The following is a 57,671-nucleotide window of genomic DNA, read 5'->3' as shown; positions in this document are numbered from 1 at the left end:
GAGAAAGTAGGTGCGGCCACCGGCTTTGAGGCGGAAATTCAAGCCCAGCTGGCTGTTGCCATTTCCGAGCGCCCATTCATGCAGGTAGAGGTAGCTCTTTGGCAGGGCAATCGTGAGCCTGCGGCCGCCGCCTGCGGAGCTGCTGACCGCCGCCTGGATGTCCTTGGTATCAAAAAAGGCGGCATACTCATTGCCAAAGGCCCACGGGGCGATGGGATCGATCACTGCATCACCATCAGCGGCTTTGCCAGTCAAGCGGATGGCAGCGGTGCCCCCCGATGTCAGGCGCTTGCCATAACTGCGCGCGTCAAGGTTCAGGAGGAGTTCAAAGGCCCGGCCAGATTCGTCGTCGGTGAGATTGACCCCGGTCAAATCGAGGGTGAAGAACAGCTTCATGCTGTCGGCATCCGCTCGGAGAGTCACCGCGCTGGACTGGCCGTCTGCGGTGGTCATGGGCACCACTTCCTTCAGCCCGATGTTGCGAATGATTTCGACGCTGCGATCAAAGTTTTGACTGATGCCGCCGGAGGTTACGGTCATTTTCAGGGGCAGGACCTGGCGCACCGGAACCTTCCCGTCTGCCGCCGGCATGGCGAGGGAGAGCTTCAGCATTTCCGAACCGCTGGCATCGAGGGAGATTTTTCCCTCCTGCTTCCTGCCATTCCAACCGGACTCCCAGGCAGCGGAAAGGCCGGAGCCGGAGCTGTTTTCGATCTCGAGTTCAGGGGAGAACTCAGATTCCTGATTGAATGCAACGCGTGCATTCCAAGTGACGCTGAAAGGCTGAAGCGGAACGACCATGTCTTCGATGCGGGACTGCCTGCCCGAGACAATGAGGACGGGCAGGCGCATCCTGCCATCAGCAAGGGGCAGGCAGCTGGGATCTGTGATGGCGTAGTTCACCTTCATTGCCTGGCTGGCGCCGGGAGCGAACTTGATTTCCGGATTGGTGTCCTTGGGTTTAAGGCCGGAGGGAACAAGGGGTAGAACGGTCAGAGACAAATCTTCGCGGCGCGTATTGGTGATCTGAAACTCGAGCGCCAGCGCGCCCTGGCCCTGCATGGTGGCTCTGGCTTCGCTGATCTGCCAGGCGACAGCGGGTGGGCCCAGCATGACATCCTGATAGAGGATGCGCCCCATGACCGAGTGCATGGCCGCCGTGGGGGTGGCCGCAGAACCGGCCGATGGCAGGTTCAGGAGGCTTTGATACTCCTGCATCAAAGCAGGAAAAAGCTGATCCGCGCCGTGTGCGCCAGGAGGAGTCTCCAGGAGCCGTGAGAGGTCTCCCAGATCGGAGAAAAGAATGTTTTCCGCAGCACAGGCATCGCGCAACACGCTGACGGGTGTGCGGGTAAGAGCGAGGCTGGCCTCCTCCGGCTCCGCAGCCTGAGGCACCGGGCCGGCAACGAGGACCTCCAGGCGCCTGCCGCGAGCGGTGTCCAGAAGGCTGCGAAACGCCGCCGCCACATCGGGAGCAGCCACACCTGCAAGGCCGTCTTCAAGCCCCTGAGCGAGCAGCACCAGATCCGGCTGGCCGGTAACGCCCTCCGAGGCCAGAGCCGCAGCAGCGGACACGATGCTCGAGGTGCGCACGGGCTGGAGCAGAATTTCAGGCCCGAGGACTTTGGACTCCTTGCTGCGGAGTTTTGAGCCGGGACGCACAACGCGCACCCCGCCGGTGTAGTAAAACTGCGCCGCGAGCTTGCTGGCAAAAACGCCTGCGAAACTCTTCAGCAAGGGATCCGCGCCAGCATCCGCCTTGGCACCATCGAGGATGGCATCTCCGAGCACGACGATCTGCACACGCTCGCGCCGGTTGAGCTTGAGGAAGGTCTGGGGGAGGAACTTGCGCCAGCGGTCTCGCTCCACGGGCGAGAGGTCGAAATAGGTCTGGGTCTGAATCGCAGGGGAAGGCAGCCTCACTTCGATGTCCTGAGCGGCCTTTTTCAACGCCGGGAGGTCTGGCAGCTTCTCAGCAGCAGGGGCGGGCACCGCCGGCGCCGGCGCAGGAGCCACGGGGGCCTGTGCGTGGAGCCCAGTCACGCCCAGCAAAGCCAGGGCGAGGAGTAGGTATGTCTTGCGGTTGGAAAACATGCGGGTGCTATCTCAGCGAGGCCAGCGGCGGCTGCAACCGGGGAGTGCAGGCTGCACGGGTGATTCCAAGGAAGTGGCGCGGCGTGTGGGAGTGCTTTGGTGGAGGAGGCGGAAGATTGGGTGAAGCGGCGCGGCGGGGGTGCGAGGGCATTGAGGGATCAGGATGATCCCACTCCTTCAAGCTGGTCCGCCCTGCAGCAAGTTCGGCAATGTATCGCTTGCCCGCCGGGCGGGATTCTCTCTCATCCCGCCATGTCCACCCTCGCCCCAGCCGCCGTTTTGTATGAAGCGAAAAAGCCTCTGCGCATTGAAGAAGTGAAAGTGCTGCCGCCGCAGGCGGGTGAAGTGACGGTGCGGATGAAAGCTGCGGGGGTGTGCCACAGCGACCTGCATGTGATGAAGGGGGACCTGACGATGCCGATGCCGATCATCCTGGGGCATGAGGGGAGCGGAGTGATCGAGGCCGTGGGAGAAGGTGTGACCTCCGTGGAGGTGGGGGATCATGTGATCCTGGTGTGGCGTGGCTCGTGCGGGAAATGCGAGTACTGCAGCAGCGGCCGCCCTGCGCTGTGTGACATGGGCACGGCGATGCGCTTCACGGGCCTGATGCCGGACGGCACGACGCGCTTTCAAAACTCTGCGGGCGAGAGCATCCGGCATTATGCGGGGGTTTCGGCGTTCTCGTCTCTGGCGACGATGCCGCAGGCTTCGGTGGTGAAGATTCCAAAGGAGTTTTCATTTGAGAAGGCGGCTCTCATAGGCTGCGGTGTGATCACGGGCGTAGGTGCGGTGGAGAAGGCAGCGCGAGTGCAGCCGAACAGCACGGTGGCGGTGATCGGCTGCGGCGGCATCGGCTTGAACATCGTGCAGGCGGCGCGGATGGCCGGGGCGCGGCAGATCATCGCGGTGGACAAATTCAGCCGGAAGGAAGGCGATGCGCGGCAGTTCGGCGCGACGGATTATGTGGATGTGAACGCGGGCGATCCGGTGCAGGCGATCAAGGACCTGACGGAGGGCAAAGGCGTGGACTATGCGTTTGAGGCGTATGGCTCGGGCAAGACGGCGGAGCAGGCCTTTGACGCGACGAAGAAGGGCGGGATGTGCGTGATGGTGGGGATCACCAGCGCGGCGGATCGGGCTTCGATCAATGTGAACCAGCTGGTGTATGCGGAGAAGACGCTGCGTGGCAGCCTGTATGGGAGCACGCAGCCGAGGAAGGATCTGCTGCTGCTGATCGGCATGCATCAGTCGGGGAGATTGATGCTGGATGAGCTGGTGACGAAGCGGTATCCGCTGGAGGGGATCAATGAAGCCTATGATGCGCTGCAGAGGGGCGAGGTGGCGCGGAGTTTGATTGTGTTTGAATAGAAGGGCCTATGGAATACGCGGAAGACGCGGAATCCAGAGGGGAGATCAGAATGGAGCGAAAGATGACGTGCATCACACTCGAGTTTCCTGATTCTTTGATTCGCGGCATTCAAGAGCTGGCGGCGAAGGATGGCTATTCGGTGGAACAGTTTCTGATTTCGGCGGCGGGAGAGAAACTGTCGCGATTGTGGCGGAGGATTATCTGGATAAGAGGGCGACGCGGGCTGATGTCGTGGAGTTTGGTCGTGTGATGGCTCAGGTGCAGGAAGTGGAGGGTGATGAGATGCGGTGATTTTCACCGGGCAACGAAGCTTGTATCTCCTCGGGATTGCCCCCTCACCCTTACCTCTCCCCAAGGAAGGCATGGGTGTTGCCCTATCATCGAGGGGGAGAGGGGATTTGCGTTTTGTTCGCTCGTTGCTGCTGAGTGTTGGAGGGAGATCTTGAGCGAGCGTTTTTGAAGATTCAAAAACCTGATGAGTCCTTCGTGCCGGTCATCCTAGAGCATGAGTGAGAACTTTCCCGAAGAGACGCAGAGCCACGCTGGTATACCACAGCACGGGTGAGGAGACAGTGAGACCTACCAGCAAGCGCGACCACCAGCGAAGGCCGAGGTGTTGTAGGAAGCTGCCTATGGCAGGAAACAGAAACGCGGCGAGGCAAAGCCAGACATAGTGATGCTCCATCAGTTTCCAAAGATGCTCCGAGCGGAGACAGGCATCATCGGCATAGGCGATGGCAAACTGATGCTGTTGAAGAAATGCGAATTTCAAACGGCCAGCGTGATGCGCGCCGAGAGCAGAGACGGGTGCGAATGACCATGCGGCCACCTCGAGTGCTCTCGCGCTGGCGATTTGCCATTTCACGCGAGGGCTCTTGCGATGGCGTTTTTTGTTATCTGCTGCACACGTTCATCCGGACCATGTGGGCGGGAGTAGTGGCTCCAGGGGATCATGTGGCCGGGGGGATCGCTGAGGGCTTGGGACCAGAAGATGGTGGTGGCGTTGAAGACGATGTTTTTCTTCGGGCCTTCGTAAACGGTGGCGGCGTATTTGCCGAGGCGGGTGCCGCCGGCCCAAACGTTGCCTTCAGCGATGACTTCGAGGCCGGGGCGGGCGGTGTCGGGATCGCCGTGGAATTCCCAGCCGACGAGACCGGGGATGCTGTCGCCTTGTTTCATGCCGGTGCCGGCGAAGAGCCAGTGGTCGGGCTTCACACAGGTCCAGTCTCCACCGCCATTGAAGGGAACGATGGTGCGGGCGCCGATGATGTCGCGCTCATCCGGGCCGGGGCTTTCGAAGGGGCCAAGGATCTTTGAATAGGCGGCTTTTTCTTCCTCGCGGAATTCACCGTAGCAGGTCTCACGAGTTAGGCGGCGGTTGGGGGCTCCCGTCGCGCTGGGGGTGAAGGGTGTGACCATGTAAACGTCGTTGGCTGAGAGCCAGAGGACGCTGAGGCCGTTGGCGATGGCCTGCTTGACGTTGTCATACTGGCGGAGGTCCCAGTATTCGTCGTGCCCGACGCTGAGCATGGTTTTGACGCGGGCGAGATTGGCGGGGTTGAGGTTATCGACGTTGGAGCAGTAAGTGACGTCGTAGCCTTCTTTTTCGAGCCAGTAGCAAAGGGGAAATTCCCAGAGGAGGAACTCGCCGCTGCCCATGCTTTGGGGATTGTCGAAGATCTGGACGTATTTGCCGTAGGGGCGGTCAAAGCTGACGCTGACGCCGGGGGCATGGGCGGCGCGGGGATCGGTGTAGAGAGACTCGTTGACGGGCCAGCGGTTGTAGGCCTGCCAGGTGTTGTCGCTGCACTGGAAGAGGATGTCGGCTGGGCGGTCGTCGGTGACGATGAAGATGATGTAGCTCTGCCAGTAGGGTTTGTCGGCGGACTCAGGAATGGTGGAGAGCCTGCCGAGATAGACGCCGCTGGGCCAGTCCTGCGGGATCGTGAGCGTCGTAGTGGCTTCCCACTGGCACTCGCGGAGGCGTTTGTCTTCCATCTCGGGGACGGGCTGTGTTTTGCCTTCAAAGGGGCCGAGGGTGGTCATCAAGCGTGAGCCTGCACCGCCGTAATAGCCCATGCGGAAGAGGTCGATGGTGAACTGGGCGGCGGGTTTGGTGCTGACGAAGATATCGATCTTTTCGCCAGCTTTGACGGACTGGCGGGAGCAGTAGCCTTCGATGAGGGAGGTGCGGTAGGACTTCAAATCATCCGGCCGCATGCGAGTGAGCTGGAAGCTGGCACCGGGCCGGGCGTTTTCGGCTTTGATGAGATCGGGCTGGCGTTTGGCCGAAGGTGCGGACAGAACCCGACGCGCGCTGGTAATGGCGGCGGCGGCGCTGGTGGTTTTGATGAAATCGCGGCGATCCATGAGAAGAGCAATACGAGAGCGTGGCGGCGCGTATAGCAACGTCATGCCGATTCACCTTGCTTCACGCCGACAATTTATCGCCCAGATGGGGGCCGCTGCGATCCTGACGCAGGGCAAAGGATATTCTGCGGAGGTGGATGGCGATTTGATCGCGATCCTGAACGACACGCATGTGGGAGGGAAACATCCGGAGAACTCGCCAATACCGACCCACCTGCGTGAGACGGTGGCGTATCTGGTGGGGCTGCCGAAGCGACCTGCGGCGGTGGTCATCAATGGTGATCTGGCGTTGAACAACGGGCAGCCGGACGATTACACGCATTTTGCCAAACTGATCGCGCCGCTGCGGGAGGCAGGAATGCCCGTGCATCTCAGCATGGGGAATCATGATGACCGCGATGTATTTTATGAAGTGCTGACGACGGAAAAGCCGACGACGGCGGCGGTGGTCTCCAAGCATGTGGGCGTGGTGCAGACGGCGCGTGCGAATCTCTTTCTGCTCGACTCGCTCAAGGCGCGCATGGTGGCGCAGGGGCTGCTGGGCGAAGAACAGCTCGCCTGGCTGGCCAAGGCGCTGGATGCGCATGCGGACAAGCCCGCGCTGGTGTTTGCCCACCACAATCCACGCCTCGGTGGAGACGCGAAGCACTTCCCTGGCGGCCTGGAGGATTCCGAGCCGCTGTGGGAGCTGCTGGTGTCGCGTCCGCAGGTGAAGGCCTACGTTCATGGACACATCCATCACAGGGACTTTTTCAAGCATCGTGACATCCACATCCTCAACACACCGGCGACGTCTTATGTGTCCAATCCCAAGGAGAGCACCACGGGATGGACGATGGCCAGACTGAGCGCCACAGGAGGGAGCTTCACCACGCATACGCACCTGCCGGAACACGCGTGGAATGGCTCCAAGGTGGATCTGGAATGGCGGGCTTAGACGGGCGTGCATCCCCTGCCCCGCAAGATTACGGCGTGGGTTCCGTAGGTTTTGTCCGTGAATCCCTCCGCACCCCAGATCCGCTTTTCGCGACGCAGCCTGCTGCATGCCGGCGGCATGGGTCTGCTCGGGATGGGAATGAACCGGCTGGCAGCCCTGGGTGCACCGATGAGCAACAGCAGCATCGGGCTGGGGAAGGCGAAGTCCGTGATCATGATCTTCAACGGGGGTGCTCCGAGCCACATTGATTTGTGGGATCCAAAGCCAGATGGTCCGGTGGAAATTCGTGGCGAGTTCAAGACGATCAAAACGAATGTGCCGGGCATTCATGTGACGGAGCTGCTGCCACAGATGGCGAAGCGGATGGACAAGCTGGCACTGATCCGCTCAGTGCACCACGGGCACAGCAGCCACAATGGTGGGATGCACTGGGCCACGACAGGACGGCCCTACCGGGTGGACAGCACCTTGATCACGCCGAGCCCGACAGATCTGCCAGGAGTGGGCACGCTGGTGGGCTGGCTGGCGCAGCGGGACGGTTTCAGCAAGGGAGTGCCGCCGTATGTGATCACGCCATTTCCGCACTGCGACAGCAAGGTGTACCTGACACCGGGGCAGTTCGGCGGCTGCCTGGGCACGCGCTTTGACCCCTATGTGCTGGATGATGATCCGAATGCAGCGACGTTTCGGGTGAGAAACATGGGGTTGGATGCGAGCCTCACGCCTGCACGTTTCCAAGAGCGCCTGGCGCTGCTCAATCACATGAGCGCCGCGGCGCTGCCCATCGCCTCCACGCAGGTGGCGCAGATGGACATCTTTAACGAGCAGGCGACGGCGATGCTGCAATCTGGCAAGGCGGCGGACGCTTTTGATCTGAGCAAGGAACCGACGAAGGTGCGGGAGCGCTACGGCAGGCACAGCTGGGGGCAGTCCCACCTGCTGGCACGGCGGCTGGTGGAGGCGGGCACGCGATTTGTGACAACGGTGAACGGCCCCTCCATCACCTGGGACACACACAAGGACAACTTCAACGGGCTGAAGAACCGGCTGGTGCCGCCGATGGAGCAGGCCTATGCAGCACTGCTGGATGACTTGGAAGAACGCGGCCTGCTGGAAAGCACGCTGGTGGTGTGGATGGGCGAATTTGGACGCACGCCGAAGATCAACAACGATGCGGGACGGGACCACTGGCCCGGGTGCTACAGTGTCCTGCTGGCAGGCGGCGGCGTGCGGGGCGGACAGGTCATCGGCAGTTCAGATGCCAGCGGGGCCTATCCCAAAGACCGGCCCGTCTCTCCGGCGGACATCCATGCGAGCATTTACTCCGCACTGGGATACGACTACCGCGAGATCAGCTATGCCTCGGCGGATGGGCGGCCTGTCGCCCTGACCGAGGGGACGACGATCAGCGAGCTGTTTTGATTTCGGGCGGTCCGCGCTATGGTGCGCGGTGCCGACGAAAAAGAAGAAAGCCGCCGCCAAAAAGAAACCCGCCAAAAAGAAGTGGGTGCTCTACGTGCTGCGGTGCAAGGACGGCACGCTGTATTGCGGGATCACCAATGATCTGGAGAGGCGCATCGCGCAGCACAACGCGGGCAAGGGCGCCCGCTACACGCGTGGCCGGGGACCGGTGAGCCTGGTGAAATCGTGGCCTCAGAAGAATCAATCGGCGGCCCTAAGAGCAGAAATTTCTTTCAAAAAACTGAGCCGGCCGGCCAAAGAAGTGCATCTGGCTGAATAAGAATGCATTTCGTAGCAGAAAAGTGACATTTACGCAGTGTTTCTGAGACAGAAGGGCATTTGTGTGGTACTGGGAAAGATGGTCACCACAAAAGCCGCCACCAAAAAAGCACCTTTCTCCCGTCGAGTAGTTGATCACGTCACCGATGAATTGGTGAATGTTCTTTCCTCCGGTGAAACTTTTGAGTTCAAAGCCCTGTTCGCCAAGGTTTTCGAGGGGCTGAAGCTGAAGAATGCCGTGAGCGGTGGCGAAGAAATGCTGCGTCTGCGCTCCTATGAGAAGATTTTGAAGCTGACCAACTGTGGTCTGGTGAAAAAGGTGGGCAAAACCTATCGCGCCCTGGAAGGAATCGAAACCGCCTCCAGCACGCACCGCCTGGCACGCCTGGACTCCGCAATCCTGGCAGCTACTCAGGCGAAGGCCTGATCCATTCGTCTCTTATTCAACACTCGGCACGGTAATCCACTCAGGATGCCGTGCCGTTTTTGTTTACTGCCTTTGGCAGAGTGGTTGCCTCACAAGGATTCGAACCTTGAATAACAGATTCAGAATCTGCTGTGTTACCATTACACCATGAGGCAGTGAGTGGCGGGCGAGGATCATAGAGGCGACCGGCGCTCTTGCAAGTGGGACGGCAGATTTTTTCTCAGCTTTTTCCTTTCAGTTCGTGGCTGTGAGCCTTGGTTTCGGCCACAATGACGCCGCTGAGGCAGATCAGGCAGATGAGATTGGGGATGGCCATGAGACCGTTGGCGGCATCGGCAAAGTCCCAGACGGCCTGTGCAGGCTGGACGGAACCGAAGAGGACTGCGAGCACCCAGAGAATGCGGTAGGGCTTCACCGAGCGGGTGCCGAAGAGGTACTCGGCGGCCTTTTCGCCATAGTAACCCCAGCCGAGAATGGTGGAGAAGACGAAGGTCATGAGGCCGAAAAGCAGGATGTAGGGTCCCCAGGTGTGCAGATCATTGAAGGCGGCGCTGGTGAGCGCGGCTTTGGGCAGACCGTCCTTCCAGTGGCCGCTGCTCACCACCACCAGGCCAGTCATGAGGCAGACGACCACGGTGTCCCAGAAGGTGGCCGTGCTGCTGACAAGCGCCTGACGCACCGGATTGCGCGTCTGCGCCGCGGCCGCCACGATTGGAGCAGAGCCGAGGCCGGATTCATTGGAGAACAGGCCGCGCGCGATGCCGGCGCGTGCGACTTCCTTCAAACCAGCCCCCACGAAGCCGCCTACCGCCGCCTGCCCGGTCCAGGCGCCGTTCCAGATGTCCAGGAAGGTCTGCGGCAACACTGCATAGTTTTTGATCAGGATCAGAGCGCAACCGACCACATACCCCACCGCCATGACCGGCACAAGAAAGCCGCACACCTTGGCGATGCTCTTCACCCCGCCGAGCACCACTGCCGCAGTGAGTGCCGCCATCACCCCGCCAGCGATCCAGCGCAGCTGGGTGACGGACTCGGGCTTTATTTTCTCGATGAGCATTTCCACGATGCTGTTGGCCTGGGTCATGTTGCCGATGCCAAAGGCGGCAATGCAGGTGAAAATGGCAAACACCACGCCCAGCCATTTTTTCCCCAGACCGCGCTCAAGCGCATACATAGGGCCGCCCGCCATGCTGCCGTCCGGCATGGTGATGCGATACTTCACCGCCAGCACCGCCTCTGAATACTTGGTGGCGATGCCAAACACGCCCGTGAGCCACATCCACAGCACCGCGCCGGGCCCGCCCGTGGCCACCGCGCCGGCCACGCCAATGATATTTCCCGTGCCGATGGTGGCGGCCAGCGCCGTCATGAGCGCGCCGAACTGGGAGACATCCCCCTCACCTTCCTTCTGCCTGGAGAAAGAGATGCGGATAGCCTGCACAAGATACCGCTGGATGAACCCGGTGCGCACCGTCAGAAAAAGATGCGTTCCGAAAAGCAGGATAATGAGAGGCGCTCCCCAAACGAAACCGGCAAGATCCGAGGCAATTTTGGCAAAATCCATGCAGTCCTTTTAAGGGGGGAATCCATCTCCCGCCAAGAAGAAAGAGTGCCGAGGGCAGGCTTTTTGGCGGACTGAAGCCCTCATCGCTTGAATTGGTGATTGCCATTCTGGCGCGGGGCCTGCTAGCCTTGCATCAACTTCACACACTCCCAGACACTTCTCCTCATGCCAAACCAGCTTCTTGCCACCAAGGACATCCCCACCATCATCCATGAAGCCGAGAAAGGAGAAGGAGACGCCCATGTGACGCTGAAGCGGTCGCTGGGAGCGCTGAATCTCGCGACGCTGGGAATCGGGGCCATCATTGGCGCGGGGATTTTCTCCCTGACAGGCCAGGCGGCGGGCGAGTTTGCGGGGCCGGCGGTGACGATCTCCTTCATCATCGCGGGCATCGGCTGTGCGCTGGCGGGACTGTGTTACGCGGAGTTTGCCTCGATGATCCCGGTGGCTGGCAGCGCCTACACGTATTCTTACGCGACCATGGGCGAGCTGATGGCCTGGATCATCGGCTGGGATCTGGTGCTGGAATATGCGGTGGCGGCAGCGACAGTGGCGATCAGTTGGTCGGCGTATTTGAACAAGCTCGTCGCCATCATGGCGGGACCAAAAGTGGCGGCAAGCTGGCTACCATGGATGCTCTCGCCGTTTTCAGAAACGACGCTGAAAGACGGAACCGTGGTGCACGGCATCGTGAATCTGCCAGCGGTGTTTATCATTGTGCTGATGTCCGCGCTGCTTATGAAAGGCACGAAGGAATCTGCGACGGTGAACAATATCATCGTGGCGCTGAAGATCGCGGTGGTGCTGTGCTTCATCGCGCTAGGCTGGGGCCACATGAATCCACAGAACCATGTGCCGTATATCCCGGAGAATGTGAGCGGGCATTTTGGTGAGTATGGTTGGACGGGCATATTGCGCGCGGCGGGAGTCATCTTCTTTGCCTACATCGGCTTTGACGCGGTCTCCACGGCGGCGCAGGACGCAAAGAATCCGAAGCGTGACCTGCCGCTGGGCATCCTGGGATCTCTGGCGATCTGCACGGTGCTGTATATCCTGTTTGCACATGTGCTGACAGGCCTGGCAAAATATAGTGAATTCCGCAACGGGGAGGACAGCCTAGCACCCGTGGCGATCGCTATTGAGAACACCCCTTATCATTTTATGAAGACGGCGATCATCTGCGCGATTCTGGCGGGCTATGGTTCGGTGATCCTGGTGCTGCTGATGGGGCAGTCGCGGGTGTTTTTCTCTATGGCAAAGGACGGACTGGTGCCGCAGGTGTTTGCGAAGGTAAACCCGAAGACGCAAACGCTGGTTTCGAGCAATATCCTGTTCATGGTTTTCACCGGCCTGTTTGCGGCGCTGGTGCCGGGATCCATCGTGGGGCACATGACGAGCATCGGTACTCTGCTGGCGTTTGTGCTGGTCTGCGTAGGGGTGGTCATTTTGCGCCGCACCAAGCCGGAGCTGGAGCGCGGATTCCGCTGCCCTTGGGTGCCGGTGGTACCGGTGCTGGGCGCGCTGGTTTGCTTGGGCATGATGGCCTCACTCGACCGTGAGACGTGGGAACGGCTGATCATCTGGCTGGCGATCGGGCTGGCGATTTATTTTGGCTATGGCAAAAAGCACAGCAAGCTGCGCGCAGGGAAGTAACTGCGCTCCGCAATAGGCGAAAAGCATTCCTGGAATAAAGCGCGTTTCTGATTGCGTAGATGAGCGCCGCTCCGCTATCTTCGCGGCCCAATCCATTCCACATGAAGCCTTCGCTCTTCCCCAACCGTCGTACCTTCCTCCGCAACACCGCCGCAACAGCCGGCAGCATCTTTCTGCCCAATCTGCTGATCGGCCAGGAAGGCGGCGTCAAAAAAATCAACGTAGCAGGCATCGGTGGTGCAGGCGGCAAGGGAGGCTCTGACGTGGGCATTTCTGCCAAGGGTGCCAACATTGTGGCCATCTGCGACGTGGACCGCGACCGCCTGAAGCAGGCGCAGCAGAAGTACCCGGACGCGAAGATGTTTGAGACCTTCCGCGAGATGTTCGACGCGATGGGCGACAAGATCGACATGTGCACGGTGTCCACTCCCGACCACGCGCACTACCCTGCGGCGATGGAGGCCATCAAGCGCGGCAAGCATGTGTGCGTGCAGAAGCCGCTGGTGAACCGCATCTGGGAAGCCAATCAGCTGCACGAAGCCGCCAAGAAGAAGGGCGTGAAGACCAACATGGGCAACCAGGGCCACACGGGCAAGGGCATCCGCTTCCTGAAGCAGTGGGTGAGCGAGGGCATCGTGGGCAATGTGAAGGAAATCCACGTCTGGACCAACCGCCCCATCTGGCCGCAGGGCAACGAGGCCAAGGCCAAGTATGTCTCCGGCGACGTGCCAGCGAACCTCAACTGGGACGCCTGGCAGGGCGCTGTGCCCGCGACTCCTTACATCAACGGACTGCACCCCTTTGCCTGGCGCGGCCACCGCGAGTATGGCGCAGGCGCCATGGGCGACATGGGCTGCCACCTGCTGGACGGTCCCTTCTGGGCCTGCGGCCTGGGTGAGCCCTACAAGATGGAAGCCGAGTGCACCGAACTGACCGACGTGAGTTGGCCGAAGTCCTCCCACGTGATCTTCTACTTCAAGACGGAGAAGTACGGCGAGATCAAGCTGCACTGGTATGAAGGCAGCCTGAAGCCCGAGCGTCCGGCTGAGCTGGAAGCAGACCGTGACTGGGACAAGATCAAAGGCGGCTTCCTGCTCCGTGGTGATGCAGGCGTGATCCTGAACACGGACGACTACTGCGGCAGCCCGCGCCTGATTCCGAGCACGAAGATGGCTGACTTCCTCGGTGGCAAGTCCCCTGAGCTGAAGATCGAAGGCGCGCTGGCCGAAGGTGAGCCACAGCTGGAACTGATCCGCGCCATCGAGCAGAACAAGATCTGCGGCAGCAACTTTGACTACTCCGTGCCGCTGACCAAGCTCTGCCTCTTCGGCAATCTGGCGATCGCCAACCCCGGCAAGGTCATCAACTGGGACAGCTCCAAGCAGCAGTCCGACAATGCTGAAGCCAATGCGCTGATCACCCGCGCGGCCTACCGCCAGGGCTGGGATTACAGCGCTGCGAACATCTAGTCGGCACCTGAGAGGCTCAATCATCAAAACGCCCGGCAGATTCCTCTGCCGGGCGTTTTTTTTGTTATTGGGAACTGACCTCGACCTCAGGCGAAGAGGTGGGTGAGCGGCTGGCCTTTGTCGGCGACGGTGAAGGGGCGCTTGGTGGGTGAATAGACGACCTGGTCCAGCGGCAGACCGAGCGCGTAGCCGATGGTGGCATTCAGATCGGGAGGACCGACTTTGTCTGCAGCCACGCCAGCACCGTCCGGTGTGGTGGCGCCGTATTTGATGCCGCCCTTGATGCCACCGCCGATGATGACAGAGGAGAAGACGGGATAATGATCGCGGCCCTGGTTCTGATTGATCTTGGGGGTGCGACCAAACTCGGAACTGACCACGATCATGGTGCTGTCCAGCATGCCGCGCTGTTCGAGATCGGTGATGAGAGCAGCGAGTGCGGTGTCGAGAGTGTTGCAAAGCTGCGGCACGTTGATGAAATTGGCCACGTGGGTGTCCCAGCTGCCGAAGCTGACTTCAATGAAACGGACACCGTGCTCGACGAGGCGGCGTGCGAGCAGGCAGCCCTGCCCGAACGTGTCCTTGCCATAGGCCTGGCGCACGGCGTCGGGTTCCTTGGTGAGGTCAAAGGCGGCGAGGTCCTCGCTCTTCATGAGCTTCACAGCATCGTCATAGACATCCGCGTAGGCTTTGACGCCGCGGGTGTCCCACTTGCCCTGGAACTCGGCATCGAGGGAGCGGGCGAGATCACGACGCATGCCGAAACGTTCGTCGGTGACGCCTTTTTGAGGCGTGACATTTTGCAGCCCGGCCTCGGGATTGTTCACCATGAGCGGGCCGTGCTTTTTGGCAAAGAAGCCGGCACCCGGATGGCGGCTGTCATTGCCGACATAGACATAGGGCGGCAGCGCGGGATTGCCGGGCCCCTGGAAAACGCTGAGCCATGCGCCCATGCCGGGATGCTTGATGGTGCTGCGCAGGCCAAAGCTGGTGTGCATGAAGTAGTTGGCCTGTTCATGCGCCGCGGTGTTGGTGGCCATGGAATTGATAACGCAGGCGTGGTGCATCTTTTTGGCCATGCGGGGCAGGTACTCGCTGAGGAGCACGCCATCGGCACTGGTCTTGATGGCCTTGACCGGGCCGGCGACATCCTTGTTGTCGGGCTTGGGATCCCAGGTGTCCAGATGGCTCTGGCCGCCGGTCATGTAGAGGAAGATGACGTTGCGTGCAGTGGCGGCCTGTTTTGCAGTGGCGCTGCCTTCACCGACGGCGAAGGCTTTGCTGGAGAACAGATGCTCCATGGAGGGAAGCAGGCCGACGCCGAGGCATGACTGGGCCATGCGGGTCAGGACAGCGCGGCGGGAGAGATCGTTGGATGGCGTTTTCATGGTGAAATCGAAATGAGGTGTTGGTTATTCAACGAAGATGAAGCGCTGAGTGCTGAGGGCGGCGAGGGTGACGTCCTCCCAGAGAGTCTTTGAAGAGGCGTAGCTTTCCAAAGTCTGAAGCATGTGGGCCTTCTCCTTTGCGGTCGGTTTGCGGGAGTAGAGGCTGAGGAAGAGGGTGTCGATCTTCTCGTCGTTGGTGGTGGCCTTGCGCAGATTGATGCTGAGGGTGGACCAGGCACTGGTGAGCTGGGTGAGGAGGGAGCCGTTCATCATCGTCAGTGCCTGGGGGACGCTGGCTTCGTCATTGGCGTTTTCGATGATCTCGCGGTCGCTCTGGCCGAACTCGCGGAGGAAGTGGCCGCGAGGTGCGGGGGACGGAAGCTCCGCGGCGCGGCTCCAGGTCTGGTGGAGGGTGCGCTGGTAGTTTTCGAAGCTCTTGATGCTCTTTTCATCCTTCATGCCGAGGAGTGTTTCGTCATCCTTCAGCGTGGCCATGATCTTTGGATTAAGCGGGGCGGCCTTGGGATCGACGCGGCTGTCTTCCATGAGGTTCATCATGGCCATCTCCATGGGGCCTTCCCCACTTGCGGCGGCAAGTTCCTTCTGGATGTCCTGATTGCCGGACTTTTTGGCGGCGGCGTAGAAGCATTTGGAAACCTGCTCGCGCAGGATGCGCTGGCTTTCACCGAGGCGGCGCTGGATGTCCTTGGCCTTCGCCTTGTCCTCCTTGGCGCGGGCTTCATCGAGTTCCTTGCGGAGCTGGTCGAACTGCTTGTTTTGCTCGCGCATGGCGGCGGCGACTTCCTTCGCAGCTTCGAACAGCAGAGAGGCCTCGGTCTTGTCGAGCAGGCCCGCAAGGTGGTGGCGATTTTCAAGGTCACGGCGCTCGCGTTCGCGGCTGCTCCAGTTTGGCTGATCGGGGTCCGGGCTGACGAGGGTGACGAGAGAGTCCCACACCTGCTCGGCACGCATGCGATGGAAGACGGGTCCCTGGAAGTAGTAAGGCGTGCCGGGAGAGATTTCCTTGGTGCTCTCGCGGGCGAAGGCCTGGGTGTTCAGCAAAAGGCGGAGATAAGCCTTCATGTCGTACTTCAGCGCGACCATCTGGCGCTCGAGGAAATGCATGAGCTCAGGGTTTGAGGCCACGCTGCTGTCCATCATTTCATCCACCTGCTCATAGAGGCCCGCGCCGAAGACGCGCTGCCAGAGACGGTTGGCAATGATGGTGGTGAAGCGGGGATTTTCCGAAGAGGTGAGCCACTGGCCGAATTCGCCGATGGTGTTTGCCTCCTTCTGCAGCGCCACGGGTTTGCCAAACATGACGGAGGCCTGCACGACGTCCTTGGGTTTGGCGTCCTTGTATTTGTAGTCGTGCGGGAGACGGAGCTGGGACTTGTTTTGCACCACGAGGGTGTCGCGCAGAGGACGCATGGCTTCATTGAGCGCCTGGCGCATGAGGTCGCGGGTTTCATTATCCAGGGACTTGTCCGTGCGCAGCATTTTCTGAGCTTCCTCGGCACTCTTGGAGCGGTAGCTGGAGGCGCTCATGTTGTGCGTGAAGGCGGCCATTTCGTAGAACTGCTTCTGCGTCCATTTGTCGAAGGGATGGTCATGGCACTGGGCGCATTCCATGCGGGTGCCAAGGAAGATGCGGGTGGTGTTGGAGAGATTGTCCAGCGGCATGCCACGGTCCCGCATGTAGTAGCCGATGGCGCCGGTGTCGAAGCAGGTGCCCTCGCTGGAGACCAGCTCGCGTGACATCTGGTCCCAGGGCTTGTTTTCCCGCAGGGCGGCACGGATGTAGTTCAGGTAGTTCAGGGAGGTGGTGCTGCCTGCCACGCCCTGGCTCTGGGCACGAAGAACGTCCGCCCAGTAGTTGAAAAAGTTCTGCACGTAGCCTTCGCTGGAGAGAAGGGAGTCGATGAGCTTGGCACGCTTGTCCGGCATCTGGCAGGCGTGAAATGCGCGGGCTTCATCGAGGGAGGGAATGCGGCCAACCACTGTGAGATAAGAACGGCGCAGGAAGGTGGCGTCATCCACCGGGGCGTTTGGCTTGATCTTGTGTTTCTGCCAGCTTTTGGCGAGTAGAGCATCGACCTGCTTCGAGGCAGCGGAGGTGTCCACAGGGTCTGCGTGCGCCGTGATGGCAAACAGTGCGGTGGCGAGGAGAGAAAGTGGGTGGATGGCTTTCATGCCAGAACCAACGCCATCCCGTTCAAACAGATGTCAGCGCGAGCGCAGGATGCCAATCGCCGCACAAGAAACGGCAACCCAGTGCTTGCCCAAAAGCGCAAAGAGAATCACCCCAGCGGAAAAATCACTTCGCGGAAGTGTCGTTGAGCAGCCCTTTGATCACATCCATGGCCTCGCCCATGCCTTTGGAAAGTTCGGCGAGTCCGGGCCCGAGAATCCATGAGGCGTAGGTGATGCCGACCCACCACGCAATGGCGTTCAAGATGATCAAGACGGTGACGAGCACCTCCACCCAGCGGCCCCAGACAATGAGGTAGCCATTCTCGTCCTTCTTCTGGCGGAAGATGTGATCGGAATAAAGGGCGACAGCTGCCCACCAGAGCATGGGAGGGAAGAACAGGAAACCTGCGATCATGCGCCGCAGCACGACACCGCCGCGTTGATTGTAGGGCACACGATTGTAGTCCCGGTAGCGCGCCACACGACGGCGGAGAGGCAGGACGGTGAGGCCGTCGGCAGCCACCTGGCCTTCGGCATGAAGTTCCAGAAGGGTGGAAACCGGCCGCCACTGCTCCTCATCTTCGCGCTTCACCAGATCGCTGTCACGGATGGATCCGTAGGCGAGAAAATTGCGCAGATCGTCCTTCGAGCAGGGGCCGAGCGTCTTCTGTCCTTTGGCGATGTAGTAGGTTGCGTGCACGAATCGTTAGGGAATCGAACGGCTCAATATAGTTGGGAAAGCCGGTAATATGCAATATTCGCACCAAGATGTAATGTAAGTTTTTTATCATCAAAGTGACTCAAATCTGACGTACGTGCTGGATGCGACTGTTCATCACCCTTGCCTGCCTGTTCACGGTTTCACTTCACGCCCAGACACCCTCGGTGGGCTCCAGCATCAAGGCCGGATTTGCCGAGCGGGACATCACCCCGGGGATCGGGATGGAGCAGCCGGGGGGCTACGGGAAGAGCTACCACCGGACCTATCATGACGCCTGCAAAGTGCGGGTGGCCTTGTTCGATGACGGGAAAAAGACAGCCGTAACCATCGGCCTCGACACGCTGGTGGTGCCACGCCAGGTGGTGCTGGACGCGCGGGCGCAGATTGAAAAAGCCACGGGCATCAAGGGAGATGCGGTGCTGATCTGTGCTTCGCACTCGCACAGTTCAGGGCCCGTAGGAATGGTAATGCCGGGAGAGTATGACACGGCCTCGGATCTGGTGAAGAAGCTGGCGTATGAAGAGTCTTCCTGCGCGGACCCCGGCTATCTACTGCGGCTGACGCATGAGATCGTGGCAGGTGTGGTGGCGGCACATCAAAGCAAGGTGCCGGTGCAACTCGGCTGCGGCTTTGGCCATGAGGACAAGGTGGCTTACAACCGCCGGCTGCGGATGAAGAACGGGCAGACGTGGAGCCACCCGCGAGCGGGAAATCCGGACATCATCGAATACGCAGGACCGATCGATCCGCAGGTAGGAGTGATCGGAGCCTGGGACATGCAGGGACAGCTGGTGGGCGTGGTGGTGAACTACGCCTGCCATGCGACGACGAATCCGGGCGGTATCTCTGCCAACTGGATCCAATACCTGGAAAAGACCATTCAGGGAGGCATGGACACGCACGCACCAGTGGTCTTTCTGCAAGGGGCATGCGGGGACATCACGCAGGTGGACAACCTGAGCCCGTATCAGAATCCAAAACCAGAAGAGTGGAGCAGGCTGGTGGGAGGGAGGATCGGTGCGGAGGCGATCCGGGTTTTGCTTTCGATGCCACGCTTCACGGCTGCGCCGATCGATACGAGGCAGGAGGTGCTGAAGATCAAACGGCGGCCGCCTTCGGCGCAGCATGTGCAGAAGAGCCTGGAGATCGCCAGCAAGGCCAGGGCGCCCGGAGATCCGACGGACTACTTGTTTGCGAAGGAGATCCTGATGCTGGACCATCTGAACAAGACAGTGCCAGTGGTGGATTGCGAGGTGCAGTGCATCAAGGTGGGACCCGTATGTTTTGTGTCGGACCCGGCGGAATATTTTGTGCAGTATGGGCTGGACATCAAAAAGGGCAGCCAGCACGCGTTTACGTTTCCGTGCGAACTTTCCAATGGGATCGTCGGCTACGTTCCCACGGAGGAGGCCTTCGGGCCGCATGGGGGCGGGTATGAGACGAGGCTGACGGCTTATTCGAACCTCGAGATCACGGCGGGGACGCAGATGGCCAAGAAGGGTGTGGAGCTGGCGAACCAGATGACGGCGGAACCGAAGCCTGAGCCTCCGAAAGCACTCCCATTTGGCGGGGCGGGCAAAGGGGTGCCGTGGACGTATGGGAATGTGCCGCCGGAGCTGGAGTAAAGGGCGCCCCGACCAGAACCGGCTAAAGCCAGCCATACAATAGGCAGGATGTGGCTTGCGGAGTGATGGAGGGATTGCGTGCGCGGCTTGCGGGCAACTTTGAGCTTTAAAGGTGGGACTTGTCACTCATAGTCGCGGCTCAATGACCTCCGCCGAACTTCTCACTGCCCTGAACTGGCGCTATGCCACGAAAGTTTTCGACTCCACGAAGAAGATCCCTGACGACATCTGGGCTGCGCTGGAAGAGTCGCTGATTTTGACTCCGTCGAGCTACGGGCTGCAGCCATGGAAGTTTATCATCATCCAGGACAAGGAGCTGCGGGAGGAACTGGTGGGGCATTCATGGAAGCAGCGGCAGGTGGTGGACTGCTCGCACCTGGTGGTGATGGCGACGAAGCGGACGATGTCTGAAGCGGAGATCGATGCGAACCTGATGCGCATTGCGGAAGTTCGCGGGGGCACGCCGGATTCGCTGGCGGGTTTTCGCAAGATGCTGACCGGGACGCTGGCGCAGGGCTACATGACGCCGGAGTGGGCGAAGATGCAGGCCTACATCGCGCTGGGGCAGTTCATGGCGGCGGCGGCGCTGCTGGGTGTGGACACCTGCCCGATGGAGGGATTCAAGCCGGACAAGTATGACGAGGTGCTGGGACTGGAGGCGCAGGGATTTACGGCTGCGGTGCTGTGCCCGGCGGGATATCGGCATGCGGATGACCGCTATGCGGTGCTGCCGAAGGTGCGGTTCAAGAGCAGCGATGTCATTGAGCACCGCTGACCCATTGCACCAGGCATGGCTCGGCCGAGGGATCGAGCCAGGTTAGGATGTGGAGAAGATCGGATTCTGACATGGCGGTGCAGCCTGCAGTGGGAGTATCTGGCGTGAGCCAGATGTGGAGGAAGATGCAGGAGCCGAGGCCAGGAGTGCGGCGGGGATTGTGCGCGATTTCAGCGCCCAGTTTGTAGAGGCTGCCGCCGGGGATCATGGTTTCGGGACCGGTCCAGTCACAGGGCACGATGCGGTCATCGACGATCTGGTTGTAATGCTTTGAGCGGACGTCATCGATGCCCCAGTGATGCGGGGTGCAGTGGATGTAGGGGAGCTTGATCGCAGAGGGTTTGGGGTCGCTGCCGAAGGCCTGGGGGATGCGGAAGATGCCGACGGGGGCGCAGCCATCCCCTTCCCTTTTCGTGCGGAAACCGGCGGGCGCAGAGAGAGCGAATTCGCCATGGCCCCAGGCGAGGCCGTTGCGACCGATGCGAGCGAGGATGGGGGCGCTGACGGACTGCCAAGTGTTTGACGAGGTGCGCTCCAGAATGCGGACTTCGGCCGCAGTGGTGTGCGAGTCTGCGGCGGTGACGTAGAGGACCTGCTTGCAGCTTTGAGGCAGGACAGCGCTGATCTCAGGAGGGAGCGTCACGGGGGCATGCATGTGCGCACAGGAGGCGAGTGTGAGGAGCAAGACAAGGAAACGATGCATGCGCGGCGGATGAAAATGAAAACGCCGCAGAGGTGTGAAACTCTGCGGCGTCAGGGAAGTCATGGGGCACAGCACAGGGGACTGTGCGGACCACTATGGTTACCAGCCGTGGGCGTCGCGCACTTTGATCATGGCGGCGAGGATCTTGTTCCAGGTGTCCGGCGTTTCGAGCACGGCGTTCGGGAACATGCAGCCATCCCAGCAGATGTGCTTGATGCCACGGGAGGCGGCGTCTTTGAGCCAGTAGCCGGAGGCCTTGGTGATGTCGAGCTTACCGTTTGGATCGTCAGCGCGGCAGTGCTTGCCGGTTTTGTCGTGGGAGCCGGCGCCGTGCACGGTGCCGTCGTTCTGCGCGACGTGGAAGTCGATGGTCCAGGGGCGGAGGGCATCGGTCATTTTTTCATAGGCGGCCCAGAACTCGGCGTCGCTGTAGCCTTCTTTAAGGAGGGCGTGCTCAGGAGCATTGTAGCCGAGAGTGTAGAGGTAGGTGTGGGCGAGGTCGGCCTGGAAGCCGAGGGCGTTCGGCATGCCAACGCCTTCGAGGACATCAAGCATGTCCTTCCAGGAGTGCATGCCGGCCCAGCAGATTTCGCCTTCGGCGGCGAGGCGCTCACCGCTGTCTGCGGCGATCTGCGCGGCCTTCTTGAAGGTGTCCACGATGCGGGCGGTGTTTGCCTTCGGATTTTCGCGCCACTTGGCGATGCCGAACTCGGCGGAGTCGATGCGGATGACGCCGTATTTGCGGACGCCATGGTTGTTGAAGATCTTGGCGATGCGGCAGGCCATCTTGACGGCGCTGAGGAATTTCTCCTGCTGCGCGTCGTCGCCCATGGCGGAATCACCGACGGTGCCGGGCCAGACGGGAGCCACGAGGGATCCAACGCTGAAGCCCTTGCCGGCGATGAGGTCGGCGATCTTCTTGATCTCGTCGTCGCTGGCCTCAGGATTGGTGTGAGGGAGGAAGAGGAAGTAGTCGATGCCCTCGAACTTCTGGCCGTTCACTTCCGCGGCAGCGGTGAGATCGAGCATTTTTTCGAGGCTGATCGCCGGTTCCTGGCCTTCGCCATCGCCTTTGCCGACGAGACCGGGCCACATTGCATTGTGAAGTTTGGGAGAGGAGTAGCTCATGGTAGTTGCTTGGATTGGGAAACGAGGCCGCGAGGTTAGCGGGAAGGTTTGGGAACGCACGAACAAAGTTGCGTGATTTCAGCCATTGGACTAGACCAGCCCTAGGGGGGCTCCCGGTGTGAACCCCGGAAACACATTCGACACCTCTGCGCCTCGCATCCGGGCCAGCAGCACCTCGCTGAGGACCTGGCGGTAGTCCGTGGTGATGGCGAGGTCAGCGTGTTCGTCGAGCTTGTCATTGGCGAGGCCGGGCCAGACGCCGTGGCAGCGCCCGAATTCGCTCATGATGACGATGGTGGTGCGCTGATGCTGCGAGGCGACTTGAAGGCCGAACTGCTGGTCGAGGAGGCGGAGCAGGCGCTCCTCATCTTCATTGACCTTATTCGGAGCAGAGGCGGCCATCATGGACTTGGTGCCGGCGGCAACGGCGGAGGTCATAGCCTGGGTTTCAAACTTGATGTGGAGACGAAGTTTGCTCAGGCGCTAGCGGCAGTCGGCGTCGGCTTTTCATCGGGTGCGAGCTGGGAGGTGACCCAGCTTTTGCATCTAGACAAATACAATCCTGCCAGATGAACCGATATCGTTTAGCAATTCTCTTGAGCAACCCGCCTCACTCATTTTATTTTGAATGTTTTGCTTATTTTTAATATATACTTTACTTAATCCGTAAAAAATAATTGCGTTTGAAAAAGTTTATTTATGATCCTCAAATCCTTTGATCCATGAGTCAATCCGCAGGAGACAATTCGAACTCAAATCGAGATACAGATATGGTCATTGTGGCCATGGGAGCGTCCGCTGGTGGCCTGGAGGCATTTTCTGAATTCTTCCGGCAGATGCCGACGGACAGCGGGCTGGCCTTTGTGCTCGTGCAGCATCTGGATCCGAACCACGAAAGCATCATGCCGGAACTCCTGACGAAGGAGACCAAAATGGAAGTGCGTCAGGTGCAGGATGAAATGGAGTTGGAACCAAATCACATTTATGTGATTCCGCCCAATGCGACCATGCGCATTGAGGATGGCATCCTCCGGCTGGCAAAACCCATCGAACCACGCGGCCGCCGCATGGCCATCGACACTTTTTTTCAATCGCTGGCTGAGGACTGCGGCCATCGTGCGATATGCATTGTGCTCTCCGGAACGGGAAGCGACGGCACCCAGGGATTGAGGGCCATCAAGGAGCGTGGCGGGCTGGCGATCGCACAGTCCGCGGAATCGGCCCGATACGACAGCATGCCGCGCAGTGCGATCAACACCCGGCTGGTGGATTGTGTGGTGTCGATAACCGAGATGCCCGGCCTCGTCCTAGATTATGCGAAGCACCTGCAGGAGCACCCCGGAGAGCCGGTGGACAGCGCCGAATGCGAGGAGCACCATCAAAAGGACGGTGACGAGCTGCGCCGGATCTTTCACGCCCTGCTGCGCCGGACCGGCCATGACTTCAGCAGCTACAAAAAGGGCACCCTGATGCGGAGGATTCAGCGCAGGATGCGTGTGGTTCAGGTGGATACTTTGTCCGACTATGCCGACCGACTGCTGGCGGAGTCCGCTGAAGCGGAGGAACTCTTCAATGATCTCCTCATCAGCGTGACGCAATTCTTTCGCGAACGCCCTGCTTTTGACACCCTGGAGAGGCTGGTGCTGCCGCTCATTTTCGCCGGCCACGACATTGATTCACACGTTCGCATCTGGGTGCCTGGGTGTGCCACCGGAGAAGAGGCCTATACCATCGCCATGCTGGCCGCCGAGCAGATGCAAAAGATGGAAAGTCCGCCCAAAGTGCAGATTTTCGCCTCCGACATCGATGAGCACGCACTCGAAACCGCGCGTGCGGGAAAATATCCAGAAACGATCGAGGCGCAGGTTCCTCCTGAGTATCTGCGGAAGTACTTTACCTTCGAAGGAAACTCTTATGCGGTGGTGAAAGAGCTGCGGGAGATGTGTCTCTTCTCCGTTCATAACCTGATCAAAGATCCGCCCTTCTCCTCGCTGGATCTGATTTCATGCCGGAATCTTCTCATCTATTTTGAGTCAGACCTGCAGAAGCGCCTGGCCCGGCTGTTTCATTACGCCCTCCGGCCCGGCGGCTATCTCATGCTGGGTCCTTCGGAGAACGTGGCTTCCGCCCCGGACCTGTTTCGCCCGGTGGAGCAGCGGCACCGCGTCTTCCAGACCAAGCCGACGGCCATCCGCGTGCCCGTTTCCTTTCCGCTGACCCGTGGCGAAAACGATGAACTGCAGCAGGCGCTCGAACCCGAAGGGCTGAGGATCACTCGTGAGCAGGCCACGATGCGCAGCCTCGAGCGAGTGCTGCTGGAATCCTTTGCTCCCGCAAGTGTCGTGATCAATGAGTCGGCGGAGATAGCGTACATCATCGGGCGCTGCGGAAAATTCCTCGAACCGGGGGTGGGCGCCCCTTCGAACAAACTCGTCGAAATGGCGCGGGAGGGGCTGCGGCTGCCGCTGCGCACGGCAATCTTTCGCGCGGTGAAATCACGCGAGGAAATCGTGCATGACCGCCTGAAGATGGAGGCGGATGGCGTGGAGCGCTCCGTGCGGCTCACCGTGCGTCCGCTGCGCGAGCTTAGCGGTGAGCACGATTTGTTCATCGTCATTTTTCAGGAACTCCATGATCCAGGCCAGGCAGTCCAAGACATGGTGGCCCAGGCCTCCGGGGATGACACCTTCGCCCGGCAGCTGGAAAGCGAACTGCGTCACACCCGCGAACATCTGCAGGCCACGATCGAGGAGCTGGAGACCAGCAACGAGGAACTCAAGAGCTCCAATGAGGAACTGCTCTCGATGAACGAGGAACTGCAGTCCTCCAATGAAGAAATGCAGACCTCCAAGGAGGAGCTGCAGTCCGTCAATGAGGAACTGGAGACGGTGAACACCGAGCTCCACAAAAAGATCGAGGAGCTGGACCGTGCCAACAGCGACCTGCAAAACCTTTTCCAAAGCACCCAGATCGCAACCATTTTCCTCGACAACGAACTGCGCATTCAACGCTTTACGCCCGCAGCCACGCAGGTCTTCCGCATTCAGGCCACGGACATCGGGCGGGAGATCCAGGATTTTGCGCCGCGCTTTGGCGGGGTGGATGTCGCCTCTGAAGTGGAGGAGGTTCTTCGCACACTGATGCCAAGGGGACGCCAGGTGCAGACAGCGGATGAACATCGCTTCTTTGCCATGCGGATCACCCCCTACCGCACCACTGCCAATGTCATTGCCGGGGTGGTGATCACCTTCGTGGACATCACGGATCTGACGCGAGCACAGCGGGAGCGCTCACGCCTGGCCAAGATCATCGATTCGTCACAAGACAGCGTCATCGGCAAGGATTTTAACGGTTTCATCACCAGCTGGAACGCAGCAGCCGAAAGGCTCTTTGGCTACACAGCAGTCGAAATGGAGGGTCAAAACATCCGCGCGATCATCCCACCAGAACACTGGGAAGTCTGGGAGCAGACGCTCGAACGTCTGCGCCGTGGAGAAAAAGTGGACCCGGTGGATGCCGTGCGGGTGAGAAAAGACGGCCGCAAGGTGGATCTCCAACTAGCCTACTCGCTGATTTTTGACGAGACTGGCCAGCCGGCAGGTGTATCATCCATCAGCCGCGACGTGAGCGCCCTGAAACGGGCTGAAGCGGAAGCCGTGCGCCGTGCCGCCGAGGTGCAGGCCATCATGGAGGCCGTGCCCGCCATCGTATGGATCGCGGAAGATCGCGAAGGCAAAAGCATCAAAGGAAACCGTGAATCGTACCGATTCCTGCGCATACCCGAAGGTCATAATCAGTCTCTCACGGGAGGAACTGGAGACCGCCCGACGCACTTCCGTGTCACCAAGGACGGGAAAGAGCTGCCGGACTCCGAACTGCCCGTGCAGCGAGTCTGCCGCACGGGGCAGTCCATCGAGGGCTGGCAGAACGAAGTGGTGTTCGACGATGGCGAGACGCGCACCATTTTTGGCAACATTGTGCCCCTCATCGGACAGGATGGCAGGCCGGCTGGCAGCGTGGCGGCGTTCATCGACGTGACCGAGTTTCAAAAGTCTCAGACTGCACGAATGGAGATTTCGCAGGAGCTTGAAAAGCGGGTCGTGGAACTCGAGTCCGCGAGACATGAGTCGGAAAGGGCCAATTCTGCAAAGGACCGCTTCATTGCCATCCTTTCCCATGAGCTTCGCACACCGCTGACGCCTGTGCTCGCCGCAGCCCAGGTGGTCGCCCGTGAAAACGAAACCCTTCCAGAGTCGACCCGCGAGCTGCTTGCGTTGATCGAACGCAATGTGCTCCTGGAGACGAAACTGATCGACGATCTCCTCGACCTGAACCGGCTGAGCTTTGGCAAAATGACTCTGGACCGCCGAGCCGTCGAGCTGGCCTCATGTGTGGCAGATGCCATCCAGATCTGCCGCGAGGAGTCGCAGGCGAAGCAGGTCAAAGTCACTTCAGACGTATCGACCAGCCTATGGGTGGACGGCGACCCTTCACGCATGCGACAGATCATCTGGAACCTGCTGCGCAACGCCATACGCTACAGCCCGACAGGCTCCGAAATATGTGTGCGCGGCAGCCGTGCCAGCCGCACAGAAGCCCGGCTGGAGGTTCGTGACCACGGGTGCGGTATTTCTCCGGACCGGCTCTCCTCGATCTTTGAGCCATTTGAACGCGGAGCAGAGGCAACCAGCGCCAATCACGGCGGACTCGGGCTCGGACTGGCGATCTGCAAGGCTCTCGTAGAGCTGCACGGCGGCTCCATCTCAGCGCATAGCAAGGGTTCGGACCAGGGTGCGGTCTTTGCCGTGACGCTTCCACTCACCAACGCACCAGAGATCGATCCAGCCAGGACGGAGCTCGACGAGACTGACATCCGGGAGTTCGCCGGGAAGAGGCTGCTCCTGGTGGAAGACCATCATGACACCTCCCGCGCCATGAAGCGTCTGCTGGAGAAATATGGCCTGGTCGTGACCACGGCATCCACCGTCAAGGAGGCCCTCGCCATCGCAAGCAGCCAGTCGTTTGACATGCTGCTGAGCGACCTAGGGCTGCCGGATGGGCACGGTTCGGAGCTGATCGAGCAGATTCGCAAGACCAACCAAACACTTCCCGCCATCGCCTTGTCCGGCTTTGGAATGGACCATGATGTGAAGCACGCTCTGCACTCTGGATTTGACCGTCACCTCACGAAGCCGGTGGAGATCGTCAAACTCGAGCAGGCCATCTTCTCGCTGCTCAAGAAGTAAACTGTTGCGGAATTTGAACGTGAGTAGGGCGGGAAGTCCCACTCACGTTTTAAGTGCGCGTTACTTTGCCTTTTTGGCAGCCTTTGCTTTTGCCTTCTTCTCGGCGGATGCGGGAGTGGGTTTGCGGAGGACGACTTCGACGGCGTTCTTTTGCGGGGCGCCTGGGGTGCTGCGGCCGGAGATGACGATCTCGTCGAGCTGAGCCTTCATCTTGGCGACAATCTCGGGGTTCTTGGCTTCGACGTTGTCCTTCTCGGCGATGTCAGTTTTCAGATTGTAGAGCTGGGTGTCGGGCAGGCCTTTTTCGCCGGGGCTGCCGGGGCGGGGATCGCTCCAGCCGCCGGAGCCGGCGCAGAGTTCGAGTTTCCAATCGCCTTCACGCAGGGCAAAGGAACCATTGATGGAATGATGGATGACGCTCTGGCGCACGGGCTTGCCGGATTCACTGAGAAGTGCGGGGAGGATGCTGAAACTGTCTTCGGCAGCGGTGTCGGGAAGTTTCACGCCGGTGATGTCGGCAGCGGTGGCCATGAAATCGGTGAGGCAGACGATCTGGGAGGAGGTCTGGCCGCCTTTGACCTTCGCGGGCCAGCGCACGATGTAGGGGACGCGGTGGCCGCCGTCGAAGATGTCGGCTTTGTGGCCTCGCATGTTGTAGCTGGGATTGTGGCCTGCGGCGAGGAGCTTGGGATAATCAGCGCTGGGCGAGCAGCCGTTGTCACTGGTGACAATGATGAGTGTATCCTTGGCGATGCCAGCGTCTTCGGTGGCCTTCATGATCTGGCCGAGGGCGTCGTCGGTTTCCATGACGAAATCGGCGTAGAGGCTGATGCCGCTTTTACCCTGCCATTTTTCGCTGGGGAGGATGGGTGTGTGGGGGGAATTGAGCGGCAGGTAGAGGAAGAAGGGCGCGCCTTGTTTGGCTTTGGATTCGATGATTTTTTTGGCCTCACGCGTGAAGGTGGGGAGCACGTCTTCGCCACGAAAGCCCGGGGAGCCGGGACCTTCGCGGGTGTAGCTGACCGGGCCGCCTTTGTTCATGACGAGCTTCATGGTCTCGGTGGGATTGGCCACGACATGGTCGTTTTCAATGTAGCAGTAGGGCACCATGTCCAGCGAGGCGCTGATGCCATAGTAGGTGTCAAAGCCGACACTGGTGGGGCCATTCGTGATGGGCTTGGTGAAATCCACGTTATTCACCTGATCCGCTTTTTCGATGTTCAGTTCCTCCGTTGGGCCGGTCCGCACCCAGTCCATGCCCATATGCCATTTGCCGACGCAGTGGGTCGAATACCCCTGGGCCTTGAGCATGGAGGCCACAGTCAAACGCCCCTGCTCAATGAGGCGCGGGCTGAGTCCACCCAGGACACCGCTCTGAAGCTTGGAGCGCCAGGCGTAGCGGCCTGTCATGACGCCGTAGCGCGTGGGGGTGCAGACGCTGGAGCCAGAGTGGGCGTCCGTAAAAATCATGCCTTCTTTGGCGAGACGGTCAAAGCCAGGAGTGGCGATTTTGCCGTCTGGGTTGAGGCATTTTACATCGCCATAGCCCAGGTCATCGCAGAGGATGAAAATGATGTTGGGCTTGTCGGCGGCACTGGAAGCAGCGGCGAAAGCAAGGCACAGCAGGGTCGTGAATACGAAGAAGCGGTTCATGGTTGACCGCATTCAACGTGTTCAGCCTGCGGAGCTATCGAGATATTCCAGCGCCTTCGAAAAACTGGCCTGGGTGAGGAAATGGTTCAGCCGCGGAGGCAGGCCGGAGCGCAAGCGGAGCTGCTCGGCTGCAAGATCTTCAGAAACCTGCTTGAGAGCCTCGAGGTGCGCAGCGGAATCGCGATCGCGAAAGGCATGATCAGCGATGAGGTCGAGGCGACGCTGGAGGAGGATTCGAAGCTGGGCGTACTCGGACATGGGTCTTCAGGATTCGCCGTGGAGGAAAAAATGCAATCAGAACGCGGCACGGCCTGTGTGCCTTCTGCCCGGCGGGGACATACCGCGGGGCGGCTACATGTTTTTGTTCCGGAAGTAATTCACGAGCAATTTCTGGCCGGGTTCTACTTGGAAAGAATACTGTTTGAGGAGGTCAGGCAGGGTTTCAAGCATCCAAGGGTAGGTGAACGTGGCGCCGTTCTTGGTATAAAGGACATCATCCGCCAGGTATACCGCCGAATGCACAATGTCTCCCGCCGGGGTGGTGAACAAGGCAATGTCTCCGTAGCGCGGGTCTCCCGAAGCAGGCAGGTAGTCCTCCTTCAGTTTCTGCATGAAGTATTCCGGCTTGCTCAGCTGCTCGTTTGGCTCGCTCTGAAAGAAATTAAACGAAGTCCAATGACAGTCGCGGAGGGGGGCGGGACCATTCAAAGGATTGTCCGGCATGGGATAAAAGAACATCTGGGAGGACGGCAGAGGAGGGAGAACATTGATGACACCGAGCGTGCCACCGGTGGGCTCCCTTGCGATCGATTCAAAAATGGTCCGGACATCGGTGGACTTGAGGCCCTTGCCCCAGTAATTCGCCAGGTGAGTCGTGTCAGAGCCTGATTTGATGAGAAGTCGCAATGTCAGCGTCCGCTGCGAAGTCAGTCCCCGCATGAAGTCCCGCTTTTCCTCATAGGTGGGCAGCTGCGAAAGCATCACCGAATAACCGCAGAAAACCAGGTAGTCGCCATGTTCGCAGCAGAGCTGCTTGAAAAGCATCAGCGTATGCTCGCAGTTGTGGTTACGACCAAAACGCTCGCCAAGGGTGTCCTTGTGGATGAAGGTGATCTGGCCGCGGTTTTCCGGATAACGCAGGAGCGCCTGATAAAGCTTTTTGCGAGGCTCCGCGGGCAAAGCGAGCAAAGTCCTGGCATGTGGCAGGATTTCCAGGCCATCCGGGGTTTGCACCAGTACTCCGGGCTCCATCAGTTCAGCCTGCAAAGTGACCGGCATCTCCGTGGATTTGAGAAGCTGCGCCACATCCGTATAACTCGCGTGTGGAAACACCCAGCGCGTGCCGGCTTCTTCGAGCTTGCGCAGCGGCAGCAATTCTTCCGGCGCAGCAATGACAAAAGAGGTGAAGTAAACATCCCCCCAAGGCCCCGGGCGCAAGGGTTTGCCAAGGGCGGAGACGACCACCTTTTCATCTCCCTGCTCGTAATCGTACCACAAAGTGAACGCAGCACCCAGAACTATGCCTATGCCGAGTAAAGCGACGCGTTGCAGTGTTTTCTTGATGGATTTGGATGACTTGGTGGACGCTGCTTCAGTGCTCTGCATTCAGGTTTTTGGGGGGCGCAAAGGATGCCACACAAACTACGTGTCTCAATTCGGAATCCTCATCATTTTTTGCGACGATTTTGCGAGATACCCTGTGTCCGGAGTAATCCAGCCACCTTGAGCCCCGAGGCGCACATAGGGCGGGTGCCCAGCGCAACGATTTTGCTCTCCTTTGACCCGCAGTTTAGAGTTTTGAAACAGGCAAGGTGTTCTAAAGCTGGCAGGCGACTCGGAAGGCCATGCACCGAAATCCACGTCCTGAGACTGCAAACGCTGCAAGCTGCCGAAAAATCACGGATTTGAGGACAAGGGATTAGCAAAAAACCTATGCCACCGAGCCTGAGTTCGAGCTTGTTTCACAGGAGGGTACGGCTAGCATGAGGCTGCAAATTCCCCCCTCTTCTTTGATCCATTTGAAACCCGGTTTTGTTCTCGCATGCGCGTTTGTCGGCGCGGGGCTTGCCATGGCGGCCCCGAAGGCGGAAAAGCGTACGGACGATCCGGGTGCGAGCCCCGACATCGCCCTGCTGCGGCTGGGCTACGAACGGGACCTGATCGAAGCCAGTCTGGCGCCGGTGAAAGAGCAGATCACGACCCTGGGGGCGCTGGAAAAGCAGTTTGCCACGGAACGGGATTATGACGCGGCGATCACTGCCCGGGATGAACGGAAACGACTGCAAAACGAGCTGGAGCGCCTGGACAAGGAGCTGCTGCTGCTGCAGACCCGAGAGCAGATTCTCAAGACCTCGCTGCTGCCAGACCGCATCAAGCTTCCGCTGGATGCCGCGACGCTGACCGACCTGCGGCACGAAGGCGGAGCCATCACCGGATGGACAAAGCTGGGAGCGGCGGCGACATGGAAGCTGCCGGGGCTGCCACCAGGCGGGTATGAAATCATGCTGCGATACCGCTGCGGGCCGACTGAAGGCGGCAAACTCCTGATCAAAGAGGCACGCTATACCTTGCTGGCGACCATTGAAACCACGCTCAAAGGCCCGGAGGAACGCAGCGCGGGGACCCTCAAAATAAGCGATGGCGCAGGCACGCTGACGCTCACGGCCCAGGCGCTGGTGACGAACAATTTGATGCAGCTGCTGGGCGTGGAGCTAGTGCCAGCCTCAAGATGAAACGACACCTGCCAGTCCTGATGCTGATGCTGCAGACCTGTGCAGGACTGCAGGCGCAAACGCCTGTGCAGGAACCTGCGGCACTTACTACGACGCGCACAACCTTTCTGCGCCAGGTAATGTCGGAGTCCCAGCTGATCACCCAGCAGTATGAGCGCGCACTGGCCAAGGTGGAGGCGGATGTGGCGGCTGCGGGAGACTATGAGGAAGCGCGCGCCATCCGAATGCGGCGGGAGCAGCTGCAGGCGCTCTACGCCGGCACGGTTTCCAGCCTTGCCACATCCCTGCCATTGACCCAGGCGCGGATGATGGGCTCCGCCCAGGCCGCGGGTGAAACCTTGAGCAACTGGCGCTCAAACGGGAGCGGCGCGGAGTGGGCCAACTTCCGGCTCATGCCGGGCAGCTATTACCTGGAATTTGACGCCAACATGAGCGACGCACCGGTGGCGGGCAGCATCTATGCCTCCTCAAAATTTCAGCCGCAGCAGACGGCGCATTTTGAATTTGATGAGGTTACGCTCCTGGGTGCCGCACAGGAAAATCACCGCACTTTCGAAATCACCCGCAGCACAGATGAGACTACATTTACCACCGTGCGAGTGGGTCCGCTGACTTTCACCCGGAATCCCGTCACCCTGCGTTTTGCGGCCACCAGCGGGTACCCGGCGAACATCATCCGCATTCGTAATCTGCGACTGGTGCCGGTGACGGAGACTGCCACCACGAACTCGACCACGGCAGGCTCGGCAACTTCGGCACCGACCAACTCCACCACAGCCATGCAGCAAGCCAGCGCGGCTTTGAAGGAGGCGATCGACGCAGCGAGGAAAGCGGCCGCAGAGAAGTATCTCGATGAATTAAAAGATCTCGCCGTGACCAAAGCGTCTTTGCAAAAACAAGTTGATGCGGAGATCCGCCGGATAGAACGGCTTGGGGAGCAAAAAACGGGACCGACAGGTGTCCGCACGATCACCTCCACGAGCGACGGATTCAGCGGCTTTGAAGACATCAGTGATGCGCGCCTCGCGGAAGAAGAACCCATCTCAGGTGATCGGTTCAATGTGGTACATGACGGCCGGACGATGCTGGTGCGCCTGCTGTGGGTCGACTGTGCGCCGCTGGAGAGCGATGATCCCCACGTGAAAAAGTTCGCCAGGCATTTCAATATCGAGGATGAGGATGTGCTGGCGGTGGGGCGCGCCGCACGTGAGTTTACAGCAAGCTACCTGCGGGACAAACCCCTGCGGCTGCTCATCCGCCCGGATCGTGACAAGGACGGCACCATGGCGGCCCTGCTTTTTGTGCCGAATGTGGGACTGTACCAAAACGTGCTGGTCAATCATGGACTGGCCGCAGTGGTGCCTCCCGCGCGGGACAAGCAGCACAACGCCATGGAGCGCGCCTTCATCTCCATTTTGAGCGCTCTTGAAACCACGGCCAGGAACCGCAGGCCGGCACCGGGAGCCTGGGCGCTTTCAGAGGGAACGAACGGAGGAAAACAGCCATGAGGCTGCCGCTGCTGACCACCGCGAGTGTGCTGGGGCTGGTGTGGCATGCCACAGCCCAGCAGCCTGCGACACCGGCGCCCCAGCCCCCTCCTGCAGCACGTTTGCAGCAGATGGAAGCCATCTACCAGAAAGGGCTGAGTGCGCGTCACATTCCCCTGCTGGGCAAATACCTTCTGGAGTTGCAGCGCCAGGCCGACGCGGCGACACCTGCGGACAAGGCCGCGTACCAGGCGGAGATCGCCCGAGTCCAGCAGATCATTTCTGCCGGCGGGGTGCTGGATCTCATCGCCACGCAGCAGGCACAGGTCGGCACCATGCCCATGCCGGCACCGATGCCTGCGCCTGTGCCGGTCGAGCAGAAGCAGGCACTGATAGCCCTCTCGCCCGCGCTGGCCCAGGAGATCATCCCCAAGGCTCCCGCCGACGCGCGCACCGCCACCATTGGGGAGATCGGCTGGCGCATTGAGTTCATCGCCGCAGGGACGTATGACATCCTGCTGCACTATGCCTGCAAAGAGCTGACGGCACCGCTGAAGCTTCGTGTCGATTGCAACGGCCAGACCCTGGAAAAAGAGCTGGAGGTGGACCGTGCCACTCGAAATCCCGAAACTTTCCGCATCCTGCGTCTTGGAAGCCTCACCTTGACCAGCGATCTCCGTGGAGAGACTTTGCGCCTGATCGCCGGTGACAAAGACAGTCCGCAACTCATCGTGAAGGGCCTGCTCATCACCCGGCCAAGGCCTCCTGCCCCCAATCCCTGACGCCATGCGTTTCCTTCTTTCGTTTATCCTCATTTTCCTCTCCCTGGGCGCATTGCCATCGTGCAAGCGCATCGAGGCCAAGCTGCGCCGCCTCGCGGAGCAGAGCGGCGTCACGCCGAAACCGCCGCCGCCCAAGCCTGAAGAGCCCGCTTTGACGCCCGAAGAACAGGCGATCGAGAAAAAGCTGCAGGAAACCGCCCTCGTGGAGGCCGCGGCGCCGCCGACTGAAGCACCTGCAGCACCCGCTTTAGAGATCAACAAGTCCTCCGTCGTTTCCGTCCTTGGTTACCATGATTTTCGAGATCGCGGCGGCAGCCCCATGCTGATCGCCGCGCCCAAATTCAGGGCGCAGATGCAGGCCATCAAAGACTCCAAGATTCCTGTGATTTCCCTCAGTGACATGATGGCGTGGAAGCGCGGGGAAAAGAACATTCCGGAGGAGTCCATTGTCATCACCATGGACGACGGCTGGGAGGGTGTTTACACCTATGCCTACCCGATTTTGAAAGAGTTCGGCTTCCCGTTCACCGTCTATCTGTATAAAAAATACGTGAACATCGGCGGACGCTCCATGAGCTGGGACCAGATCAAGGAGATGATGCAGCACGGCTGCGAGGTGGGCAGCCACAGCGTCTCGCATGAGAGTCTGAAAAAGAAGCCCAAGAACGCCAAGAGCGACGCCGATGTGCAGCAGTGGATTTTGAGCGAGCTGAAGGATTCGCGCGAATTCCTGGAACAAAATCTCCACGTCAAAGTCCCTTCGTTTGCCTACCCCTATGGCAACTTCGATGACGCCATCATGGAGACCGGGCTGCAGATCGGCTACGAGTCCATGGTGACGGTGAACGGCCAGAAAGTCACCTGGGACACCCCCAATGGCAAGCTGGGCCGCTACATCGTCCACGGGGACAACGACATCAATTTCAAGCTGGCCACCAGCTTCCGCGGACGGGGAGATGTGGGGTCAAACAAATTCCTTGTGGCCGATGCCAAGAACGACAAGGGCGAACAGCTCATCCAGCTCAAGCCCAAGCCTGACGCCACCATCACCGAGCGCCGTCCGATGATCGAGGCGGATTTGAAAAAGCTCGGCACCATCGTGCCGGAGAGCATCAAGCTGCGCATCGGCGGGCTGGGCACCGTGCCGGTGGATTACGACCCGGCCACGATGGTGGTGCGCTTCCAGTTTCCCTACAAGCTGCGGCGCGAGGACTGCGCCGTGAGCCTCAGCTTCCAGCGTGCGGCCGCCCAGCCCGTGGAAGTGGTGAGCTGGCACTTCAAGATTGATCTTGCAGCAGCCTATCTGCCCGCCCAGTGATCTCGTTTTCAAGGCCTTGATCAGCCCCGCCTTCGCAGTTGTCATGCAGGGACTGCTGCCGACTATCCCAAGCCCCCTTCCCCTTTCCCACGATGTTCTCCGCCCTCTCTGAAAAACTCGAAAGCGCCTTTAAAAAGCTGCGCGGCCAGTCCCGCATCAGCGAATCCAATGTCAGCGAAGCCATGCAGGAAATCCGCATGGCCCTGCTGGAGGCGGACGTGGACTTCAAGGTGGCCAAAGACCTCGTCGAGACGGTCAGCAAGCAGTCCATCGGCTCGGAAGTGCTGCTGAAGGTTTCGCCCGGGCAGCAGATCGTCAAAATTTTCCACGATGAACTGGTCAAGCTGCTGGGCAGCGACGCCAGCGCGCTGAACGTCGATCCCCCGCAGCGCATCCTGATGACCGGCCTCAATGGCGCGGGTAAAACGACCACTTCAGCCAAGCTGGCCAACTGGCTCAAGAAGCAGGGCCGCCGCCCGCTGCTGCTGGCGCTGGATCTGTACCGCCCCGCCGCCATCAAGCAGCTCCAAGTGCTGGGCCAGCAGCTCAATGTCCCAGTCTTTGCCCCAGCGGAAGGCGAAACGGATCCGGTGAAGGCCGCGAAAGCCGCCATGGTCTGGCTCAAGGAGCAGGGCAATGGCATCGCCATTTTTGACACCGCCGGTCGTCAGGATCTCGATGAAGAACTGCTGGCTGAGCTCAAGCGCGTGCGTGCCGTGGTGGAGCCCAATGAAGTGCTGCTGGTGGCCGATGCGGCGACCGGCCAGCAGGCCGTGAGCGTGGCGCAGAAATTCAATGCAGCCGTGGGCATCACAGGTCTGATCATGACCAAGCTGGACGGCGATGCACGAGGCGGTGCGCTGCTCTCGATGCGTCAGGTCACGGGCTGCGCGGTGAAATTCCTCGGCGTGGGAGAAAAGGTCGATCAGCTGGAGATTTTCCACCCCGACCGCATGGCGCAGCGCATCCTCGGCATGGGCGACGTGGTGGGCCTGGTGGAAAAGGCCGCCGAAGAAATCGACGAGAAGGAGGCCATGAAACTGGCCGCCCGCATGCAGTCGAACAAATTCGACTTCACCGACATGCTCGCACAGATGCGCATGATGAAGAAGCTAGGCCCCATCGGCGGCATTCTCGGCATGCTGCCGGGCATGGGCAAGATGAAGGACATGGTGGGACCGGATGCTGACAAGCGCATGAAGCACGTGGAAGCGCTGATCCTCTCGATGACGCCCAAAGAACGGCAGCGCCCCGAAATCATCAACGGTCAGCGCCGCAAGCGCATCTGCGCCGGAGCGGGACGCCCGGTGATGGAGATGAACCAGCTGCTCAAGCAGTTTGAGATGATGAAGAAGCTCATGGGCAACAAGGGCATGATGGCCCAGATGATGGGCGGCATGATGGGTGGCGGCGGAGGAGGCATGGGAGGAATGGGCGGCCTCGGCGGCCTGTTCGGCGGCGGTGGTGGCGATGGCAAAATGCCAAAGATGCCCCCTGGTATGAAGTTCCCCGGCAAGTTCTAACCGACCGTTCCTTTCACATCTTAGATCATGAGTTCCCCTTTCCGCATCGGAGTCGCCGGAGTCGGCGCGATTGGCAAAAACCACGCACGCATCATGGCGGAGATCGCCGCGAAGAGCGAAGGCGCGATCACCTTTGCAGCGGTGTATGATGCCGACCCCGCGCGTGCGACTGAATTTGCCGCGCAGTACGGCACTCACGCCGCGAGTGACCTTACGGACTTCGCCTCGCGGGTAGATGCGGCCACCGTCGCGGTGCCGACGATCTTCCACCGCAAGGTGGCCGAGCCGCTGATGCAGGCGGGCATTCATGTGATGGTGGAAAAGCCGATCAGCGAATCTTATGCGGAGGCGCAGGCGCTGATTGAACTCGCGAAATCCAAGAGCGTCATTTTGCAGGTGGGGCACATCGAGCGCTTCAATCCGGTGCTGCTGCAACTGGAGCAGCGCATGGACAACCCGCGCTTTATTGAGGCGCATCGGCTTTCCCCTTTTCCAAACCGCAGCATCGACATCGGTGTGGTGCTGGATCTCATGATTCATGACATCGAGATCGTGCTGCATCTGGTGAAGTCGGAACTGGTGCAGGTGGATGCCGTGGGCATTCCGGTGCTGACCAAGCGCGAGGACATCGCGAATGCGCGCCTGAAGTTTGCCAACGGCTGCATCGCCAACATCACGGCCAGCCGCATCAGCCCGGAGAAGATGCGCAAGATTCGGGTGTTCCAGAGCGCGAGCTACCTGAGCCTGGACTACCAGGAGCAAAGCGGCTGGATCTATCGCAAGGACGGCATGCAGATCGTGCGCGAAGCCGTGGAGGTGGAGAAGGATGAGCCACTGAAGCTGGAGATCGCCGCCTTTGTGGAATGCGCGCGCCATGGCCGCCGCCCGGTGGTGACCGGTCAGGAAGGCGCGGAGGCGGTGCGCATCGCGCTGGAGATCACGGATCAAATTGAAAAGAACTCCGCACTCGGGGCCTCATGAACCGCATCTTCATCATCGCAGGAGAACTCAGTGGCGACACCCATGCCGCGGGACTGCTGCGTGAAATGAAGCTGCTGGAACCGGACATGAAAGTGGTCGGCCTGGGCGGACCGAAGATGCGTGAGGTCGTGGGCGATGGCGTGGAAGACTGGGTCGAGACCGCCGGCGTCGTGGGCCTGTGGGAAGTGGTGAAAATGTACCGCTACTTCAAAGAGAAGATGAATGGCGTGCTGGATTCCATCCTCGATCAAAAGCCCGAGGCGGTGATCCTGGTGGACTATCCCGGCTTCAATCTGCGCCTGGCCAGCGGGCTGCGCACGGCAGGCTACCAGGGCCGCATCCTCTACTACATCAGCCCGCAGGTGTGGGCATGGAAGAAGGGCCGGGTGAAGACGATGGCCAAGGTGCTGAACCTCATGATCTGCATCTTCCCCTTCGAAAAAGATTTTTATGAGAAGAGCGGCCTGCGCACTGAATTCAGCGGACACCCGATGGTGGACCGCGTGGTGACGCTGAAACGCGAATGGAAACGCGAACCCGGCCTCGTCGGCTGGTTTCCCGGCAGCCGCCTCAACGAGGTGCGCCGTCTGTTTCCCATCATGATGGACGCGGCGAAGGTCATCAAGGAAGCGATGCCGAATGCGCGCTTCGCCGTCTCCGCCGCCAACGAAACCCTCGCAGGCTTCATGCGCAACATGGCCGACGAGCACGGCATGCCCGAGGCCAAGCGCTGGATCGAAACCGGCACCGTCTATGACCTGATGCAACGCGCCGAAGCCGGAGCCGTCGCCTCAGGCACAGCCACCCTAGAAGCCGCCTGCTTTGGCCTGCCCTACACGCTGATCTACAATGTCAGCTGGCCCACGTATGTGATCGGCAAGCTGGTCGTGCGCATCAAGCATCTGGGCATCGTCAACATCCTGGCCAAACGCGAGGTGGTGAAGGAACTGGTGCAGGGAAATCTCAACCCGCAGACGCTGGCCACGGCGACGCTGGAACTGCTGACGAGCCCCGCCAAACGTGAAGCCCTGCAGCAAGATCTGGCGGATGTGGTGGCCACGCTGGGAACCGGCGGCGCGTATGCACGTGCGGCGCAGGCGGTGCACGAGGTGTTGGCCGGAGTATGAGCAGGCTGCAAGTGGCGGAGAGGGCAACCACAAGCATTGTGCCAACACAGACCTTATCAGATCTGGTCACGAAACATCTCGATGAGGTGCCAGCTCGGGAATAGTGTAGCGAGTCTGTAATTCTTCGCCTTCGCCCACAGCAACGAGACTATAGTTAAACTGTCCCGGCGCAAGTTCCTCTGCAGCTTGGCGAAACTGCTGCGACACGATGTGCATCCGATGCGCATTGTGGCCGCCGCCAATACGCTCTGTCGACATAATGACATCCACATTTGGTATGTCTGCCAAATCATTTTCTCGATACTTTAAAACCATGGGAAAATATGATCCTTCATTCACGCAACACGCCCGGGACTCTTCACCAGGAAAGGGATTCCCCTGACCATCTGTTAGTTGCATGGCCAAGGACGGCATGCGTGCATGACTGGTGAGCCGCCAAAGACCGGATGGCGTGCCATCTTCCAACTTCACCGATTGGAAGCTTATACCACGAAGGCCGCTTGTAAAAAACCTGTCCTTTAGCGCGTCTGAAAATAACATCATCCACCCCACAGTACGAGTGGAGCCAAACGCGATTTTCTTTTTGCTCTTCACCTTGGCAACCACATAGCTATCATCCGGTTCCACGGCAGAGAATTCTGCTAATGACAATGGTGGAGGTGTAAGAAAGAGCCAAGGGGCAGCATCCAGGTCTGGAACCTCGATCAGGCGATTGACTCGTACATAGTAATATTTTTCAACGTTCTTCAGAACAAACAAAGGATCAGCCGAAGGCCTCCTACCGGTTTTAGCCAAAATAATTTCAAACAGCTTTTGGTTCACGGCCTCGTCATACAATATTTGGAGGTTAAACCACTGAGGATTTACGGAACTATCTGGAGAGCGAGATCGAAGCTGAGCAAAAAGTTTCTGATCTGACAAAACCACTCCTTCTGACTTCTGGGAATTGCTTCCAAGAGTAATGGAAATATTTAACTGATAATTCATTCAAGGAGGAAGGTTAGTCATTCTTTTGGATAGTAGCGTCTGAAATTCCAAATGCTTGGCATTATCTTTAAGAGCCATCGGAACCGATGTAGTTTGCTCCTTCAAGGTGCGGGTGCTTGAGGCTTTGATTCTCCAAGTTTGCGGATCTTGCTGGCATATTTCCGCAGGCGTTCGAGTTCCTCCTGCCAGTATTCTTGTTCCAAAGCGGTGGCTCCCAAGGACATTTTTTCGAGCCTGGAAAGGAAGGGTTCATGAAGTCCCTCGGCGTAGCTTTTGAGCTGCGCTGCCACGGCGGGCGCATTTGGAAGAGGCAGGGAAAGAATCAACGGCACGGACGAATTAAACACTCCATGAGGGTAGGCCGCGAAAGACGCCTGCGGAAGGGAGACACGACAGGCACAGCGCACCAGGCTTCCGATCACATAGCGAAAACCCGCAGGATGCGGACCGGTGCCCGTCTGCTCTCTCGTCAGCTCCAGCAGCACCTGGTCCGATGATGCCTCAATTTTCAGCCACCACGGATCTCCCCGCCAGACGCCTGCACGATTGAACGGCGGGCGATGTTCCAGCAGCAGCTTGGCCTCAAGCGCGATGGCGTCTGCAGCCGTGCCACATTCCTGCCATTCGATGCGGACGATCCGATGAACCAAGCGCAGCGTTCGCTTCGGGTTTTTCTCCGGCGTGACATGCCGGTAACTGCCAATGCGCGCCCTGAGATCTGAGGACTGACCGATGTAGAGCAGTTCGCCGGCCTGCCCATAAAAGAAATAGACGCCCGGCACCGAAGGAAGAGCGCGAAAAAAGTCAGCCCCCAGACGCACCGACAACGGATTCTCAAGGTGGAAAAGCTTCAGCTGCTTGGAAGATGTCCGCGAGGCCTCCATGACGGGTGGGCCGCCAGCATGCCTTAGTTCCGGCTCTTTTCAACGGATGCGAGGCAGGCGTTTCGAACACGCCCACCCGCCCTCAAACGACAGGCAGGAGCGCCTGTCGTGCCTTTGACTTCGGCTTCGCCTCAGACGCCGATCTGTGGCAGGTTCCACACGTTTTTGGCGTATTCGAGGATGGTGCGGTCGCTGCTGAATTTGCCCATGCGTGCCGTGTTGTGGATGGCCATTTTCTGCCAGTGCGGCTGGTCGCGGTAGGCCTTGTCCACTTCGGCCTGGCAGGCGGCGTATTTGTCGTAGTCGGCCATGACGAGGAAGGGATCGCCGTGGGAGAGGAGGCTGTCGCGCAGGGGTTTGAACTCATCCTGGTTGCCGGTGAAGTAGTCCGAGGCCAGCCAGTCGATGCTGAGCCGGAGATCTTCGCTGGCATGATAGAAGTCCCAGGGATTGTAGCCACGGGCGTAGAGATCGGTGACTTCCTCGACGGTGAGGCCGAAGATGAAGATGTTTTCCGGGCCGACTTCTTCGAGGATTTCCACATTGGCGCCATCGAGTGTTCCGATGGTGAGGGCGCCGTTGAGCGCCAGCTTCATGTTTCCGGTGCCGGAGGCCTCCTTGCCGGCGGTGGAGATCTGCTCGGAGAGATCCGCGGCGGGGATGATGCGCTCCGCAATGGAGACGCCGTAGTTCGGGATGTAGATGACCTTGAGCTTGCCATTCACACGAGGGTCATGATTGACCTTGCTGGCGACGGCATTGATGGCGTGGATGATGTTCTTGGCGAGGTAGTAGCCCGGCGCGGCCTTGGCACCGAAGATGAAGACACGGGGGGCCATGTCGAAATTCGGATTGGCAATGATCTTTCGGTAGAGGCTGACGATGTGCAGCAGGTTGAGGTGCTGGCGCTTGTACTCGTGCAGACGCTTGATCTGCACATCAAACAAGGCATCCGGACTGACGCTGACACCGCAGGTGTCCTGAATGATCTTGGCAAGGCGCACCTTGTGGCCGCGCTTGATGGCCTGGAATTTTTCCTTGAACGAGGCGTCATCGGCAAACTTGTCGAGCGCGATGAGCTTGGTGGAGTCCTTCAGCCAGCCCGCGCCGATGGATTCGGTGATGAGAGCGGAGAGCTCCGGATTGCACACATCCAGCCAGCGGCGGAAGGTGACACCGTTGGTCAGATTGAGGAAGCGGTCCGGGTAAAGCTCGAAGAATTCGGGGAACAGGCGCTCGCACAGAAGGCGGGTGTGCAGCGCGGCCACACCATTGGTGGCGTGGCTGCCGAGCACGGACATGTGGGCCATGCGCACTTTTTTCCCACCGCTTTCCTCGATCAGGGACAGGGCGCGCTTTTTCTCGCCATCGCCGGGCCAGCGGGCCTCGACTTCGTCCAGAAAGCGCCGGTTGATTTCAAAGATGATCTGCAGGTGGCGTGGCAGCACACGCTCAAAGAGGGCGACGCTCCACGTCTCCAGCGCTTCAGGAAGAAGGGTGTGATTGGTGTAGGAGAAGGTCTTCTGGCAGATGTCCCAGGCCTGGCTCCACTCCAGCTTCTCCTGATCCACGAGAATGCGCATGAGTTCGGGAATGGCGACGGCAGGATGCGTGTCATTGAGCTGGACGGCAGCCTTGGACGGAAACTCACTCCACGGGAGATCGTAACCGCCTTTGAACCGGCGCACGATGTCCGCCAGCGAGCAGGCGACGAAGAAGTACTGCTGCACGAGGCGCAGCTCCTTGCCGCTCTCAGTGGCGTCGTTGGGGTAGAGCACCTTGGAGACGGTTTCAGCGATGGCCTTTTCACGCAGGGCCTCGATGTAGCTGCCTTCGTTGAAGACTTTGAAGTTGAAGTCTTCATCCGCCTGCGCCTGCCACAGGCGGAGCACGTTCACGGTGTTGCTGTCATAGCCGACGATGGGGATGTCCCACGGGAGGCCGAGCAGGCATTTGGTTTCGATCCACTCATGGTGCGGACGGCCAAATTCATCGAACTTCTGAATGACCTGCCCGTAGAGTTTGACCGACTGACGGTAGGACGGACGGGCGATCTTCCACGGGCTGCCGTCACGCATCCAGGCATCGGGGTGCTCCACCTGCTTGCCATTGACAAACTCCTGACGGAAGAGGCCGAACTCGTAATGAATGCCGTAACCGATGGCTGGCAGGTCCATGGTGCTGAGCGAGTCCATGAAGCAGGCGGCGAGACGGCCAAGACCGCCATTTCCGAGCCCCATGTCGGGCTCCTTTTGCACCAGAGCATCAAGGTCTTTGCCCATCTCCTTGAGGGCTTCCTTGGTGGCATCATAGATGCCGGCATTGCGCAGGTTGTTTTCAAGCAGGCGCCCCATGAGATACTCGAGCGAGAGGTAGTGCACACGGCGCACGCCCTGCGAACGATGCTGCCGGCGGGACTGCGTGGCACGCTCCATCACGCGATCCCGAACAGCAAGGGAGGTGGCGACGTACCAGTCATTCTCGCTGGCTGTTTCTACGTAGGCGCCCAGGGTGAACCGCAGATGATTGGTGATCGAAAGTTTAAGACTGTCGGTGGTGTTGAGGACGGCGCAGTTGGCAAGGGCTTCCATGGGGTGTGCTGAGAGTTGAATGAGTTACCAAGTCAACCACTTGGGGGGATCGACCGGGGCGATAAGGAGGGTGATTTCGCCTTTCGGCGTCTTGGTTTGATAATGAGATAGCAAGATGCTTGCCGGACCACGTTTGAATTCTTCAAACTTCTTGGTCAATTCCCTTGCCACGACAAGCCTTTGCTTAGGTGCCGCGGTCGCGAGGATCTCCAGCGTATCAACCAGGCGGTAGGGACTCTCGAAGTATACACTGGTGCAGTCACGCTGCAGGGCTGCCGTAAGCTCCGTGGTGCGGGCGCCTTTTTTATGCGGAAGAAATCCGCCAAAGTAGAAGGGAGTGGTGGGAAGCCCGGAAGCGGCCAGGGCCGTGATGACCGCGCTGGGGCCAGGGATGCCCTCCACGTGCAGGCCTGCGGCGACCACTGCTCCGACCAGACGCTGCCCGGGATCGGACACCGTAGGCATGCCGGCATCCGAGATCAGTGCCACGCTGCCACCCTGTTTTATGTGCTCCAGCAGCTGCGGAATGCGGTGGGCTTCATTGTGCTCGTTGAGGCTGATCAGCCGCGCCCGGATGTCATGATGCTTCAGCAGCATGCCGGAATGGCGGGTGTCCTCGCACGCCACGAGGTCAGCGAGCCGCAGGGTGTCGATGGCGCGCAGCGTGATGTCGCGCATGTTGCCAATGGGCGTGGCCACCAGATGCAGGCCCGGGGTCAGGCGTCCTGAGGGGGCAACAGGCTCCAATGACACCTCCGCCTCTTCACAGAATGGCGGCTCTGCGGCTGGATCCTGCTCCGACGACATGGGCGGAGAGTCGGTCACCAGCCTTCAGAAACCTGATCCGCCACATTGTTGGCCAGGCGCTGCGCGGCGTCTTCGAGCAGCTGGGTCTCAGACAACTGCAAGTTCGAATCCAGGATGATGTAGGAATCAGCGTAGGCGTTTCCAATGTGGATGACCTTGCCGGTGGAGACGTCCTGAATGGTAAAGGGGCATACCAGGGTGGCCATGATCTGGGAGCTGCGCAGGACGTTGTTCAGGTCAGAGCGAAACTGCGTGCGGTTGATGTTGGAGATTTTTCCCTGCAGCACGGCTTCCGCCTCGCTTTTGCTGACGATTTGATAGGAGCCGTGGTTTTGCAGCTGTTTGATCACCGCATTCGTCACCAGCACTGCCAGCCGAGGCTCAAGAGTGAGGTTTTCAAACGTAGGAACGGCGATCTTGGTGATGTGGCGAAGGTGGGCAGGCTTGTGTGCCCCCAAGGTGTATCCCGCACAGCCGGAAAACAGCAGGCAGGCGGACGCCAGCAAAAGAAAAAGCGATTTCATCCAATGAATTAAGAAGTGACCCGTCCAGAATGGCGTGCTGCCATGCCTGCGCAAGAATTATGAGGCAGGCTTTGTGGTGCTCGGAACCGGAGGGACTGGAGGCACCGGAGCCCCCTGCCCTGGAATCAATGGCAGCTTGGGAGCATTCGGAGTCGGAGGCACGGGCAGCAAGGCAGGCTTTTCCGTTTCAGGCACCGGCGGCAGCAAAGAACCCGCCCCAGGCTGAGAAGCACCTGGGCGCAGCGGGAGGTTGGGCTCCTCAAGCGGAACGGGCCTGAAGGTGTCGTCGCCAGTACGCATCTTGGGCCTCTGGCTGAGGCGGGCCAGATCAGGAGCCATGGGGCCCACATAATCATCACGCGCCTTCAAATTCTCCGCGGTAAGCGCGGTGTAGTCCTGGCCAGGGCCTTTTTTGGCGCCAGCCACGCCATCCGGATCTGCAGCGGCGAGCTGTGCCAGCATGGTGCGGGCTTCGGCTGAAACACTGGGCGAACCAAACTTCAGCGCTTCATTGAGGTAAATGGCGGCGGATTTGGTTTTGCCCATGCGCTGGTAGAATTTTGCCACCGTGAGCGACTGATTGGCCTCGGCGGTATTGACCTGATGCAGGATCAGCTCGGTTTCCTTCTTGCGATCTCCTTCCGGATGCGTGGCGATGTAGGTGCGAAGAGCATCACGAGCGGCCAGGAGGTTGGAGGCGTCTTCACTGCGCTGGGCAGCGATGTTGCTGATGGAGCCGATGCGGAACTGGGCTTCAGCGGCCTGGGAGGTGTTGGGATAGTTTTCGACCACCTTCTGGTAGGCGGCGATGGCTTTGTCCTTTTCCTTCAGGTCCTGCTGGACTTCCGCGATGCTGAACTGCGCCAGGGGAGCGTATTTTCCGAAGGGAGCATTTTTGATGATCTTCTCGTAGAATTTGATCACCTCCGAAGAGTTCATTTTCATCGGCAGGAGCAGCAGTCCGCGCTGCCTTTTCCCGCCTTTGGCTTCTTCGGCGATTTCATACTGCTTCTCAATCGCCTCGGCGAAGTGCGGGCTGTCACGGTAGGCGACGATGAAATTCTGGAAGGCGTCGAACGCATCATCCATCTTTCCGGTGTGGCGGATGATGACCGCATTGTGGAAGGAAGCCTCCGCAGCACTGGGGGTGAAGGGGTACCTCTTCACGATGGTCTGGTACAAAGCCTGGGCCTTGCTGGTCTTGCCCGCATTTTCCGCCATCCGCGCCTGCGCCAGGACACCCTGGGCGGCGAGTTCCTGCGAATCACGCTCGCTGTTCACCGGCACCACCTTGTCCTTCTTGGCAAAAGGCCAGATGGCAGGAGAGGCGGTCGTGAGTGCAAGGAATGAAACGGCACTTGCCAGAAACACTGGCAGGCGGGCGTGGGGGAAATAATTCATCAAGTCTATAGTAAGTTCTAGTTAAGCATGCGTCAAGGTGGCAACACGCCTGTCTGTCCAGCCCTCACGGCCCTTGTTTTGCCCCCTTCCCTAGTCTAAGAGACCGGCCGACATGCGTTATTTGCTCTTCATCGCCCTCAGCATCCCCCTTCTGGCCCAGTGCCAGAAGGCCCCCTCTGCGCCGGTGGGTTTCAAAGCTTTGCGGGATCTGGACTACGTGGGTGCGGGAGACCAACGCCAGATGCTGGACCTCTACCTGCCCGAGGGGAGATCCGAAAAGCCGCTCCCCCTGGTGGTATACATCCATGGCGGGGGGTGGCAGGCAGGGAGCAAAGACGACGCCACTGTTCTGACTGGCCTCATCCAGGGCAGTCCAGCCTACGCCGGGGCCAGCATCAACTACCGCCTGACCAGCCAGGCCCAGTGGCCCGCGCAGATCCATGACTGCAAGGCTGCCATCCGCTGGCTGCGCGCCCATGCGCAGGAGTACAACCTGGACCCGGAAAAAATCTCCGTTTTTGGCATCTCTGCAGGCGGTCACCTGGTAAGCATGCTAGGCGTCACTGGTGGTGTGAAGGAACTGGAGGGAGACCTTGGCAAACACCTGGACCAGAGCAGCCGCGTCACCTGCGTAATGGACTTCTGTGGCCCGTCTGATTTTCTGACTTTTGGCGGCAAAGGCAGCGTCATTGACCCGGAAGATCCCAAGGGACCGCTGGCCAGGCTGATCGGCGGACCTTTGACCGAAAAGAAGGAGGAGGCTCGCAAGGCCTCCCCGGTGACCTACCTGACTTCGGACGACGCCCCATTCCTCATCATCCATGGGGACAAGGACAACATCGTCCCCTATGCCCAGGCAACGGAGTTTGACACCGCGCTGAAGGCGGCAAAAATCTCCTCCATTCTCCTCACCGGAACGAATGGCGGGCACGTCTTCCTGAGCGAACCCCTGCTGGAGCGCATGCGGGCTTTCAACGCCCTGCACCTCCTGGGCAAAGACGTCCAGATTCCTGCAGGAGCCGTTCCTTCCAAATAAACCCGTAGCGCAGCCATCCCGGTTGCCCCCCCTTTCAATGACCGATTCCGAAATCAAGTCCGCCATCCTCGACATGGGCCGCCGCGCCCGCGCCGCCTCCTACGCCCTCGTCAAGCTGACCACCCAGCAGAAAAATGCCATTCTAGTGGCCATGGCGGATGAAATCATGGCCCGGCAGGACACCATCCTCGCCGCCAACGCCCTCGACCTGGAACGCGCGCAGAAAAACGGCCTCAGCAAGGCCATGGTGGACCGCCTCACGCTGGATCCTAAACGCCTCAAGGCCGTGGCCGATGCCGTGCGCGAAGTGGCCCTGCTCCCCGACCCCGTGGGCGAAAAACTCACCGACTGGACCCGCCCCAACGGGCTGCACATTCGCAAAGTGCGCGTGCCCATCGGCGTCATCGGCATCATCTTTGAGTCACGCCCGAACGTGACCACCGACGCCGCCTCCCTCTGCTTCAAAACCGGCAATGCCACCATCCTGCGCGGCGGCAGCGAAGCGATCGACAGCAACCGCGCCCTCGCCGCCGCTTTGCAGGCCGGTGGCGAACGCGCCGGACTGCCGCCCGACAGCATTCAGCTCATCCCCTTCACCGACCGCGCCAGCGTGGAGCACATGGCGCAGATGGACCAGTACCTGGACCTCATCATCCCCCGCGGTGGCAAAGGCCTCATCGAAAAAGTCGTGGCCACCGCCCGCATGCCCGTTATCAAGCACTACGACGGCGTGTGCCATGTGTTCGTGAACGCGGATGCTGATCTCGACATGGCGGCCAGCATCATCATCAACAGCAAGTGCCAGAAACCCGGTGTGTGCAATGCGCTTGAGACCATTCTCGTGCACGAGGATCTCGCTGCCACATTCTATCCGCTGATCGGCCAGCGCTTGCTGGAGGCCAGGGTGGAAATCCACGCCGATGCCACGGCACTGCAGCACCTCGGTGTGGCGGCCACACCTGCCACGGAAGAGGATTGGAGCACCGAGTATCTCGACCTCATTCTCGCCGTGAAAACGGTTGGCGGAGTGGACGAAGCCATCGCGCACATCAATCGCTACGGCTCGCACCACACGGACAGCATCATCACCAAGGACCGCGCCGCCGCGGAACGCTTCCAGCACGAAGTCGACAGCGCCGTCGTCCTCCACAACGCCAGCACCCGCTTCAACGACGGCGGCGAGTTTGGCTTCGGCGCCGAAATCGGCATTTCCACCGACAAGCTGCACGCCCGCGGTCCGATGGGCCTCGCGGAGCTTTGCAGCTACAAATATCTTGTGGACGGCAGCGGCCAGGTGCGGGGGTGAGAGACGCCTGAAGCTCCCCGCCGCTAACTCGAAGTCCAGCGTGGTATTTTTTTACCCATCGGTGTGACTTGTCGTATCGGGACTGCATCTCCGCTTGCGGGGCCCGGTGTCCCCGCTCTTTTTGCGGCACTTCGGTCCACGAAAAACCGCCGCAGATGCGTATGGCTTTTCAATTCCCCATGAATCTTTCGTTTGTGAAACTTCTTCCCCTGCTTCTTCTCGCCTGCGCCTCTGCACAGGCGGTCATTCCAAATCCCCTGCCAAAAGCGCCGGAACCGGTCGATGACATCCTTCGGCTGCAAATTTTCCTGGATACGCAGCTCTTTGGCCCAGGCAAACTCGATGGTCGTCCTGGCGAATTCACCACCAAGGCGCTGAAGCGCTATGAGAAGTCTCATAACCTGCCTGAGACAGAAGTGGAGAACAACACCCTGGACCTTTCCAGCGTGAAGGAACTCTACACGAACTACACGATCCGTGAAGAGGACCTCAAGTTTGTGGGCGAGGTGCCCAAGCAGCCTTCGGCCCAGAGCAAAAAGAAGTACCTGCCCTATGATTCGCTGCTGGAGTTTCTGACGGAGCGATTCCATTGCGCGCCAGAACTGCTGGAGTTCATCAACAAGCCCATGAAAATGGACGCCCTAAAGCCGGGCGATGTGGTGAAGGTGCCCGCCGTGCAGCCATTCCTCATTGAGGAGCTGACGGAGATTCCCAAGCTGCCGGAGGTGCCGGAATTCCTCACACGCGTCATCAAGATCGACACCCGGGAAAAGATTCTGGATGTGTGGGACGGGGAGAAACTGGTGGCCAGCCTGCCGATCACACCCGGCACCGGACACCTCGCCACTCCTCCCGGCACGTGGCGCATCCTGGGCATCACGCAGATGCCGACCTTCCGCTGGGACAAGAGCGTGCTGGAGTACGGTGTGCGCAGCGGCAACTACTACGAGCTTCCCATCGGCCCGAACAATCCGGTGGGCGTGATGTGGATCGGGCTGAACCGGCCGGGCATCGGCATCCACGGCACGAACTCTCCCCAGAACATCGGGCGTACTTCCAGCCACGGCTGCATGCGCACCGCCAACTGGGATGTGGTGCGGCTGGTGAAGCAGATCACGCAGGGCATGACTGTGATCATTGAAGGACCTGCCGCTGAACCACGTCCGGTCGTGATTGCCAAGGCAAAACCTGTGGCGCCCCCTCCCCCGCCGCCAGAACCGAAGCGCGGCTTCTTTGCCCGTCTGTTCGGAAGAAAATAGCCGGCGCGTCAGTTGGGACGCAGGGTGATGGAATTTGAGTCCTTCACCTTCAAACCTCGCGGCGAACGGGTCATCTGCTCAAACTGCCCGGCCCAATGGCTCATGGTGTTCACCGCATGGCCGTAGGGCTGATAGTCGCGGACGCTGATTAAGGTCAGCTGGTCGCTCTCGTTGTCGGCGAACTGGAAGAAGGTGCGGCCTGTGGCGGAGTCCGTGACTTTGCCTTCGATGGCCATGTTGCCCTTGGTGAGGTAGGCGGCGAAGCCCATCATCGGCGTGGCCACAAACTTCAGCACCGTTACCACGGCGTTTCCCTTGGGACTGGTCGGATTGAGCTCGGTGATGGCGAGCTGCAAGGTGAGCGTGTCCCTGCCAGGGCGGTTCGCAAGCTGATACAGCGGCGCAGGTGAGCGACGAAACGCGGCGACAAACTCATCACGCAATCGTGCGGCCACATCTACCTCACGGCGCTGCACGCCACCCCAGGCGACTTCACTGGAAGCAAGGCCGCGGCTCAGCGGTCGCAGGTAGCGCAGCGTGACCGGGGCGATGAAGAGCTTCCGCTTTGCTTTGCCAGCGGCCAGGACCTTGGGATCGGGCGTGGTCCACACCTTTTGAAATCCCAGCTGCGCCGCTGCATCCTGCGCCAGCGCGGGTTGCTCGAAAAACGGGGAGAGCTGCACGGGCTGAGCTTTGAGCATGCGGTTCGTCGAACTGCATGCCGGCAGCACGAATAGCAGCAGCAGGAAAAATGAATGCGGGAAACGCATGATTGATGACGTCATGTTAATGAGCCCGCCATCCATTCCGCAATCACAGACCGCTGTGGAGGTACGAAAGATCATCCGCCTGTATGGATTTGTCTTTAACACCCGTCTTTTTTGCCCACCATCCGCCAGCTGACCTTTCATGCCACCCGCCACCGTCCACCTCGTCATCCCCTGCTATCAGGAGAGCGGACGCATCGGCCCCTTTTTGAACGAACTGTGCGAAGCGACGCGTGATCTCGGTGGCGTCACCATCCAGGTGGTGGAAGACGGCTCGGATGCCGCGGAGGCCGCCCGCATGCGGGACATCATCACGCCCATGTGCGAGAAACATTCCCATCTGCAGCCTGCCTTGTTCCTGCCGCAAAACCGCGGCAAAGGCGGCGCCGTGTATGCAGGCTGGGATGCCGCCCCGGACGTGGACTGGCTGGCTTTTGTGGATGCCGATGGCTCATGTTCCGCTGTGGAGGTGGTCAACCTCATCACCAAAGCGCGACTGCAGCCAACGCCGCAGACGGCCTTGTTCGCTTCACGCTGGGATCAGACCGGAGACAAGGTGCAGCGGCAGTGGAAGCGCCGGCTCATGGGCCGCATCTTTGGCACGCTGGTGTCCACGCTGCTGAACATTTCCATCCATGACAGCCAGTGCGGTCTCAAGCTGATCCCGCGTGCGGCGTATCAGCGCATCGCCCCGGGCCTGCGCATCCATGGCTTCGCGTTTGATGTGGAACTGCTGGCCGCGCTGCACGACAGCGGCTGCGGCTTTGAAGAAGTCTCGATCGCCTGGCACGAAACACCCGGCGGCCATGTGCATTTGATCCGCGACTCCATCCGCATGGCGCGGGATGTCCTGGCAGTGCGCAAAGGGCGGCAGCGAGACAAGGCGATCAAATAACCCGGGGACGCGGTCCGCCTTACTCCCACTTCAACTCAGTGCCCACCGGAAGGAGGCGCACCACGCGGGCAATATCCCAGTTCGTCAGGCGAAATCCGCCGATGCTTTCCTGTTTCGTCATGGTTCCGGGAATGCTGGTGCCATGCAGTCCGTAAGGCAGGACTTTGGGATCACCGCTTTTGGCGAGATTGATCCACACGATGCCTGCCGGATTATTGGGACCCGCAGCCAAAGTTACCGGAGTGGGAAGCGGCGCCGCGTCCGCGCCTGCGCTGGTCATGCGCGGACGCGGGATGGCTTCCAGAATCTTCCAGGCCTTCCGGCCATGCAGCCCAGGACGGGCCGAAGACACAGGCATGCTGGCGATCACCGTGTCTCCACGACGAATGATGAGGCGGCTCACTCCAATCATGCTGGCGGAGACTGGCGCCGCAGGGTCAGCGGCAGGCTGCAGCGGCTCTTCAAAAGCTTTCTCTATTTCAAACGGCTGAACGTTTGGGACGAGGAAGATGGCCCCGGGCACATTCGGATTTTTCAAGCCGGGGTTGATGTGCCGCAGAAATGACTCCGCCGCATGAAAGCGCTCGGCCACAAATTCCCAGGCGGAATGGTAGGCCATGAAATTCTCTCGTGTTAGTTCTTCAAAAGTCGGCGGCGGCTCCACGGCTTTTTCTTTCGACCTGCTGACTGGCGCGCTGACGCCTCGCGGAGCAATCCAGCGCATGTCTGCCGCTGTCAGCACGTATTCCACATAGGGCCCGCCGATGGCTTTCATCGCGGGGGAAGGCAGTCCTTCGGGAGTGTGCAACTGGCCTGGATGTGCTTTTTCGAAAGCCTTGTAGGCCGAGTCATAAACGGGGCCCGCCGTGCCGTCGATCGGTCCGATCGTGAAACCCTGCCGGTCCAGGAAGGCCTGAATGAGCACCAGTTGAGAGGCACCCCACGCGGCCGGTGGCAGCGGACGATGCGGCTTGGTGGCGATGAGCACTGGTGGTTCTTCCTTGGGGGCAGGCGGCGCCTTTTTCACCTTTTCCTTCACAGGTTCCTTGGGCTCCTGCTTGGGTTTCTCCTTGGCGGCCTGTTCTGAGGCCTCCTTGGCACGCGCTTCAGCGGCAGCAACCATGGCTTTGACGTCATTCTCTCCCGGCACCTTGACAGTTTGACCGATGACAATGCGGTCATTCTTCATCTCATTGAAGGTCCTGAGCTGATCCACGGTGACACCGTAGGCATGACCGATCTTCGTGAGCGAGTCGCCCTTTGCCACCGTATGCTCAAGCATCTGTGCGGGCGGACCTTTGGGAATGACCCCGCCAGCCGGAGTTCCTTTGGCAATGGTTACGGGCTTGGCGGGGTCGCCGGGTTTTGCCGCAGGTTCCGGCGGCGCTTCGATGGGAATGCCCCAAGCCGCGGCATCCGAAGACGCCACCTGCCAATGCCACTTCACCGCCTGCTCAAGCCCTGGCTCGATGACCGGGATGGCCGCTTTGATGGTTTCCTTCTGCGCCAAGGTCGTGAGGGGAAGGAAGCCCGCCAGCGAGGGAAGAACCCAAAACACCCACGATACCTTGGTTGGCGGCAGATTCAGCGTCATGCAGCATTCAAACCGCATTTGCTCCATGCACAAGCTTCTGTTCGTGCGCGGCGGGCGAAAACGATGAAGTGGCCTTCATCGGCCGGATTTGGTGAATGCATCGTCGAACAGAGTCATTCACTTTCAAGCATTCGCACCGGAACATTGAACTGAAGCAGGCTCGCTGTGACGCGACCTATGGCCGTTTTCGGAATAAAAAACGGCCCCGCAGTTCAAAAGGATTCTACCAGGAACGCAGGCGGGGATGAAAACGTGCGTCACAGAATACCTGCTGACAAGACCCTATTTCCCCAGCACGCCCTTCAGCACCTCGATGCAGCGCTCGTTCTGCGGCATGGTGCCGATGCTGATGCGCACCCATTCGGGAAGCTTGTAGGCGGCCATGGCGCGGACGATCACGCCCTTGTCCATCATGGCTTTGAAGACGGCATTGCCATCGCCCACTTTGACGAGGACGAAGTTGGCGTAGCTGGGGATGTACTCGAGGCCCATCTCGCCAAACTGCTTCTGCAGGTAGTCGCGGCCTTCGTCGGTGATGGCCTTGGTCTTGTTCTGGTGCTCTTCGTCGAGCAGTCCGGCGAGCGCGCCGGCCTGGGCGATGGAGTTCAGGTTGAATGGCTGGCGCGTACGCTGGAGCACATCGATCAACTCCTTGTTCGCAATGCCATAGCCGACACGTGTACCCGCAAGGCCCTGGATCTTGGAGAAGGTGCGCAGCAGGATGACGTTGCGTCCTTCGCGGACGTACTTGAGCGTGTCCGGCGGATTGTCGAGGAACTCATAGTAAGCCTCGTCAAACACGACGACGACGTGGTCCGGCACCTTGGCCATGAAACGGTCGATCTGCTCCTGCGTGACGAGGGTGCCCGTCGGGTTGTTCGGATTAGCGATGAAGACTTCCTTGGTGTTCGGCGTGATGGCGGCGGCCATGGCGTCCAGATCATGCACGTAGCCGGGGTCCGGCACTTCAATGGTGTCTGCGCCAAAGACCTTGGCCATCAGCTTGTAAACCAGGAAGGCGTGCTCGGCGGTGATGATATTGTCGCCGGGCTTGAGGAAGGCGTGGCCGATGAATTCAATGACTTCATTGGAGCCGCAGCCCATGATGATGTTGCCCATTTCCAGGCCAAATTTTTCAGCGAGCGCATTGCGCAGCTTCCACGACGCGCCATCGGGGTAGATGTTTACCTCCGTGACGGCCTGCTTCATCGCCTCGATCGCCTTGGGCGAAGGTCCGAGCGGATTCTCGTTGGAGGCGAGCTTGATGATGTCCTCCGGCTTCAGGCCACGTTCACGGGCCACATCTTCGATGGGTTTTCCGGGTTCGTAAGCGACGAGATCTTTGAGCTGTGGGTTGGCGTAGTTCCAGATGGACATGGTTGGAGGACTGGGAAGTCCGTTTCTTGGACTGGGATGGCCAAGATGGCAAGTCCGTGTAAAGTCTCCCGGAGACTTCGTTTTACCTCCCATGCCAACCACGATGCCTGAAACCTCGGAACTGCTGCTCTCCCTCGGCACCGCCACCGGCCTTGGGCTGCTCGTCGGATTGCAGCGCGAATGGGCCAAAAACCGCGTGGCGGGCATCCGCACCTTCGCTCTGCTGACCCTCTTTGGCGCGCTGACCGGCCTGCTGGGAAACACTTATGGCAGCTGGGTGCTGGCCGCGGCTTTCATCACCTTCGCATGCATCGTCGTGCTCGGAAGCTGGATCCGGCAGTCCAAACGCGCGCCCGCCTCCGGCCTGGCCACGGAAATGGCCATGCTGGTGATGTTTGTCACTGGAATCATCACGGTGATGGGGGAAAGGCTCCTCGCGGTCATGATCGCGGGGGGAGTGATGGCGCTGCTGCAGAGCAAGAAGGCGCTGCATGCCGTGGCGCGGCATTTTGGCGAGGATGAACTGCGCGCAATAGCCCGCCTCGTGCTGCTGGGCCTCGTCATCCTGCCAGCGCTGCCAAATCGCGAAATGGGCTATCTGGGGGTGCTCAATCCCTTTTCCATCTGGCTGATCGTGGTGCTGATCGTCGGCATCAGCCTGCTGGCCTACATGGCGGAAAAGTACCTGGGGGGTTCCAAAGGGGCCGCCGTGGCGGGGATACTGGGAGGCTTGGTTTCCAGCACCGCCACTACGGCCAGCAGCGCCCGGCGCAGCAAGATTTCAGCCCGGGGCAGCCTCGCACTGGCAGCCATGGCCTTGATCGCCTCGGCGGTGGCGTTTGTACGCCTGCTCGGGGAGGTGGCCATCGTGGCCTCCGATCACATTCGCGAACTGCTGCCTCCCCTGGTCGCCATGATGGTCTGGGTGGGCCTGATCGCTGCGGTGGCACATCGCCTCGCGGAAAACGCTGAATCTGAACCGGTGGATGAACACCCGCCGTCGGAGCTCAAGCACGCGGTCATGCTGGGTCTGCTGTATGCACTTGTGCTTGTCTTGGTGGCCTACACGCGCCAGCACAGCAGCTCGTCCGGGTTGTACATGGCGGCATTCCTCTCCGGCCTCCCGGACATGTCCGCCATCACGCTCTCCACTTCGCGCCTGGTCAACACCGGCCACCTCGAAACGTCGGTCGCATGGCGCATGATCCTCGTCGGAGGAATGGCCAACCTGTGTTTCAAGATGTTCTTTGTCCTCGCACTTGGCTCCAGGTCTTACATGAAGCCGGCATTGCTGGGCCTGCTGCTTTCAGTCGCGGGTGGCGCGGCCATTTTGACCTTCTGGCCTTGAAGTCCCGGCATCCGGCCAAGGAATACAGGACGAATCACAACGACAGATCGCTGCGCGACGTAATCATTACCCACCATGCCCGCCGAATTCAAAGACTACTACGCCACGCTGGGCGTCGCGCGCGACGCCAGCGCGGACGACATCAAAAAAGCCTTTCGCAAACTTGCCCGGCAGTACCATCCTGACACTGCCAAGGACAAGAAGACCGCCGAGGCCAAGTTCAAGGAAATCAACGAGGCCAACGAGGTGCTGAGCGATCCTGAGAAGCGCAAAAAGTACGACACCTTGGGCGCAGGCTGGCAGGACGAAGGCCACTACCAGCCACCGCCAGGTGCCGAAGGTGCTCATGAGCAGGAGTTCCACTTTGGCGGCACCGGCTTCAGCGACTTCTTTGAGCAGTACTTCAGCGGCGGCAGCCGCTATGGCTTCCCGCAGGACTTCGAGCAGGAGATCCCCACGGGCGCCGGCAGGAAAGGACGAGCCCGCCGAGGCCATGACATCGAGGGCGATATCCTCGTCACCCTGGAGGAGGCCATGCATGGCACACAGCGGCCCATCTCCCTGCAAACCGCGAATCGTCAGACGGGCGAAGTCCAGACCCACAGCTTCGAAGTGCGCATACCACCCGGCGCGACCGACGGCCGCCGGATTCGTGTGCCCGGCCAGGGAGAGCCCGGCCAGAACGGCGGCGCAGCGGGAGACCTCTTCCTGCGCGTGCGCCATGCCGCGCACCCTGACTTCACCACGGTGGAGGCAGACGTGTATCACGAGCTGGACGTTGCCCCCTGGGAGGCTGTGCTGGGTGCGGAGATCATCGTTCCCACGCTCGATGGCTCCATCAAGCTGCGCATTCCCGCTGGCGCGGCCAGCGGCCAGTCGCTGCGTGTGCGCGGCCGCGGCCTGCCCAAAGGAAAAACCGGAGAGCGTGGTGACTTCTTTGTGAAGCTTCAGATCGTGCTGCCCGAAAAGATCAATGATGCGGAACGAACGCTGTGGGAACAGCTGCGCAGCGCCTCAACCTTCAACCCACGCGCCTGATATGAGCGACTCCACTTCTCAAGCCTACACGCTGGAAATCCTCTCCGAGACCACCGGAGTTTCCGCGCAGATGATCGTCACCTATCAGGAGCACGGCATCATCCGCCCGCAATATGATGATGAAACGGTGCGCGCCCTGCGTCGCATCGAACACCTGCGTGAAACCTGCGAGATGAACCTCAATGGCATCAAATTGCTGACACAGCTGCTCGATGAAGTCGAACAACTGCGTCACGAACTGCGGGCCAAACGCTGATCGTTTAGACAAACTTCGTCACGCCCGGCCGTGGCATCGGGGTGGGCACAAACTTGTCGCCAAACTTGAGGTTGTCAGGTGCGAGGTCCTGCTGTGAGGCCAGGATGGCCAGGGGAGCACGGTCGGACTTCTTGTCCTTGCCTTCCGCAGCATCATCCTTCCACATGATCTTCTGCCCGGTATAGGCGGCTTCACGTCCCATGATGGCGATAAGGGTGCTGCTCATCATGCGGTCACCATCGTTGATGACCTCGCCTTTGCGGATCGCGTTGAACAGCGCCTGATGCTCCAGGTCGTACATGTTCTTTTCCTCGCCACGCCAGCGCCAGCGCTTCTCGCCGTCGATGTAAGGCGCGGGTCCTTTGCCGATGACCAGCCGCCCCTTGGTGCCGTGGATGACGTCAGCCACTTCATTGTGGCAGCCGGTGATCTGGCGGTTGGTGATCTGGCAGATGAGGCCGCCCTCCCATTCATAGGCGCAGTGGAAGTGATCGAAAATGTTGCCGTCTTCCGCGGGAATCTGACGGCCGCCAGTGCCGATGACGCTTACGGGCGGAGCATCCTTCATGGCCCAGCAGATTTTATCCAGACTG

At 60.0% G+C, this 57,671-nt stretch carries 47 protein-coding genes and 1 tRNA gene (2 of these 48 cut by a window edge); 25 read left to right on the top strand and 23 right to left on the bottom strand.

All coding sequences use genetic code 11. The annotated features are described in order from the left end of the window. Positions 1-2,094 carry the 5' portion of a hypothetical protein gene (locus tag ACILSO_RS22965; protein ID WP_395739804.1) on the bottom strand. Its footprint begins 96 nt before the window's first position, so the window shows 2,094 of its 2,190 coding nt (coding positions 1-2,094); its start codon is at positions 2,092-2,094; its stop codon lies off the left edge, out of view. A gap of 252 nt (positions 2,095-2,346) precedes the next feature. Here ACILSO_RS22965 and ACILSO_RS22960 point away from each other — a divergent pair, with 252 nt between their 5' ends. Next, positions 2,347-3,462 (top strand): zinc-binding dehydrogenase, encoded by a 1,116-nt coding sequence (locus ACILSO_RS22960; RefSeq protein WP_395739803.1) that lies wholly within the window; start codon positions 2,347-2,349, stop codon positions 3,460-3,462. 8 nt (positions 3,463-3,470) lie between these two features. Then, a complete protein-coding gene (locus ACILSO_RS22955) occupies positions 3,471-3,713 on the top strand; it encodes a hypothetical protein (protein ID WP_395739802.1) in 243 nt (80 codons plus the stop codon). Positions 3,714-4,324: 611 nt separating this feature from the next. On the opposite strand, the gene ACILSO_RS22950 is transcribed toward ACILSO_RS22955, so the two are convergent. After that, positions 4,325-5,833 (bottom strand): N,N-dimethylformamidase beta subunit family domain-containing protein, encoded by a 1,509-nt coding sequence (locus tag ACILSO_RS22950; RefSeq protein ID WP_395739801.1) that lies wholly within the window; start codon positions 5,831-5,833, stop codon positions 4,325-4,327. A 43-nt stretch (positions 5,834-5,876) separates the two neighbouring features. On the opposite strand from ACILSO_RS22950, the gene ACILSO_RS22945 reads away from it, so the two are divergent. From ACILSO_RS22945 to ACILSO_RS22930, 4 genes are all read left to right on the top strand, one after another. Continuing rightward, entirely contained in the window at positions 5,877-6,770 is an 894-nt protein-coding gene (locus tag ACILSO_RS22945; RefSeq protein WP_395739800.1) for a metallophosphoesterase, read from the top strand. A gap of 57 nt (positions 6,771-6,827) precedes the next feature. Next, complete coding sequence (locus ACILSO_RS22940; RefSeq protein WP_395739799.1) at positions 6,828-8,192, top strand: DUF1501 domain-containing protein; 1,365 nt, start codon at positions 6,828-6,830, stop codon at positions 8,190-8,192. Between the two features lie 28 nt (positions 8,193-8,220). After that, on the top strand, positions 8,221-8,511 hold the full coding sequence (locus tag ACILSO_RS22935) for a GIY-YIG nuclease family protein (RefSeq protein WP_395739798.1): 291 nt from the start codon (positions 8,221-8,223) through the stop codon (positions 8,509-8,511). A gap of 78 nt (positions 8,512-8,589) precedes the next feature. Then, complete coding sequence (locus ACILSO_RS22930) at positions 8,590-8,937, top strand: hypothetical protein (RefSeq protein ID WP_395739797.1); 348 nt, start codon at positions 8,590-8,592, stop codon at positions 8,935-8,937. Positions 8,938-9,018: 81 nt separating this feature from the next. Here the strand turns inward: ACILSO_RS22930 and ACILSO_RS22925 are convergent. Both ACILSO_RS22925 and ACILSO_RS22920 read right to left on the bottom strand, forming a co-directional pair. Further along, positions 9,019-9,092, bottom strand: a tRNA-Gln gene (locus tag ACILSO_RS22925). A gap of 65 nt (positions 9,093-9,157) precedes the next feature. After that, entirely contained in the window at positions 9,158-10,504 is a 1,347-nt protein-coding gene (locus tag ACILSO_RS22920; protein ID WP_395739796.1) for an alanine/glycine:cation symporter family protein, read from the bottom strand. A gap of 165 nt (positions 10,505-10,669) precedes the next feature. Between ACILSO_RS22920 and ACILSO_RS22915 the strand changes: the two genes are divergently transcribed. Together ACILSO_RS22915 and ACILSO_RS22910 are read left to right on the top strand one after the other, a co-directional pair. Beyond that, positions 10,670-12,157 (top strand): amino acid permease, encoded by a 1,488-nt coding sequence (locus ACILSO_RS22915; RefSeq protein WP_395739795.1) that lies wholly within the window; start codon positions 10,670-10,672, stop codon positions 12,155-12,157. Between the two features lie 101 nt (positions 12,158-12,258). Beyond that, positions 12,259-13,626 carry a Gfo/Idh/MocA family protein gene (locus tag ACILSO_RS22910; protein ID WP_395739794.1) on the top strand — a complete coding sequence of 456 codons (1,368 nt, stop codon included), beginning with the start codon at positions 12,259-12,261 and terminating at the stop codon, positions 13,624-13,626. Positions 13,627-13,712: 86 nt separating this feature from the next. Here ACILSO_RS22910 and ACILSO_RS22905 read toward each other — a convergent pair whose 3' ends face one another. From ACILSO_RS22905 to ACILSO_RS22895, 3 genes are all read right to left on the bottom strand, one after another. After that, entirely contained in the window at positions 13,713-15,014 is a 1,302-nt protein-coding gene (locus tag ACILSO_RS22905) for a DUF1501 domain-containing protein (protein WP_395739793.1), read from the bottom strand. A gap of 24 nt (positions 15,015-15,038) precedes the next feature. Beyond that, the gene (locus ACILSO_RS22900; protein ID WP_395739792.1) at positions 15,039-17,207 is read right to left on the bottom strand and encodes a DUF1549 domain-containing protein; all 2,169 of its coding nucleotides are present in this window, start codon (positions 17,205-17,207) and stop codon (positions 15,039-15,041) included. Between the two features lie 124 nt (positions 17,208-17,331). After that, positions 17,332-17,907 carry a DUF4339 domain-containing protein gene (locus ACILSO_RS22895; protein WP_395739791.1) on the bottom strand — a complete coding sequence of 192 codons (576 nt, stop codon included), beginning with the start codon at positions 17,905-17,907 and terminating at the stop codon, positions 17,332-17,334. Positions 17,908-18,029: 122 nt separating this feature from the next. Between ACILSO_RS22895 and ACILSO_RS22890 the strand changes: the two genes are divergently transcribed. Both ACILSO_RS22890 and ACILSO_RS22885 read left to right on the top strand, forming a co-directional pair. Further along, a complete protein-coding gene (locus ACILSO_RS22890; protein WP_395739790.1) occupies positions 18,030-19,553 on the top strand; it encodes a hypothetical protein in 1,524 nt (507 codons plus the stop codon). Positions 19,554-19,695: 142 nt separating this feature from the next. Beyond that, positions 19,696-20,328 carry an NAD(P)H-dependent oxidoreductase gene (locus ACILSO_RS22885; protein WP_395739789.1) on the top strand — a complete coding sequence of 211 codons (633 nt, stop codon included), beginning with the start codon at positions 19,696-19,698 and terminating at the stop codon, positions 20,326-20,328. Here ACILSO_RS22885 and ACILSO_RS22880 read toward each other — a convergent pair. The 3 genes from ACILSO_RS22880 to ACILSO_RS22870 form a co-directional block, all read right to left on the bottom strand. Further along, positions 20,312-21,031 (bottom strand): L,D-transpeptidase, encoded by a 720-nt coding sequence (locus tag ACILSO_RS22880; RefSeq protein WP_395739788.1) that lies wholly within the window; start codon positions 21,029-21,031, stop codon positions 20,312-20,314. The genes ACILSO_RS22885 and ACILSO_RS22880 overlap by 17 nt on opposite strands. 99 nt (positions 21,032-21,130) lie before the next feature. Then, positions 21,131-22,159 carry a sugar phosphate isomerase/epimerase family protein gene (locus tag ACILSO_RS22875; protein WP_395739787.1) on the bottom strand — a complete coding sequence of 343 codons (1,029 nt, stop codon included), beginning with the start codon at positions 22,157-22,159 and terminating at the stop codon, positions 21,131-21,133. Between the two features lie 90 nt (positions 22,160-22,249). Further along, positions 22,250-22,597 (bottom strand): hypothetical protein, encoded by a 348-nt coding sequence (locus tag ACILSO_RS22870; RefSeq protein ID WP_395739786.1) that lies wholly within the window; start codon positions 22,595-22,597, stop codon positions 22,250-22,252. 284 nt (positions 22,598-22,881) lie between these two features. Between ACILSO_RS22870 and ACILSO_RS22865 the strand changes: the two genes are divergently transcribed. Then, a complete protein-coding gene (locus ACILSO_RS22865) occupies positions 22,882-27,405 on the top strand; it encodes a chemotaxis protein CheB (RefSeq protein ID WP_395739785.1) in 4,524 nt (1,507 codons plus the stop codon). Positions 27,406-27,465: 60 nt separating this feature from the next. On the opposite strand, the gene ACILSO_RS22860 is transcribed toward ACILSO_RS22865, so the two are convergent. The 3 genes from ACILSO_RS22860 to ACILSO_RS22850 all read right to left on the bottom strand — a co-directional run bounded on the left by ACILSO_RS22860 (position 27,466) and on the right by ACILSO_RS22850 (position 30,663). Then, positions 27,466-29,058, bottom strand: coding sequence for an arylsulfatase (locus tag ACILSO_RS22860; protein WP_395739784.1), 1,593 nt, complete (start codon positions 29,056-29,058; stop codon positions 27,466-27,468). Between the two features lie 21 nt (positions 29,059-29,079). Beyond that, positions 29,080-29,316, bottom strand: coding sequence for a hypothetical protein (locus ACILSO_RS22855; protein ID WP_395739783.1), 237 nt, complete (start codon positions 29,314-29,316; stop codon positions 29,080-29,082). 93 nt (positions 29,317-29,409) lie between these two features. Further along, on the bottom strand, positions 29,410-30,663 hold the full coding sequence (locus ACILSO_RS22850) for a hypothetical protein (RefSeq protein ID WP_395739782.1): 1,254 nt from the start codon (positions 30,661-30,663) through the stop codon (positions 29,410-29,412). 413 nt (positions 30,664-31,076) lie between these two features. Between ACILSO_RS22850 and ACILSO_RS22845 the strand changes: the two genes are divergently transcribed. From ACILSO_RS22845 to lpxB, 7 genes are all read left to right on the top strand, one after another. After that, positions 31,077-31,790 (top strand): hypothetical protein, encoded by a 714-nt coding sequence (locus ACILSO_RS22845; RefSeq protein WP_395739781.1) that lies wholly within the window; start codon positions 31,077-31,079, stop codon positions 31,788-31,790. Then, positions 31,787-33,298 carry a thermonuclease family protein gene (locus ACILSO_RS22840; protein ID WP_395739780.1) on the top strand — a complete coding sequence of 504 codons (1,512 nt, stop codon included), beginning with the start codon at positions 31,787-31,789 and terminating at the stop codon, positions 33,296-33,298. Before ACILSO_RS22845 ends, ACILSO_RS22840 begins: the two co-directional genes overlap by 4 nt. Further along, positions 33,295-34,059, top strand: a complete 765-nt coding sequence (locus ACILSO_RS22835) for a hypothetical protein (RefSeq protein WP_395739779.1) — start codon at positions 33,295-33,297, stop codon at positions 34,057-34,059. The genes ACILSO_RS22840 and ACILSO_RS22835 overlap by 4 nt, the downstream gene beginning before the upstream one ends. A 4-nt stretch (positions 34,060-34,063) precedes the next feature. Next, entirely contained in the window at positions 34,064-35,377 is a 1,314-nt protein-coding gene (locus ACILSO_RS22830; RefSeq protein ID WP_395739778.1) for a polysaccharide deacetylase family protein, read from the top strand. Between the two features lie 92 nt (positions 35,378-35,469). After that, positions 35,470-36,900 (top strand): signal recognition particle protein, encoded by a 1,431-nt coding sequence (gene ffh / locus ACILSO_RS22825; protein WP_395739777.1) that lies wholly within the window; start codon positions 35,470-35,472, stop codon positions 36,898-36,900. Positions 36,901-36,927: 27 nt separating this feature from the next. Beyond that, positions 36,928-37,881 carry a Gfo/Idh/MocA family oxidoreductase gene (locus ACILSO_RS22820; RefSeq protein ID WP_395739776.1) on the top strand — a complete coding sequence of 318 codons (954 nt, stop codon included), beginning with the start codon at positions 36,928-36,930 and terminating at the stop codon, positions 37,879-37,881. Continuing rightward, positions 37,878-39,008: a lipid-A-disaccharide synthase gene (gene lpxB / locus ACILSO_RS22815; RefSeq protein WP_395739775.1), complete on the top strand. Its 1,131-nt coding sequence runs from the start codon at positions 37,878-37,880 to the stop codon at positions 39,006-39,008. Before ACILSO_RS22820 ends, lpxB begins: the two co-directional genes overlap by 4 nt. 66 nt (positions 39,009-39,074) lie before the next feature. On the opposite strand, the gene ACILSO_RS22810 is transcribed toward lpxB, so the two are convergent. From ACILSO_RS22810 to ACILSO_RS22785, 6 genes are all read right to left on the bottom strand, one after another. Next, on the bottom strand, positions 39,075-39,995 hold the full coding sequence (locus ACILSO_RS22810) for a hypothetical protein (protein ID WP_395739774.1): 921 nt from the start codon (positions 39,993-39,995) through the stop codon (positions 39,075-39,077). A 101-nt stretch (positions 39,996-40,096) separates the two neighbouring features. After that, positions 40,097-40,879, bottom strand: coding sequence for a nucleotide excision repair endonuclease (locus ACILSO_RS22805; RefSeq protein ID WP_395739773.1), 783 nt, complete (start codon positions 40,877-40,879; stop codon positions 40,097-40,099). Between the two features lie 131 nt (positions 40,880-41,010). Then, positions 41,011-43,470: a glycogen/starch/alpha-glucan phosphorylase gene (locus ACILSO_RS22800; protein WP_395739772.1), complete on the bottom strand. Its 2,460-nt coding sequence runs from the start codon at positions 43,468-43,470 to the stop codon at positions 41,011-41,013. A gap of 24 nt (positions 43,471-43,494) precedes the next feature. Further along, positions 43,495-44,169: a 16S rRNA (cytidine(1402)-2'-O)-methyltransferase gene (gene rsmI, locus ACILSO_RS22795; RefSeq protein WP_395739814.1), complete on the bottom strand. Its 675-nt coding sequence runs from the start codon at positions 44,167-44,169 to the stop codon at positions 43,495-43,497. Positions 44,170-44,291: 122 nt separating this feature from the next. After that, positions 44,292-44,801: an LPS assembly lipoprotein LptE gene (gene lptE / locus ACILSO_RS22790; protein ID WP_395739771.1), complete on the bottom strand. Its 510-nt coding sequence runs from the start codon at positions 44,799-44,801 to the stop codon at positions 44,292-44,294. A 57-nt stretch (positions 44,802-44,858) separates the two neighbouring features. Further along, a complete protein-coding gene (locus ACILSO_RS22785; protein ID WP_395739770.1) occupies positions 44,859-46,202 on the bottom strand; it encodes a tetratricopeptide repeat protein in 1,344 nt (447 codons plus the stop codon). A 112-nt stretch (positions 46,203-46,314) separates the two neighbouring features. On the opposite strand from ACILSO_RS22785, the gene ACILSO_RS22780 reads away from it, so the two are divergent. The 3 genes from ACILSO_RS22780 (at position 46,315) to ACILSO_RS22770 (ending at position 49,803) form a co-directional block, all read left to right on the top strand. Beyond that, positions 46,315-47,238: an alpha/beta hydrolase fold domain-containing protein gene (locus tag ACILSO_RS22780; protein WP_395739769.1), complete on the top strand. Its 924-nt coding sequence runs from the start codon at positions 46,315-46,317 to the stop codon at positions 47,236-47,238. Positions 47,239-47,275: 37 nt separating this feature from the next. Continuing rightward, positions 47,276-48,544 carry a glutamate-5-semialdehyde dehydrogenase gene (locus tag ACILSO_RS22775; protein ID WP_395739768.1) on the top strand — a complete coding sequence of 423 codons (1,269 nt, stop codon included), beginning with the start codon at positions 47,276-47,278 and terminating at the stop codon, positions 48,542-48,544. Between the two features lie 179 nt (positions 48,545-48,723). After that, positions 48,724-49,803, top strand: coding sequence for a L,D-transpeptidase family protein (locus ACILSO_RS22770; RefSeq protein ID WP_395739767.1), 1,080 nt, complete (start codon positions 48,724-48,726; stop codon positions 49,801-49,803). A gap of 8 nt (positions 49,804-49,811) precedes the next feature. Here the strand turns inward: ACILSO_RS22770 and ACILSO_RS22765 are convergent, their stop codons facing one another. Then, the gene (locus tag ACILSO_RS22765; RefSeq protein ID WP_395739766.1) at positions 49,812-50,573 is read right to left on the bottom strand and encodes a DUF3313 family protein; all 762 of its coding nucleotides are present in this window, start codon (positions 50,571-50,573) and stop codon (positions 49,812-49,814) included. A gap of 139 nt (positions 50,574-50,712) precedes the next feature. Between ACILSO_RS22765 and ACILSO_RS22760 the strand changes: the two genes are divergently transcribed. Continuing rightward, positions 50,713-51,465, top strand: coding sequence for a glycosyltransferase (locus ACILSO_RS22760; RefSeq protein ID WP_395739765.1), 753 nt, complete (start codon positions 50,713-50,715; stop codon positions 51,463-51,465). A 19-nt stretch (positions 51,466-51,484) separates the two neighbouring features. Here ACILSO_RS22760 and ACILSO_RS22755 read toward each other — a convergent pair whose 3' ends face one another. Continuing rightward, entirely contained in the window at positions 51,485-53,059 is a 1,575-nt protein-coding gene (locus tag ACILSO_RS22755; protein ID WP_395739764.1) for a LysM peptidoglycan-binding domain-containing protein, read from the bottom strand. A 282-nt stretch (positions 53,060-53,341) separates the two neighbouring features. Next, entirely contained in the window at positions 53,342-54,436 is a 1,095-nt protein-coding gene (hisC, locus tag ACILSO_RS22750; RefSeq protein WP_395739763.1) for a histidinol-phosphate transaminase, read from the bottom strand. Positions 54,437-54,527: 91 nt separating this feature from the next. Between hisC and ACILSO_RS22745 the strand changes: the two genes are divergently transcribed. From ACILSO_RS22745 to ACILSO_RS22735, 3 genes are all read left to right on the top strand, one after another. Further along, positions 54,528-55,784 carry an MgtC/SapB family protein gene (locus ACILSO_RS22745; protein WP_395739762.1) on the top strand — a complete coding sequence of 419 codons (1,257 nt, stop codon included), beginning with the start codon at positions 54,528-54,530 and terminating at the stop codon, positions 55,782-55,784. A gap of 75 nt (positions 55,785-55,859) precedes the next feature. Continuing rightward, a complete protein-coding gene (locus ACILSO_RS22740; protein ID WP_395739761.1) occupies positions 55,860-56,822 on the top strand; it encodes a DnaJ C-terminal domain-containing protein in 963 nt (320 codons plus the stop codon). 1 nt (position 56,823) lies between these two features. Further along, the gene (locus tag ACILSO_RS22735; RefSeq protein ID WP_395739760.1) at positions 56,824-57,078 is read left to right on the top strand and encodes a chaperone modulator CbpM; all 255 of its coding nucleotides are present in this window, start codon (positions 56,824-56,826) and stop codon (positions 57,076-57,078) included. A 4-nt stretch (positions 57,079-57,082) separates the two neighbouring features. Here the strand turns inward: ACILSO_RS22735 and ACILSO_RS22730 are convergent, their stop codons facing one another. After that, a protein-coding gene (locus ACILSO_RS22730; protein ID WP_395739759.1) for a Gfo/Idh/MocA family protein crosses the window boundary here: on the bottom strand, positions 57,083-57,671 show its final stretch. It continues 767 nt past the right edge of the window; the window shows 589 of its 1,356 coding nt (coding positions 768-1,356); its start codon lies off the right edge, out of view; its stop codon occupies positions 57,083-57,085.

Origin of the sequence: Prosthecobacter sp. (genome assembly GCF_044226605.1) — a bacterium.
Lineage (GTDB): Bacteria > Verrucomicrobiota > Verrucomicrobiia > Verrucomicrobiales > Verrucomicrobiaceae > Prosthecobacter.
This window is presented reverse-complemented; position numbering and strand designations above follow the sequence as displayed.

What these genes read in the sequence shown, in the direction of transcription:
- ACILSO_RS22960 (WP_395739803.1), top strand. Translation starts at nt 2,347, where the DNA reads ATGTCCACCCTCGCCCCAGCCGCCGTTTTGTATGAAGCGAAAAAGCCT.
- ACILSO_RS22955 (WP_395739802.1), top strand. Translation starts at nt 3,471, where the DNA reads ATGGAATACGCGGAAGACGCGGAATCCAGAGGGGAGATCAGAATGGAG.
- ACILSO_RS22950 (WP_395739801.1), bottom strand. Translation starts at nt 5,833, where the DNA reads ATGGATCGCCGCGATTTCATCAAAACCACCAGCGCCGCCGCCGCCATT.
- ACILSO_RS22945 (WP_395739800.1), top strand. Translation starts at nt 5,877, where the DNA reads ATGCCGATTCACCTTGCTTCACGCCGACAATTTATCGCCCAGATGGGG.
- ACILSO_RS22930 (WP_395739797.1), top strand. Translation starts at nt 8,590, where the DNA reads ATGGTCACCACAAAAGCCGCCACCAAAAAAGCACCTTTCTCCCGTCGA.
- ACILSO_RS22920 (WP_395739796.1), bottom strand. Translation starts at nt 10,504, where the DNA reads ATGGATTTTGCCAAAATTGCCTCGGATCTTGCCGGTTTCGTTTGGGGA.
- ACILSO_RS22915 (WP_395739795.1), top strand. Translation starts at nt 10,670, where the DNA reads ATGCCAAACCAGCTTCTTGCCACCAAGGACATCCCCACCATCATCCAT.
- ACILSO_RS22910 (WP_395739794.1), top strand. Translation starts at nt 12,259, where the DNA reads ATGAAGCCTTCGCTCTTCCCCAACCGTCGTACCTTCCTCCGCAACACC.
- ACILSO_RS22905 (WP_395739793.1), bottom strand. Translation starts at nt 15,014, where the DNA reads ATGAAAACGCCATCCAACGATCTCTCCCGCCGCGCTGTCCTGACCCGC.
- ACILSO_RS22900 (WP_395739792.1), bottom strand. Translation starts at nt 17,207, where the DNA reads ATGAAAGCCATCCACCCACTTTCTCTCCTCGCCACCGCACTGTTTGCC.
- ACILSO_RS22890 (WP_395739790.1), top strand. Translation starts at nt 18,030, where the DNA reads ATGCGACTGTTCATCACCCTTGCCTGCCTGTTCACGGTTTCACTTCAC.
- ACILSO_RS22885 (WP_395739789.1), top strand. Translation starts at nt 19,696, where the DNA reads ATGACCTCCGCCGAACTTCTCACTGCCCTGAACTGGCGCTATGCCACG.
- ACILSO_RS22880 (WP_395739788.1), bottom strand. Translation starts at nt 21,031, where the DNA reads ATGCATCGTTTCCTTGTCTTGCTCCTCACACTCGCCTCCTGTGCGCAC.
- ACILSO_RS22875 (WP_395739787.1), bottom strand. Translation starts at nt 22,159, where the DNA reads ATGAGCTACTCCTCTCCCAAACTTCACAATGCAATGTGGCCCGGTCTC.
- ACILSO_RS22870 (WP_395739786.1), bottom strand. Translation starts at nt 22,597, where the DNA reads ATGACCTCCGCCGTTGCCGCCGGCACCAAGTCCATGATGGCCGCCTCT.
- ACILSO_RS22865 (WP_395739785.1), top strand. Translation starts at nt 22,882, where the DNA reads ATGAGTCAATCCGCAGGAGACAATTCGAACTCAAATCGAGATACAGAT.
- ACILSO_RS22860 (WP_395739784.1), bottom strand. Translation starts at nt 29,058, where the DNA reads ATGAACCGCTTCTTCGTATTCACGACCCTGCTGTGCCTTGCTTTCGCC.
- ACILSO_RS22855 (WP_395739783.1), bottom strand. Translation starts at nt 29,316, where the DNA reads ATGTCCGAGTACGCCCAGCTTCGAATCCTCCTCCAGCGTCGCCTCGAC.
- ACILSO_RS22850 (WP_395739782.1), bottom strand. Translation starts at nt 30,663, where the DNA reads ATGCAGAGCACTGAAGCAGCGTCCACCAAGTCATCCAAATCCATCAAG.
- ACILSO_RS22840 (WP_395739780.1), top strand. Translation starts at nt 31,787, where the DNA reads ATGAAACGACACCTGCCAGTCCTGATGCTGATGCTGCAGACCTGTGCA.
- ACILSO_RS22835 (WP_395739779.1), top strand. Translation starts at nt 33,295, where the DNA reads ATGAGGCTGCCGCTGCTGACCACCGCGAGTGTGCTGGGGCTGGTGTGG.
- ACILSO_RS22830 (WP_395739778.1), top strand. Translation starts at nt 34,064, where the DNA reads ATGCGTTTCCTTCTTTCGTTTATCCTCATTTTCCTCTCCCTGGGCGCA.
- ffh (WP_395739777.1), top strand. Translation starts at nt 35,470, where the DNA reads ATGTTCTCCGCCCTCTCTGAAAAACTCGAAAGCGCCTTTAAAAAGCTG.
- ACILSO_RS22820 (WP_395739776.1), top strand. Translation starts at nt 36,928, where the DNA reads ATGAGTTCCCCTTTCCGCATCGGAGTCGCCGGAGTCGGCGCGATTGGC.
- lpxB (WP_395739775.1), top strand. Translation starts at nt 37,878, where the DNA reads ATGAACCGCATCTTCATCATCGCAGGAGAACTCAGTGGCGACACCCAT.
- ACILSO_RS22810 (WP_395739774.1), bottom strand. Translation starts at nt 39,995, where the DNA reads ATGAATTATCAGTTAAATATTTCCATTACTCTTGGAAGCAATTCCCAG.
- ACILSO_RS22805 (WP_395739773.1), bottom strand. Translation starts at nt 40,879, where the DNA reads ATGGAGGCCTCGCGGACATCTTCCAAGCAGCTGAAGCTTTTCCACCTT.
- ACILSO_RS22800 (WP_395739772.1), bottom strand. Translation starts at nt 43,470, where the DNA reads ATGGAAGCCCTTGCCAACTGCGCCGTCCTCAACACCACCGACAGTCTT.
- lptE (WP_395739771.1), bottom strand. Translation starts at nt 44,801, where the DNA reads ATGAAATCGCTTTTTCTTTTGCTGGCGTCCGCCTGCCTGCTGTTTTCC.
- ACILSO_RS22785 (WP_395739770.1), bottom strand. Translation starts at nt 46,202, where the DNA reads ATGAATTATTTCCCCCACGCCCGCCTGCCAGTGTTTCTGGCAAGTGCC.
- ACILSO_RS22780 (WP_395739769.1), top strand. Translation starts at nt 46,315, where the DNA reads ATGCGTTATTTGCTCTTCATCGCCCTCAGCATCCCCCTTCTGGCCCAG.
- ACILSO_RS22775 (WP_395739768.1), top strand. Translation starts at nt 47,276, where the DNA reads ATGACCGATTCCGAAATCAAGTCCGCCATCCTCGACATGGGCCGCCGC.
- ACILSO_RS22770 (WP_395739767.1), top strand. Translation starts at nt 48,724, where the DNA reads ATGAATCTTTCGTTTGTGAAACTTCTTCCCCTGCTTCTTCTCGCCTGC.
- ACILSO_RS22765 (WP_395739766.1), bottom strand. Translation starts at nt 50,573, where the DNA reads ATGCGTTTCCCGCATTCATTTTTCCTGCTGCTGCTATTCGTGCTGCCG.
- ACILSO_RS22760 (WP_395739765.1), top strand. Translation starts at nt 50,713, where the DNA reads ATGCCACCCGCCACCGTCCACCTCGTCATCCCCTGCTATCAGGAGAGC.
- ACILSO_RS22755 (WP_395739764.1), bottom strand. Translation starts at nt 53,059, where the DNA reads ATGACGCTGAATCTGCCGCCAACCAAGGTATCGTGGGTGTTTTGGGTT.
- hisC (WP_395739763.1), bottom strand. Translation starts at nt 54,436, where the DNA reads ATGTCCATCTGGAACTACGCCAACCCACAGCTCAAAGATCTCGTCGCT.
- ACILSO_RS22745 (WP_395739762.1), top strand. Translation starts at nt 54,528, where the DNA reads ATGCCAACCACGATGCCTGAAACCTCGGAACTGCTGCTCTCCCTCGGC.
- ACILSO_RS22740 (WP_395739761.1), top strand. Translation starts at nt 55,860, where the DNA reads ATGCCCGCCGAATTCAAAGACTACTACGCCACGCTGGGCGTCGCGCGC.
- ACILSO_RS22735 (WP_395739760.1), top strand. Translation starts at nt 56,824, where the DNA reads ATGAGCGACTCCACTTCTCAAGCCTACACGCTGGAAATCCTCTCCGAG.